The sequence below is a fragment of the Microcoleus sp. AT8-A3 genome (genome assembly GCF_036705675.1).
GTDB lineage: Bacteria > Cyanobacteriota > Cyanobacteriia > Cyanobacteriales > Microcoleaceae > Microcoleus.
In genome coordinates this window covers 111,918-169,588 of the sequence record NZ_JAUBVD010000009.1, presented here as the reverse complement: position 1 = coordinate 169,588, position 57,671 = coordinate 111,918, and the positions used below count along the sequence as shown (strand labels likewise).

Here is a 57,671-nt window from a genome sequence, read left to right as displayed (position 1 = left end):
GCCAACGATGAAAAAGAGGCTTTAAAAACTCAGTTGCAAGCCACATCGGCTCAACTAGAAGAACTGAAAAATCAAAATCTCCGCCTAGCAGCAGATTTTGAGAACTTCCGCAGGCGTACCCAAAAGGAAAAAGAAGAGCTAGATTTACAGGCAAGGTGTCTCACGATTAAACCCCTGTTGCCGGTAATTGACAATTTCGAGCGCGCTCGATCGCACATCAAGCCGCAAACCGACGGCGAAATGAACATTCACAAAAGCTACCAAAGTGTTTACAAGCAAATGGTAGATAGCCTCAAGCAAATCGGGGTTTCTCCGATGCGGCCCGAAGGCGAACAGTTTGACCCCAACATCCACGAAGCTCTACTCAGCGAGCCAACTGACGAACACGAGGAAGGCACAATTATCCAAGAACTAGAACGCGGCTACATTCTGGGCGATCGCGTCTTGCGGCACGCCAAAGTGAAAGTTGCAGCGGCTGGGCTATCTGTGGTAGCCTCAGATGAAAATCCCGATAGTTCGGAAAGTTAATCGGGATACAAGCTACTGCATTCCTTAAAGTCACTTACCCCCGAATTCTATTCGGGGGTGCCCAGGTGGCAGACTCACCAACTTATTAATTAAAGATGACTAAAAGCACGTCAGCGCTTTATCCAAAAATTCTGAAAAATGTTTTTACCGGTCTTTGATATTGCTTTAGGACATCAAGTTTATTTCCTACAAATCTAGTCTGGTAATGCTTGTTTAAACAAGCTGAGTCGTTTTTCCTCCCCCAACCTGTAGTTGGAGGTTTCCAAACATCCCACAAAGTTTTATGAGGCGCTATGGGAAAAATTATTGGAATTGACTTAGGCACAACTAACAGTTGCGTAGCTGTGTTAGAGGGCGGTAAACCCGTCGTGATCGCCAATTCCGAGGGCGGTCGCACAACTCCGAGTATAGTAGGATTCGGCAAGGCGGGCGATCGCTTAGTAGGTCAACTAGCCAAGCGGCAAGCTGTAACTAATGCTGTAAATACTGTATACAGTATCAAACGATTTATCGGACGGCGGTGGGACGACACGGAAGAAGAACGAGCGCGGACTCCCTATACCTGCATAAAAGGCAAAGACGATACCGTTAACGTCCAAATTCGGAACAAGGTTCACACTCCCCAAGAAATCTCGGCAATGGTACTCCAAAAGCTCAAGCAAGATGCTGAAGCTTATTTGGGACAAACGGTTACACAAGCCGTGATTACAGTGCCAGCTTACTTCACAGACGCCCAACGGCAAGCTACTAAAGACGCCGGTACGATCGCCGGCCTAGAAGTCCTGCGGATCGTCAACGAACCGACGGCTGCAGCCCTTTCCTACGGGCTGGACAAGCAAAATATAGAACAGAAAATCTTGGTCTTTGACCTGGGCGGCGGTACTTTCGACGTTTCGATCCTGCAACTGGGAGACGGAATTTTTGAAGTCAACGCTACCTCCGGTAACAACCATCTCGGAGGAGATGACTTTGACGACTGCATAGTGCAGTGGCTGGTAGAAGCTTTCCGCACTCAAGAAGGCAGTGACCTTTCACAAGACAAAATGGCCTTGCAGCGCCTCCGAGAAGCTGCCGAAAAAGCAAAAATCGAACTCTCCAACCGGGAATCCACCTCAATCAATTTGCCCTTCATCTCTTCTGACGAAAAAGGGCCGAAGCATTTGGAAATGGAACTCTCCAAAGCTCAGTTTGAAAAACTGGTGGCTCATTTGGTGCAAGCGACGATCGATCCGGTGACTCAAGCCCTCAAAGACGCAAGTTTGACCCCCAAAGACATAGACAGAATTATTTTAGTGGGAGGCTCAACCCGGATTCCGGCAGTTCAACAGGCAATTAGCAAGTATTTTGGGGGCGTTTCTCCCGATAAATCCGTCAATCCCGACGAAGCTGTAGCGGTAGGCGCGGCAATTCAAGCCGGAGTGTTGGGTGGTGAAGTCAAAGACTTGCTGCTGCTCGATGTGACGCCGCTCTCCCTGGGACTCGAAACCTTGGGCGGGGTGTTTACCAAAGTAATCGATCGCAATACAACTATTCCCACGAGCCGATCGCAAATGTACAGCACGGCGACAGACGGGCAAACCTCGGTAGAAATTCACGTCCTCCAAGGCGAGCGGGCATTGGTTAAAGACAATAAAAGTCTCGGCAAGTTCCTGCTCAAAGGCATTCCCCCAGCCCCCCGCGGCGTACCTCAAATCGAAGTTACCTTTGAAATCGATGCCAACGGGATTCTCAAAGTTGCCGCTGAAGACAAGGGAACCGGAAAAGAACAAAGCATCCAAATTTCCAATACAGGGGGATTGAGCGAAACCGAAGTCGAGCGGATGCGACAAGAAGCCGAACTTTACGCCGACGAGGACATCAAGCGCGCTCTACTCGTCGAACTCAAAAATCAAGCTGACTCCCTCGTCTATAATTGTGGTGTAACTTTAAAAACCAACGCGCAACTGCTGAGTGACGAGCTCAAGGCCGAAGCGGAAACAGCCGCAGCAGCCTTGCGGGCAGCGATGAGTAACCCCGACATCACAATCGAGGAACTCACCCCCGCAATCGAATCTTTCAAGCAACTGCTATACTCGCTGGGGACAGCAGTCTACGACCAAGCCCGCAGCGGGGTAGCCCCGTCAGGAGCTGTTGTTGAAAGCGAGATGATGTCAGAAGTAGAATCATCAGAACCAGAAGAGGTTAAAGCGGACGACGACAGCATTTTGCTGAAAGAAGAGCTGCTGGTGGCGCCCCAAGCTCCGCCGGCACCAAAGCCGGAACCAAAGCCGGCACCAAAGCCGGAACCAAAGCCGGAGCGACAGTCAAAACGACAGCCAAGTCCACAGTCAAATCCACAGTCAAGTCCACAGTCAAATCCACAGTCAAGTCCACAGTCAAGTCCACAGTCAAAACAAAAACAGAAGGTTCCCGAACCAGAAGTTGATGATATGAATCCTTTCCTTTAAAACAGAAAAGCTAAAAATTAAAAGTTAAAAATTAACAATGAGAATTTTTGATTTTTAATCTGTAATTTCAGGAAAGGTAGCCCGTTTCTTTTTCGTACACTTTTTGTTATTTACCTCCAGGCAAGCAGCTCTATGGCCGGTGATTACTATGAAATATTAGGCGTTTCTCGCAGCGCAGACAAAGAAGAAATTAAGCGTGCTTACCGCCGCCTAGCTCGCAAGTACCATCCAGATGTCAACAAAGAATCCGGTGCCGAGGAGCGGTTTAAAGAAATTAACCGCGCCTACGAGGTACTCTCAGAACCAGAAACCCGCGCCCGTTTCGACCGTTTCGGCGAAGCAGGCGTCAGCGGTGCAGGCGCGCCTGGGTTCCAAGACTTTGGTGACAGCTTTGCCGATATTTTTGAAAGCTTCTTTCAGGGCTTTCAGGGAGGCGTCGGTGGGCCACAACAGCAAGGTCGCAGGCGCAGCGGGCCGGTGCGCGGAGACGATTTGCGCCTCGATTTGCGGCTGGATTTTCGAGAAGCAGTGTTTGGTGGGGAAAAAGAACTCCGCATCAAGCATCTAGAAACCTGCGAAACTTGCACCGGGACTGGCGCGAAACCGGGAACCAGACCACAAACCTGCTCGACTTGTACCGGCAGTGGTCAAGTCCGACGCGCTACCCGCACTCCTTTCGGCAGCTTTACTCAAGTTTCAGTTTGCCCCACTTGCAGCGGCACCGGGCAAGTGATTGAGGATAAGTGCGAAACTTGTGGCGGCCGAGGCCAGAAAGAAGTGATGAAAAAGCTGAAAATCACAATTCCGGCTGGGGTTGACAACGGTACTCGCTTGCGGGTTTCCAATGAAGGGGATGCCGGCAAACTGGGCGGGCCGCCTGGGGATCTTTACGTGTTCTTGGCGGTGAATGAAGACCCGCTATTTAAGCGCGACGGCACTAACGTTAGCTCGGAAGTTAAGATTAGTTATTTGCAAGCAATTTTAGGGTGCCGGTTGGAAGTGGAAACCGTAGACGGGCCGACGGAATTGTTGATTCCTAGCGGAACTCAGGCCAATACTGTTTTGACTTTGGAGAAAAAAGGGGTGCCTCGGTTGGGAAATCCAGTCAGTCGCGGCGATCATTTGATTACGGTGTCTATTGACATTCCGACTAAGGTGACGGCTGAGGAACGGGAATTGCTGATGCAGCTTGCTAAGCTGAAGGGCGATCGTACTGGTAAAGGCGGTTTGGAAGGATTTCTGGGCAATTTGTTTCAGAAATAAGCAATTTTTGACACCAATTGGTGTCAAATTTTCCTGTTTCAGGATTCCCCAGCCATTGGTTTTAGTATTTGTCAAAAAATTGTGTGGAATTGCTCACAAAAATCTCAGGTGGGACGCTTCCTGGGCATTGCGTTTCAGCAGCGCTCAAAAAAGTGAGCGCAATTGCGCTCACTTTTTTCAGAAAGAATAACAGTCTGTGTCCAATTGGACACAAAATTTTAGATTCTCCAGTTTCCAGGCAACTTGTTTAAAAAACTACGGCTTTCAGGATTTGAGATTGCAAAAAGTATTATGAATTCAACATCGAAAATTGAAAATCCCAAATCCCCAGATGCCAAAATCGATCTGCGGGGTACTCCGTGTCCTCTGAATTTTGTCCGCACTAAACTGCGCTTGGAGCAAATGGCACCGGGAGCAGTTTTGGAAGTGTGGCTGGATGCTGGGGAGCCGATCGAACAAGTGCCCGATAGTCTGAAAATGGAAGGGTACCAGATTCTGGAAACGCAATTTGTCGCGGATGGGCCGGAGTCGGGCTATTTTTCCATGAAAGTGCAGCGCCCCGAACACCAGGAAGCAGGATGAGCCTGAATTCACCCTCGATCGTGGGTACTGTAATTGCTGTTCAGGCTAACTTCTACCAAGTGAGGTTAGATCCCGAAGTCTCCATTGACGGGGAAAAGGCCCCCCTTGCAGATTCTCCGATTCTCTTGTGCACTCGTCGCACTCGACTCAAAAAAATTGGCCAACAGGTGATGGTGGGCGATCGGGTGGTGGTAGACGAACCGGACTGGACTGACCGCCGGGGAGCAATTTCTGAAGTCTTCCCCCGCCAAACAGAACTCAACCGCCCGCCTGTAGCTAATGCCGATCGCATTCTCCTGGTTTTTGCCCTCGCCGAACCAGACTTAGATCCCGCATCATTAACTCGGTTTTTAGTCAAGGCAGAATCTACAGGTTTAGAGGTGAGTTTGTGCCTGAACAAATGCGATTTGGTCACGCCCGATGAGTTGGAACAGTGGCGCGATCGGCTTTCAGGCTGGGGCTACGAACCAATGTTTATTAGCGTCCGCAGCGGTTTAGGAGTTCATGAAGCCCCCGCTAAGGGTCAAAATGAAATTTTTGCCTCGGAACCGCATTTCAATGACTTAGCGGAGAAAATAGAGCCATCTCTGCTGATTTATGAGGATAACCCCCACCTTCCAAATTCGGTCAAGCCGTTACATCCGTTAAATCCCGTACATATGCCGTTGCCGAACTTGCTTCTAGACCACCTGCAAGGAAGAATAACGGTAATTTGTGGCCCTTCTGGGGTTGGCAAGTCCAGCTTGATCAACCAACTGATCCCGGCCCTGAATCTGCGAGTGAACGCTGTTTCCGGCAAACTCGGCCGCGGGCGCCACACGACTCGCCACGTCGAACTATTTGAACTCCCCGGCGGCGGACTTTTGGCCGATACTCCGGGCTTTAATCAACCGGCTCTCGAATGCGATCCGTCCGAGTTAGCGGAATATTTCCCAGAAGCGCGCCAGAGGCTGGCTTTGGGTAGCTGCCAGTTTAGCGACTGTTCGCACCGAGACGAGCCTAACTGTGTCGTGCGGGGGGGTTGGGAGCGCTATGAGTATTACTTGCAGTTTCTCGAAGAGGCGATCGTCCGCGAACAAGCTCTGCAAAACTCCAGCAGCGCCGAATCGAGTTTGAAGCAGCAAACCAAGTCGGATGGTACGCAGCATTACGAACCGAAGCTGCAAACTAAAAAATATCGCCGCTCTTCCCGCCGCCTTCAACACCAGTCACTCCAAGATATGTGTCAAGACTTAGAGGAATTGTGAGGAAGTCGCCGCCCATCGGCCGTAGGTACTAGAAAACCGTACCAAGACTTACCCAGAAACCGGGTTTCCTTGACGAAAATACTTAGTTGCACCCCAAGGGGCTGTTCGCAAAACCGGCTTTCTTTAGTGGCGAGTGCGTAAGTCCTGAGTACATTAATAGCTAAAATTAAATGGCCTTAGATTTGTAAAAAAAAGTAGAACAGAAGCAAAAGTTAGCGGGTACTGCAGGAGCAAAAATATTGTGAATATTCAAGAACTGTTTCAAAAAGGCGGCCCCGCCATGTGGCCCCTGTTGGTGTTATCGATTTTATCTTTGAGTACAATTATCGAGCGTTTGTGGTTTTGGGCAAGCCTCCTGAGCAAAGAAAAGCAGATAGTTAGCCGCATTCTGGAAGCCGCTCGCAGCGATTGGGGGGTGGCTAACGAGATGGCCAGACAAGCTAACAGACAGCCGATCGGGCGATTTCTTTCTGCACCCCTGCGGCTCTACAATCCCGAACCAGATTTATTTCGACTCGCACTCGAAGCAGCAGCCGATGAAGAGTTGGCTTCGATGCGCCGCGGCGACAAAATCTTAGAAGCTACGATCGCTCTGGCGCCTTTGCTGGGCTTGCTGGGAACAGTCCTGGGCTTGATTAACTCGCTCAGTTCCATCCGTCTGGGCGACATCGGCACGGCGGCCACGAGTGGCGTGACATCGGGCATTGGCGAATCGCTGATTACGACTGCTACTGGGATGGTAGTAGCAATTTTTACCTTGGTGTTTTATCGGATATTTCAAGCTTTTTTGTTCAACCAGGCAAAAATATTTCGCAAAGCTGGAAATGAACTCGAATTGCTTTACAGACAATACTGGCCTGCTGCTAATGCTAAGGGTCGAGCGCCCGGTGCCGAATACAGCAATTCTTCCTTTGGTGCAGATGGTTTGAACAGGCGTTCTCTCAATTCTCAAGAACCGGGAGAACGGAATCGGGAGCCGAAATTGAAAGGTTCCGATCCGGCTGAAGATTCTCCTTCTAATAATTAAAACTCCTGAGAACTAATGAAGATTAATCTAGATACTCCTGCTGAAGAGGCTCGGATTGAACTGGTGCCTTTAATTGACGTGATATTTTGCATTCTGACGTTTTTTCTCCTGGCGGCTTTGCAACTGACTCGCCAGCAAGCCATTAATGTCGATTTGCCTAAAGCGAAGACTGGACAAACGCAGATGCGAGAGATGCTGATTGTCAGCATTGACGATTTCGGGCAAACTTATATCGACCAATTGCCTGTTAATTACCAACAGCTCGATCGAGTTTTAAAGAGTTTCCAAAGCCAAAATCCTACGGGGTTGATGGTGCTGTACGCTCCTCAAAATGCTAGATATGCCAAGGTTGTCGAGGTTTTAGACAAATTGAGAGAGGTAGGGGGCGATCGAGTTGCCCTGGCAACTCTTCCTAGTTCGGCTTCCTCCCCATTGCCCAATCCCTCGCTTCCCAATTCTGGCATTCCCGCGACACCTGCGATCGGCAATTCAGGTCAACCTCTGCCGTCTCCTGTGCCTCCGGGGCAGCAACAGTTCAACCCCAATCAGTTTCAATCCCCTCTCCCCGCTCCCGGGCAGCAGCAGTTCAATCCGAATCAGTTTCAATCCCCTCTCCCGGCTCCTGGGCAGCCTAGCAACTTTGGGGCAAATCAGGGCATTCCTCCTGTTTCGCCTGCACCCGCTGCTCCCAATTTCAGTCCTGGAGTCGCCACTCCACCGCAAGATGGCGGGCCCTCCAATTAGTTAGGAAGAAGGTTCGGCAACGGATTGTGTAAGGGATGTAACGGATGTCAGTCCGATGTCCGTCGGAAGAAGGGAGAAGGAAGAAGGGAGAACAGAGCTAGTCCCTAGGTAGCGAATAAATAGACAAAATGATACACTTATAGACAAATATGCGGTGTACCATTTTGTTTAAGCTCGCGCGTTTTCGCAAAAAAGCTGGGATTGTCAGTAAAAACACTCCAACGTTGGGACGTTTCAGGGAAGTTGCAAGCCTTGCGCACCCTGTCAGGTCATCGGTTCTACACCGAAGATGATCTCTTGATAGCCAACGGATTGAAGCCCATAGAAGCCAACCGAAAAACGGTCGTCTACCGCCCTTGTTTCGTCCAGTGGACAGAAACCGGAACTCAAAAATCAGATGCTGGCAATGGAAGCTTTCTGCCCTTGTCGAGGATTAACAGTCGATGATTGGGTGTCAGAAATTGGGGGCGGACTAAATTTTAAAAGGAAAAAGTTTCTAGCAATCATGCTGTCAATGCTCAAAGGTGAAATATCAATAATTGTAATTGCACACAAAGACAGAATGTGTCGCTTTGCTTTTGAATTCATCCAAGAGCTTGCCACGTCGGTTGGATGCGAAATTGTAGTCGCCAATCAATTATCGTTGTCCCCCCAGCATGAATTAGTAGAAGATTTGATGGCGATAATCCACTGCTTCTCTTGCCGTCTATACGGTCTACGAAATTACTCCAAAGAGCTCAAAGAAAACCTAAAAAATGCTATTGACAAGCCCGTACAAGAACTGGCAAAATTGAGCAATCAAGAAATACAGTGTTGAGGTCGAACAATGCTTCTGTCCATCAAAACAAAGCTAAAGCTAAGCAAAAGTCAAGCCACAATAATGAGCAAGCACGCTGGAATAGCAAGGTTTACTTATAATTGGGGCTTGGCTACTTGGAGTAATCTTTATCAAGATGGACTGAAGCCAAATAAATACCTCCTCAAGAAATTCTTTAACAACCATGTAAAACCTGAGTTTACGTGGATTAAAGAGGCAGGTATTTGCCAAAAAATTACCCAGTATGCGTTTGATAACCTTGGGGATTCTTTCTCTAGATTCTTCTCAAAAAAAGGTGGCTATCCCAAATTCAAGAAGAAGGGGCATCACGATTCTTTCACTATTGATGCGAGTGGTAAGCCTATCCCTGTGGGCGGTACATCTATAAAGTTGCCGACAATCGGCTGGGTAAAAACTCACGAGGGATTGCCTCATACAACTTGCAAGTCAATTACCATTTCGCGCACTGCCGATAGTTGGTTTATCGCATTTGCCTACGAACAACATCATGAACCTACAATCAAAAGTCATGATGTTGTAGGAGTTGATTTGGGAGTCAAAGAGTTAGCTACACTTTCAACTGGCGTAGTATTTCCGAACCCAAAGCACTACAAAGCACATCTCGCAAAACTCAAGAGGTTGTCAAGGGTTTTTGCCAGAAAAGTCAAGGGTTCCGAGAATAGATACAAAGCCAAAATTCAATTAGCAAAGCATCACGCTAAGGTAGCAAATCTTAGAAAAAATACTCGGCATCAAATCACTACTTACTTATGCAAAAACCACGCAAAAATAGTAGTAGAAAATTTGAACGTTTCCGGGATGTTGGCAAATTATAAACTAGCTCAAGTAATAGCTGATTGTGGATTCCATGAATTCAAACGCCAGTTAGAGTACAAGGCTAAAAAGTTTGGCTGTGAAATAATCGTTGCCGACCGATGGTTCCCGTCGAGCAAGACCTGTTCAAACTGTGGACACATCCAAGATATGCCACTCAAAGAAAGGACTTATAACTGTGGAAGTTGTGGTCATTCGATGGACAGAGATTTAAACGCAGCAATTATGTTATCGCGGTTGGCTAAACCGTGAAAGCTTACTGAGGGATAACCGCTCCCATGCTCCCGATGAAGTAAGAAGCAAATGTCTAGACTTGTCTAGTATTTGTGTAGCAGAAATAGAAATTTTCCCAATCTCCTCATCTCCCGCTCTCCCGCTCTTCCGCTCCTCATCTCCTCATCTTTCAATCTCCCCCTTTCCGCATCTCCCCATCTCCCGCTATCCTCATCTCCCGCTATCCTCATCTCCCGCTATCCTCATCTCCCGCTATCCTCATCTCCCGCTATCCCCCTCGCGGAGAGAAGATCCGCCGGATTTGGTATAAAGGGCTTCAATTATTTTGGTTCGTACTGAGCCTTTTTTCTCTTGACAAGTAGATACACTTGTATATGCCTGCGGAAGGAACTTTTGCAGACATCTCGCCATCTCTATCCCTAAGTAAGTTATTTCCTAGGACAGATGGTAATTTTGTCAAATCATTGTTACCTTTTGTAATATATACTAAAGCCAGATGGGAAATCGGGCATCCCGAAACCAACGGTCGATCGCTGAAACAACTTACAAATCTGGTTAATCCAGGTGTTCAGTTTTAAGTCACCTTTACTTACAGAGGAGTCAAAGTCATGAGCCAACCAGCAGAATTGTCTTTGGAACAGCAATTTAGCCTGTGTTCCTTCAAAACACAGGTAAGTGACATGAGCCGCGAACAAGCTCAGGAGTTTTTGGTCAAGCTTTACGAGCAAATGATGCTACGAGAAACCATGTACCGCCATTTTCTGAAACACCACTGGGGTTTAGAACCTAACCCAGGTGTTGAGTAGCCAAGAGTCGCAGTCGGCGACCTCCGTCTCTTACTCTGTTCCCTCAAGCGGAAAGGAGTTGGGGGTGATGGGGCGTCACTCGAAGGCAGAAGCTAGAACGCATCTGTAAAGACGTGAGGAAAATTTGACAATTCCTTTGTGGATTTCACTGAATGTGGAAGTCGATGTCAGCAGTTTGTCGATCGACACCACTGGAGAGTGCAAAGATAATTTATCGCGTCTCAACTCGAAAATTGGACAACTATTAATAAAAAGTGTTAATTTTTTAACCACTTAAAATTTTTAACAAATTCAATATATTTTTGTTTATTTGCAGCGGATGAGGTTTGACAACAATGGCGCTAGTCGGACATCTGAGCGCGACCTCCGACTAGCAAAACCTTTAGTTTTCACATCACAATCCCTAGAACTGGCAACTGTGGCCTCTAGAAAGAGTTATTCCGGCTGACGTTCCAGAGTCGCCTCCATTGTACTTGTCAAGTAATGACCAGACATGATGCCGCTAGATTGGTAGTAGCGGTTCTCATCAACCCGGTGAAGGGTATCAAAACCCGTCCGCCGCTGGCGTTCGTCTCCCAATACCCAATAACGCTGGACGATCGACTGGGGAGCAATCCAACCTTCGCCCTCGACGCGGGCGAGTTCGCTGTGTTGGAGTACAAAAGTATACTGCCGTTCATCACTGTTGAGGTGTCCTCGGTACTGCAAAATAATCTCTTCGCGATCGCCTCCAGGAAATACGAGCTTTGTCACCATACTGAACCAATCTGTTCGGTTCCAGCTCACTAAAGTTTTGCCTTTAACCGTAATTGGCACGCCATTGCGCTCAATCCAGCTTCCTTCGAGCGTCCATTGGCCAGATTCCATTAAAAACGTGTGAGCCACAGTGCTGTTCCTATGCTTTTCCTGCTGGCTACAATGCTGGTGCAACAACGCACAGCCGTTGTCCCTCAGACTCTATGCTATCACGCCCAACTGTGCCAACAAGAGTTAATTTCTCCTAAAAGTACCGATGTCCGGGCACCAGTAACTTGAGGCAGATTGCCGGGAATGCCCCGAACCCGCCATGCGGCTAAAACCGCGAACGCGATCGCCTCTTTAAAATCTACATTCAAGCCTGCCTCTGAAGTAGTCAACACTTGCACTGGATGCAATTGAGATTGCAATCGGCGTTTTAAGTAGAGGTTGTGGCTGCCGCCCCCGCATAGTAAAACTCGATCGGGCATAGCCGGTAAAAAAGTTTGGTAACTGTGAACGATCGAGGCAACAGTCAGTTCTGTCAGAGTAGCCAGCACGTCAGCAGGACTGAGGTTGTAACCTTCGGCCTCGACCAAACACCTGTCAAAATAGTCTACACCAAATAGCTCTCGCCCCGTTGATTTCGGAGGTGGTTGGCGGAAGAACTCTGATGCGAGCCAATCCTCGACTAAAGCTTGACAGGGAGTGCCCGATGCCGCCCAAGCTCCACCTTCGTCGATCGTCTTAGTGCCGCCTGAGAAGTGCTGTACTGCCAAATCTAACAGGGAATTCGCCGGGCCTGTATCCCAGCCCGATATGCCATCCCCAAGACTGAAAATCTCAGACTCGTCATTCTTTCCCCCTTTTCCCCTGGCCGGAAGATAGGTAACATTGCCAATTCCCCCTAGATTTTGGATGCAGAGGCTGATGTTGGGTTCCGCCAGCAGGCAGGCATCAACTATTGACACTAAGGGTGCTCCTTGACCCCCGGCCGCAATGTCTGCCGATCGAAAGTTACTCACCGTAGTAATTCCTGTCAATTCCGCAATTAGCGCGCCCCGCCCGATTTGCAAGCTGTAGCCCATTAACGCACCGGCGCTGTCTTTCTGGGCTTTCCCAGCAGGTCGGTGGTAGACGGTTTGACCGTGAGAGCCGATTAATTCGGCTTTATCATATTCTGCTTGAATTGTCAAGGCTGCCCTGGCAAATTCTTGGGCGATGGCATCATCTAATTGGGCTAGTTCAGCCATTGACAAAGCTGAGCCACTGCAAACCGAGAGAATTTGCGATCGCAAATTAGCAGGATAAGGGAAAGTGTTGCCGGCCACCAATTGCACTTTCAAGTCTGTTTGGGAACCGACCACATCCACCAAAGCAGCATCTATGCCATCCACCGACGTGCCGCTGATCAAACCGATAACGCGGGTCATTCTATTTTAGATTTTAGATTTTAGATTTTAGATTGTTCAATTTTTCGATTTTTCGATTTTAGATGGTCGGGTGCGATCGGGCGATGAATATTATTTGAGGTCGATCGTCACGATCACCACAGTAATATTATCGCGTCCACCTTTATCCTTCGCTGCTTGAATTAAAGCATTTGCAGCGCCCTCGCAGGCGCGAATCGACTTCAGAGGCGAAGCTATCAAAGGATCGGAAAGTTCTTCAGTCAAGCCATCGCTGCAGAGCAGCAAGCGATCCCCAGGCTGCACGTCCACCGGCAAAATATCTATCTCCCGCAAATCATCGCGGCCCAAACACTGGGACAAAACGTGACGCCAAGGATGAGAGCGAGCCTGGTCAGGAGTTAGGGCCTTTCTTTTCACAGCCTGAGCCACCCAAGTCTGGTCTTCAGTAATCTGTTCCAAGCGAGATCCGTGCAGTCGGTACAAGCGAGAGTCCCCGATATTAGCGCACCAGGGTCGGCCCTCATCCCTAAACATTAGAACCACAGCCGTAGTTCCCATATCAGCACGCTCCGGGTGGTCGAGCTGATCCGTCAAAATTGCTTGATTGGCAATTAAAAAAGCCTTTTCCAACAACACCGGAGAATCCTCTGGCCCTTCCCAATGTTCGAGCAAATAAGATTGAATCGCCTGAGTCGCAATCCGGCTGGCTTCTTGACCTCCGGCGTGTCCTCCCATTCCATCGGCCACTATGAAAAATCGCCCGTCAGAGTCTATGTAGTACGAATCCTGATTTACGGAACGAACTAGCCCTGTGTCTGTCTTACCTGCGAAAGAGCGTTTCATCAGAAAAAATGGGTCTGAAACCCCGTCCTTGTAGGACGGCTTTACATAGATTTTTGTTAAGACGTACCATCTTACATAAGAGGTGCTACTATGTAAAACAGCACATTTAAAGTAAGCATGACACTAAAAGCCTTCAGCTATCGATTATACCCAACGCCGGAACAGGAAAATTTGTTGCGACGTACTCTGGGTTGTGCTCGTTTGGTCTACAACCGTGCTTTAGCCACAAGGACTGAAGCTTGGTACACAGAACAGAAACGAGTAGGATATGCTGAGACTTCTTCAATGTTAACCGAATGGAAGAAAACTGAAGAACTAGATTTTCTTAACGAAGTTAGCTGCGTGCCTTTGCAGCAATGCTTGAGACATTTACAGACGGCTTACACCAATTTTTTTGATGGGCGAGCAAAATACCCTAACTACAAAAAGAAACGTAACGGTGGCAGCGCAGAATTTACTAAGTCGGCATTTAAGTTCAGAGATGGACAAATCTACTTAGCAAAAAACACACAAGCATTGCCAATTCGCTGGAGCCGTATATTACCTGATGGTGCCATACCATCAACTATTACGGTAAAGCTTGCACCATCGGGCAGGTGGTCAGTTTCTCTACTGGTAGATGTAGAAATTGAAAAATTACCCGAAACAGGTAATCAAGTCGGTATCGATTTGGGAATTACCAGCTTGCTTACCTTGAACACTGGCGAAAAGATTGTCAATCCCAAAGGATTCAAAGCAAAGTATCGCAAACTTAGAAGAGCGCAGAAAGCTTTAAGTCGTAAGCAAAAGGGATCAAATAATCGTTACAAGGCACGACTTAAAGTAGCGAAAGTGTATCAAGAGATCACTGATGCAAGGAAAGATAATCTTCACAAGTTAACGACGCGGTTGGTGCGTGAAAACCAAACCATCGCCGTAGAAGACTTAGCTGTGAAGAATATGGTTAAAAATCGGAAACTCGCCGCTTCTATAAGTGACGCAAGCTGGGGGGAATTGGTCAGACAACTTGATTACAAGTGTGATTGGTATGGTCGCACTTTAATTAAGATCGATCGCTGGTTTCCGAGTTCTAAGCGATGTGGCAATTGTGGCCACATTGTTGACAAGTTGCCGTTAAATATCCGGGAATGGGATTGCCCTAAGTGCGGTACTCACCATGATCGTGATATTAACGCTGCGAAAAATATTTTGGCGGCAGGGCTTGCCGTATCAGTCTGTGGAGCGACTGTAAGACCCCAACAGAGTAAATCTGTTAAGGCTGGTGCGAAATCCCCGTCAGGGAAAGAAGCAGAAACCTAAGTTGTGAGTCTTAGGAATCCTCGCCCTTATAGGGCGGGGTGGATGTCAAATTGTAGATCGTATGATGGTAATCCCATCTTAAAATTTCGGTAAACCCAGTAAATTAAGCAGCACCTGCAAAAAAAACAGGATTTATACCCAAAATCAGAGGTTTAGCTGGCGAAAAACTTAGGCAGCAACCGGGTTTTTCGCCTCAAAGCGCGTAAGTGTTGTAAATTTTAGCAATCTGTGGTATGGCAGCCAAAACTTAACATTCGAGGTCAAATTTTGGCTGGCGAGAAATCTCAAACCTGAAATTTCAAATCCCAAATTGCCCCATTATGACATCCTGTCTAAACGATCGATCCGCTTGAACAAACGCATAAGAGCCAACCCTGCACCCGCAGCCAGCACGGCAACAGCGACAGCCGGCCAGACCTGATTGCTGACAAACAAAATTGTCGCCGACAAAGTAAAAGCACTCATCAGCAAAGCATAATTCGTGCCCATTTGAGCGCTGCTCATCCGGCGGAGCAAACGCTCTGTTTCGGCAGAACGGACGCGAATCCGCAAATCTCCCTGTTCGAGTTTATCAATAGTCTCCTCAATCCGGCGGGGCAAACCCAAAGCACTCGAACTCACCTGAGCCGCCTGACGGCCGATTTCATTAAAAATGCTGCTACTTGTATCATGGCCATTTCCATTAGTCATAAGCTGCATGGCAAAAGGTTGTGCCACCTCCATAAAGTTGAACTCGGGATCTAAACCTCGGCCCACCCCTTCGATGGTGGAAAAAGCTCGCATTACAAAAGTAAAAGTAGCTGGGAAGCGAAAAGGTTGATTGTAGGCAATATCGTAAAGGTCGTCGGTAATCGCGCTCACAGACTGATTTTCAAAAGGCTTGTCCATGAAGTTATCCAGCATATACTGGATGCTGCGGCGCACCGGACTCATATCACCCGTAGGCACCAAGGCTCCCAAATTGATCAGAGAATCCATAATCCGCTGTCCATCCTTGGAAGCAATGCCGTAGAGCGTCTCCATCAGTCCTTCGCGGACGTTCGACTGGATTTGCCCCATCATGCCAAAATCGTAGAAAATCAGACAACCGTCAGCACTAACTGCGATGTTGCCGGGGTGTGGGTCAGCGTGGAAAAAGCCGTCGTTGAGCAACTGGCGCAAATAAGCTTTTGCGCCCAACTGAGCGATTAATTTACGATCGATACCGGCCGCTTCCAAAGCTTCGTAGTGGCTGATTTTAATCCCCGGCAGGTATTCCAAAGTCAGCACTCGCGGAGCCGCGTACCGCCAATAAACCCTCGGCACCCGCACCCAGTCACAGTTGCTAAAATTGCGGCGAAAAGTATCAGCATTGCGGCCTTCATGGAGATAGTCAATTTCCAGCCACAGAATGCGACAGCATTCCTCATAAATCCCCATCCAATCGCGGCCGCGGCCCCACTTAGGATGGTTTTGAAAGTAGCGGGCTATTCCCTTAAGAATTTGCAAATCGATCTCGAACAGTTTCCGCAGTCCCGGCCGCTGCACCTTGACCACCACTTCCGGGCCCGAATGCAGTTGAGCTTTGTGTACCTGACCCAGACTGGCAGCAGCCAGGGGCACCGGGTCAAAGCTGCGGTAGAGTTCTTGAACAGTCTTGCCCAAGTCTTGCTCGACAATTACCTCTAACTGCTCGTAGCTGAAAGCAGGCACTTTATCTTGCAGCTTAGAAAGTTCCTCGACAAACTCTGCGGGGAACAAGTCGGCGCGGGTGGAAAATAATTGGCCGACTTTAATGAAAGTTGGCCCCAAATCCAAGAGTGTTTCTCGAACCCAGATAGCTTGAAAGCGCCGTCTGGCAACTTTCTTTTCTTCAGTCACGCCTCCCCAGTAGCTCCAATTTTTGCTGTCGAGCCACAGCGAAGCCAGCCAGAGCAAGACAAAGGCCCAAATGTCGAAGAAGCGCCGCTTCCGGGAGTATTTTTCGCGATTCCAGCGATAAGCTTTACTTTTGTAGGATTTACTAGGAGTTTTTTGCTCATCGGCTTCGCCAGTGTGCTTGGGGGAGCGCTGGCGATTAACAGAGTCATCAAGGAGAGCAGACACTTGGGTTCCCAAATTGCTTATTTTATGTTGTTGCTTTGATTGAAAGTAGGAGCGCAGGAGCGCAAAGCAGTGCGCTCACGTTGTAAATAATAGTTGTGGTCGAGTCGATCCCTAGGGCAAACTGCTGCGGTAACGCTGCAATTCCGATCGCACCAGAGCCACTTCGGCGCGCAGCTCGTCAATAGTCGCTTGCAAATCAGCGGGATGGATGTCTTGAATGGTGGTGGTGCGATCGGTGCCAGTTCTGGTCTGCATCGCCTCATCCGAAGCTCTATTGGCCCGTTCCACAACTCGATCGGTGAACTGCCGCAGGCGTTCTCTTTGTTCTGCGTCAAATTTGCCGAGTTCAGAGAAAGCGTTGGTGGCCGCGCTTTCTAATTGCTCGTACAGTGCTTCGGCAAGTGCTCTGCCTACAAAAAAAGCATGAACTGGGGGTTTACTCATAAAAAATATTCGGTAAGTGGGAAACTCAGAGTCTTTAGACCTGAGAGGAAAACGACTCGGCGGTTTCAACCGCCTTGAATCCCCTTTCGGGGTTAGAGGGGTATGGTTGCCCCTCCAATGGAGATACAGTTGTCTCCTTCCTCCCTTGCGGGGTAATGTTCGTGCAGACCTGGTTATAAAGGCTTGTTAGACCTGCAACACTGTCGAGCGTGACTTTAAAACTGTTTAATTGCAGATGACAGAGCGGAAAACTGGCGTCGCACTCAAGGAGTGTCGTGACCTGAATAACGTCTCCTCCTGAGAGGGGTCTGGTCAGAACAGCTTGTAAGAAATTACAAGCTCAGTGGCTTTAGCCCTGAGTTCCTGACAAAAAATCTCTGTGCGCTTCCGCAACAAATTATAACTTGCTTGTCCCCGATGATGCTTGCTCCCAAAGGAAGGAATTTTGGGGGAATTGACACTCCCACCCCGAGTGTCGGAGATGGGATTCTTGAGATTTAGAACAGTCTAACGCGCCACGGCGTAGCCCTAAAGCGTCGCTTACACTGGCTCAAATTCGAGGTTGGGGTTGCTTTGTACCAAAATGTTTGCAGCTTGGCAGTATTAATACGCGACATCACACCACCTCAGCGCCGCGCACATATTATAACATAATTTAAATCCAAATAGAAAACAGTCCTGCAATTTTTTGCGGGCATTTAGATTGCCGAGGGAATAGGAAATATTCGATAAACTCAGACGGCGACTGTTGGGATTTTCAGATTCGACGGAAGTTTTTGGAAGATAGTCGTTGGCTAGGTAGGGCCTTATTATCTCAACTACTGAGCGGATATTTGCTGACTCATAAAACCAAGTATTTGTCCGCACTTTTAACCAACAAAAACCATACTAATTTGTCGCAGGTTCGGGAAAAGGCATTGTGGGATCTGCCACAGGGGGTGGTGAATCAGGTGCGATCGAACTATCTGAATAGTTGTCACTGCCGCTTGGTATTGCAGGCTCAGGCGATCGCTCGATCGGCGAGGCTATTACTGGTGACGGGGATTCCGACGACGGCCAGGTTTCAGCGCTAGCACTCTCAGGGGCAGGTGGGGCGGGTGGGGCGGGCGGTTCTGGAGGCAGGGGCGCAACTTCCGGTACCGGTGCGGCTTCTGGTTCGGGCTCTGGCTCGATTTCGGTTTGAGGCTCTGGAATGAGGGACTCAGAAGGCTCCTCTGCGGGTTCTGGCGCCGGGGATGGCTCAGATTCCGCTTCGGGATCTGGGGCGGGAGTTTCCTCGTTTGGAGACTCAGAAAGTTCGGCGCTAGTTTCTGAGGACTCGATTTGTTCGGGAATGTTGCTGCTGTCTAAGGGGGGTTTGGGGAGCTTGTTGAGTTCGATGGGGTAGAGAGGGGTGCTTTCGACAGACGGCTGTCCGAACATCGGCTCTGATAAATCGCGGGATTTGAGCAAATCTTCGAGAGATGGGAAGGATTCAATTTTGGGACTATTACTGAGACTGGTGCTGTTGTAGTGCGATGCTAGGTCAAAACCCATCCAGCCTGCAATTGCAGCCGTTACCACAAATGCCACAAAAGTCAACTGCGGCGGGGGAGGTGCGGGCAATCTTAGACTTTGCTTGCCTTTTCTTTTTACTGATACTCGCTCTGTTTCTTGCAGCATGGTGAGCCAATTTTCCACTGTCTGAGGGCGGTTGTGGGGGTCGATTTCGAGTCCCTGAAGGATGGCTCGCTCGATTCCTGGGCTGAGGTTGGGCTGAAATTGCCGTAAGTCAGTCAAGGGAATGCGATCGCGCAGGGGTGCTGCTACGGGCGCCACGCCGGAGAGTAAGTAGTAGAGGGTGGCGGAGATCGCGTAGATGTCAGTGGCCGATGTACATTTACCGTCATGGAGGTATTGTTCGATCGGCGCGTACCCAGGGGAGAGCAAGTTGGTGTGGGTTTGCTTGGTGCCGGCGGTAAAGCCGCGAGCAATTCCGAAATCTATTAACATTACTACGTGAGAATCGGCTCGCCGGATAATATTTTCTGGCTTGATATCTCCGTGCAGCAATCCGCTGTGGTGAACTGTACTTAAGGCTGAGGCTATTTGCCGAATATAGTGCAGGGCCTGGGCTTCTGGGAGCGGCCCATCGGTTTCGACTATTTGGGCGAGAGTTTGGCCCGGAATGTAGTCCATTGCAATAAAAGACTGTCCGGCTTCTTCAAAAAAGTCGATTACCCTGACTATGTTGGGATGCTGACACCGCGATCGCTGTTGGGCTTCGGCAATAAACTGCTGCTGAAATTGGGCAGATTCTGGGTGTTGGCGCAGACTTTCGTTGAGGGTTTTGAGTACGACGGTTTGGTTTAAATGGGTGTGGATAGCTCGGTAAGTGATGCCGAACCCTCCTATCCCTAAAGTCGCGTTAATTGTGTATTTGCCCTGTTGCAGGACTGTTGCTGGCGCTAAGTTCATCTTCAGTTGATGCCGTTTCCCAAACTATGCTACCGCCTTTGGGTTATTTCGCAGAGTTAGGGGTGAGGTTCGATCGGCGCCCTAGTTTGAGCTTTAGCTCTGCTATATCTTTAATCTTGGCATCCCCACGTCATTTTATCTGTAGTAGCGTGAAACTTAACGCTCCGGCTTTCCAATAATAAAAATCCCGCTCTTGTGGAACGGGAAAGCCATCAGGGTGCATCTATAATATCTGACTCTAACTTGTGGGGGGTACAACCCCTCATTGCTTTAGCAAGTCTTTAAAATTAGCCGATTTTTGTAAAAATTTAGGTTTTATGTTGACTTATGAGCAATCTTATGATCGCTAAGATTGCCGGATGGCGATCTTGAGCTTGGGGAATTGACACTCTCACGTCTGATGTTGCTCCCAGAGTCAAACATTACAGACCAGATTACCTTTTTGGCTCTGATGAAGTTCAGGCGAGCGGCATAAAATAACAAAGAGGCATCGTATGGGGCTTAATCTTGAGACTGCACATGGCTCAAACCTTGTAAATAAAAAGGCTGTAAGCATTCTCCCGACATTTGTAGCCCATAGCCATAAATGCTTCAATCGCTGTTCGCGTTACACAGCAAGGCCTGGAGGCAAGCTCAAGTTCTCCGAAGGGGGGAACTTGAGCTTAAGTTGTCACAAATGGGGTCTTCCTAGTAACGAGAAGCGATAGATTAGCAATTAGCAGCAATTAGTAATTACTTATTCTTTGGTTTGAATATGTCTGTTAAACAATCACATTACGAGACTTTACTAGCAGAGTACAGCGAATCTTCTGCCGCGATCGCCCTGCTGAAAAAATATCGGGTTTACATGGAAATGATTCCGAGTATCCGCCGCGCCCATGAGAGTTTAATCACAATTCCTTTGCCAATTGCGCGCTTGCGGGACGGGGTTTCTTATGCCGGAAGCAGCGGCACTAGCATATCGCCCGGACAGGCAGTTTGTTTGCCCTGCGATTTGGCGATTTTGATGTGCGATCCTGAATGGAAAGTTAAAATTGGAGTGGAAATTTTGATTTTCATTCATCGTCCGGGCGAAGAGTTTTCTGAGTTGCTCGGCCGCTGGCGGCAGTCTCAGGTTTGGCTGGATAAAGGTTACGAATGGGTGATGCCACACCGCTACAGACATATTTACAGCGATGAAGCTGAGGCTGTTCATCCGCTATTTGTTTTGTTTGAGGAAACGCCGGAACTGGTTCAACGGGGTTTGATGGCGGCGGGTTTGCCGTTTGTGGTGGAAAGTTTCGAGTCGGGGAGTGAGGAAGTAGAGGAGGAAGAGTTTCTGGGTAGCGGGGAACTGGGAAGTATTGGTGAAGAGAGTTTTGATTTGTAGGGTGGGTGCGATCGCCTATAGCCATCCTATTGCTTGAAGTAAAGTAGATTTTTTTTTTAACCGCAGAGGGCGCAGAGGGCGCAGAGAAAGAGAAAAGAGAAAAGAGAGAAATATTGATGTTTTTGAATTCCGAATCGGGTTGTTATATGCAGATATTCAAAAATCTTTTGGGTGAGGAAAGGAATGTTTATGCTCCCCCTAGATTCAGGGAGTAACTCTAAAATCTACAATCTAAAATCGAATGACCCATCTAGCTGGGCCGGAAATGTTAGCTCTCATGCTGGCTGCGTCGCCTAATGTAAAGGTGTGTCTTGATATTTTCCCCTCCAGCATGATATCATCAGGCTGCTCTATTTGGTTTGTTAATTTAGATGGGTTGTTAATAGAGAATTTACTAAATGAACCGCAGAGAACGCAGAGACCACAGAGGGGAGAGAAAGAGCAAATTATAATTTATTGATATGAGTATAATTTTCTATTAAACTGGAGCTATTGAAATGATATTGTTAAAACCCTGGCGTTTATTTTTATTAGGTCTAGTTTTTGGGATGGCTGTAATTTTATCAAATTGCGGCACTCCTTCAAACACTGTTAGCAATAATTCTCCAAGTCCGACAACTCCTGCTCCGGTTCCGGCTGGGGCTTTAGTTTACGGTGCGGGCGGGCCGCCGATTAATCTGGAACCGGGAAATATTACTGATGGCAATTCGGTGATTGTTATCGACCAAATTTACAATCGCTTGACTGATTTTAAACCGGGAACTGTGGAAATTGAGCCGAGTCTCGCTACTGAATGGTCAAGTTCTAAAGATGGTAAAACTTGGACTTTTAAGTTGCGTTCCGGGGTAAAGTTTCACGACGGTACGGATTTTGACGCGGAAGCTGTTAAGTTTAATGTGGATCGCTGGTGGGATGCGAAAAATCCTAACGGTTTTCGAGAAGCGGGCAAGAATTATCCGATTTGGAAAAATCTTTTTGCCGGCTTTAAGGGAGAAAAAGATTCTTTAGTAAAAGATGTGACGGTTGTTGATAAGTTTACAATTAAATTTGTTTTAAATCGACCTTTTGCTGCTTTTCCGTCGGCGATTGGGTCGGGTTATTTCGGGATGGCGAGTCCGGCGGCGGTGAAAAAAGCGGGTGCTAAATACGGCACTCCGGGGTCGCTGGCGGTGGGGACGGGGCCTTTTGTGTTTCGGGAATGGCGATCGGGCGATCGCATTGTTTTGGAGAAAAATCCGAATTATTGGAAAACGGGTACGCCAAAAGTCAATCAATTGGTAATTCGTTTTGTTGATGATCCGGCGGCGAGACTGGCTCAGCTACGAGCTGGACAACTTGATTTTACTGTGGATTTAACGCCGGATCAATTGCAAGAAGTTCAGGGAGATTCTAATTTAGAAGCTGTTGTGCGACCTTCTTTTAATGTCGGTTATTTAGCATTAAATCCGAGTTACGAACCTTTGTCAAAACCGGAAGTCAGGCGGGCGATCGCCCAAACAATTAACAAGCCAGCAATAGTCAAAGCTTTCTGGGGAGAACTCGGAAAACATGATTCGCAATTTCTCCCGCCTGCGCTGAATTGGGCGGCGTCAAATCAAGTTAAAGATGATGAATTTAACCCGCAGCAAGCTAAAGCAATGCTGGCGAAAGCCGGTTATCCGAACGGTTTTGATTTGGATTTGTGGTATATGCCCGTTAGCCGTCCATATTTTCCCACGCCGAAGCCGATTGCTGAGGCTTTGGCGGCGGATTTGAGCGCGATCGGGATTCGGGTAAAATTGCTGACAAAGGATTGGTCTGCTTATTTAGCCGATCGGCTCAAACCTCCCGGCTTTCAAGCTTTTATGTTGGGTTGGACAGGAGATTATGGCGATCCAGACAATTTTTATTATCCTCACTTCGGGCCGGGTTCGACGGCGGATTTGGGAAATTGGAAAAATCCGAAAGTTCTGGAACTTTTGGATCGGGGAAGGGCGAGTGGCGATAAAGCAGCTAGGGCGAAAATTTATGCGGAAGTTAGCGAGATTTTGCATGGGGAAGCTGTGCGTTTGCCGATCGTACATTCACAGCCGCTTTTAGGGAAACGCAAGAATATTCAAGGTTGGATTCCGAGTCCTTTGGGGTCTGAGTCTTTTGAGGATGTTAGTAAGTCTTGAATATGGCAGATTTTCCTTGTATCTAATTGTGTAGGGGCGGGTTTTACCAACAATATAGCCCTAATACCGACAATCTCAAAAACCCGCCCTCTTCTCTTGGTGGTTCCCTAAAAAAGGGCGGGTTTATCTATATTTTTAGTCATGCCAAATATTGCTCATAAAAAAAAACCTACCAATCATATAATAATATGTGAAAAAGCCGTAAAATCCGAGCCGATAGAATCTATATAAAAAACATGATTAATTATATTGTAAAACGTTTACTAGGACTATTGCCCGTCCTTTTCGGAATCACTCTGCTAGTATTTATCTTTTTGCATTTGATACCAGGAGACCCAGCTACAGTGCTTTTGGGAGAACGGGGAACTCCCGAACAGGTGGAAATTTTGAGAGCGAGATTAGGTTTAAATCAGCCTTTACCTTTGCAATATTTTGCGTTTTTATGGAGTTTGCTGTGCTTGGATTTGGGAAATAGCATTATTAGCGGTATCCCCATAATTGATGAAATTACAAGTCGCTGGCCTGCTACTTTTGAACTGTCTGTGGTGGCGATGTTGGTGGCACTGGTTATCGGAATTCCGGCGGGGATTTTGGCTGCTGTTCGGAAAAATAGCTGGCTGGACAATCTAGCGATGAGTGGTTCGTTAATTGGCGTATCTTTGCCGGTGTATTGGTTGGGATTGATGTTGATTTATTTGTTTGCTGTTTATCTGAAATGGCTACCTCCTAGCGGGCGCATTAGTGTAGATTTAGGGTTTGGTTTTAAGTCGATTACGGGTGTTTATGTTTTGGATGCGTTGCTGAGATGGGATTTGGTGGCTTTGCGGGATGCGATCGCCCATTTAATCCTGCCAGCTTTGACTTTAGGAACTATTCCTCTGGCTATTATAGCTCGCATCACTCGTTCTGCGATGCTGGAAGTGCTTTCTCAAGATTACATCCGCACTGCGAGGGCGAAGGGATTGCCGGAATATTGGGTGATTTTGAAACACGCTTTGAAAAATGCGTTTTTGCCGATCGTCACAACTATCGGTTTGCAGTTCGGCACTCTTTTAGGCGGCGCTATTCTGACGGAAACGATTTTCTCGTGGCCGGGAATTGGTTCTTGGATTTATAGCGGTATTCTGACGCGGGATTACCCAATAGTCCAAGGTGGAGTAATTTTTGTGTCTGTGACTTTTGTACTGATTAATCTGGCGGTTGATATTTCCTATGCTTTTTTAGATCCGAGAATTCAGTACCGTTAATTAAAAGGATATCAGACACGAAATGCTTGTTTAACATCCGGCCGCAGCAAGTAGTAAATGCTAGCTACTGCAAAACCCAGAGTTAAAAAATTGACTGCTGTACCGCCGCTGCCAAACATTTTGACAATTTGCGCGAGGGTGGCGATGATATGGACAATTAACGTTCCCGTCCAAGCCCAATTTTTGAGTTGAAACAAACCCCAAGTTAAGAGTAAAGAGAGGAGACCTAAAATAAAACTAATTCCAGCAAAAATTGCAATGAAGCCGCCAATTACAGTGCCAACTTTTGCCCCGCCGAAAGCCGCACCGAGACCACCAAAAATGCCAGCAAAAAGTAAGATGAACAAGCCGTCAAGGAGGCTGAAAATGCCGCTAATTAGCTGCAAAATTGCCAGAACGGTAACGCTTTGAGGACGATTCATTTTTGTTTATTTTCCATTTTTAAGGGGATTTGGAAAACATTTTACCCTGTTGTGGGCACAGGGCTGATATGGATTCAGGGTTTACGCACCGCTACCCGTGAAACCGGGTTTATGAGAATAAGTGTGTCCATAGTGTGCCGTTGCGAGATTCGCACTGGCATATATCCCGCAGCGAGGGGCTCACGAGTCGGCAATGACCGAGTTTAGTCGATCGCCCGCTGCCCGATCGGCCTTTGTTGCTGCTGAGGATCACGCCCCGATCTCCCAAAAATGATATTATTTATTAAAATATATTTTTATTTGCCAGCAGCCGGGAGCGATTTTGTTTAGATCCACCTCTTTTGGCTGAAAAAACTTAACATTTTTTAATAACTTGCAAAGATTAGCTATAATTGTTTACAGGTGCGGGTTGGGGAACTTTTTTGAAATCACCCGATCGGATGAGTCTGAAAGACGATGCCAAGCATCAGCAAAAATTTTACCTTTAAGGTAATCCTGAGATTAAATTAGGTGAGTCGGTATGATCGTTAGCCCTAAAAAGGAAACTGCTCAGGTCAAGGTGGAAGATACTCAGACTGTAGACACCAATCAGACTGTAGACACCAAGGCCGCAGAGACCAAAATTGCAGATAAAAAAACCGCCCAAAAGCAGTCTCCGAAGAAACCCGCGCGCAAACCGCAGCGGTGGGCGATTGGGTTGGTTGCAGCCGGGTTGCTAGCTGTACCGACCACAATATATATAGCAAAAAGCCGATCGCAGCCGAAAGTAGATGCGATCGCCACTATGACAGTGCCGGTGGAAGCGCAAAACCTCACGGTGCGGATCACGTCTAGCGGCACGGTGCAGCCCGTACAGCGCGTGAATCTCAGCCCCAAAGGCTCCGGCCGGATCGCAGAATTATTTGTCGAACAGGGCGATAAAGTCGAAGCAGGACAAATCGTGGCCCGCATGGAAAGCCGCGATGTAGAAGCTCAACTCGCTCAAGCTAAAGCCCGCGAAGCCAGCGCGCGAGCTAGACTGGCCAAAATCGAAGCAGGAAATCGATCGGAAGACATCGCCAGCGCCCGAGCGCGCTTAGAGCAAGCCGAGGCCAGTCTCGCGCAAGCCCAAGCCGGTAGCCGCGTTGAAGAAGTTGCAGGAGCCAGAGCCCGCTTGCAGCAAACTCAAGCTGGCTTACAGCGACTGCGAGCCGGCAGCCGCGTTGAAGAAGTCAGCCAAGGGCGAGCTCGTTTAGCCCAAGCTCAAGCTCGTTTAGCAGACGCTCAAACTGGTAGTGTAAAACAAGAAATTGCCCAAGCACAAACGCAAATTGACTCGAGTAAAGCCCAAGCCGAACTAACAGCTCAACGGGTGGAACGCAACCGACCTTTAGTTGAAGAAGGTGCTCTGGCTAAAGATAAACTGGATGAATTAATTAAAGAAAATCGCACTGCCCAAGCTAAATTAATAGAATCTCAAAAACGCCTGCAACAACTGCAAGAAAGTCGGGAGTCCCAAATTCAGCAACTGCAAGCTGCTGTGCAAGTCGAGCAGCAAGCATTGAACCAATTGCAAAACGGCACGCGCTCCGAAGAAATTGCGAGAGCCGAAGCAGAAGTTGCCGAAGCTAGAAGCAAATTAGCGCAGCTAGAAAACGGCAACCGTCCAGAAGAAATCGCCAAAGCCGAAGCAGCAGTTGCTGAAGCCAAAAGTCAATTGGCCGCACAAGAAAACGGTTCTCGCCCGGAAGAAATAGCTCAAGCTCAAGCTGAATTAGAGGAAGCTCAAGCTCAAGTACGCTTTCAAGAAGTGCAGTTAGAAGATACGAAAGTTCGCGCTCCTTTTGCTGGAATTATTACCCAAAGATACGCCATTCAAGGAGCTTTTGTAACTCCGGCCACTTCGGCATCGGAAGCTACTTCGGCAACTTCGACATCGATTGTCGCTCTAGCTAGAGATGTGGAGGTTTTGGCGAAAGTCCCGGAGGCTGATATCAGTCAAATTAAATCTGGTCAAGAAGTTGAAATAGTGGCTGATGCTTATCCAGATAAAGTGTTTAAAGGTCGCGTTAAATTAATTGCGCCGGAAGCTGTTAAGGAACGGGATGTGACGCTATTTCAAGTGCGAGTTGCCATTGATACGGGCAAAGATTCGCTGCAATCGGGGATGAATGTAGATTTGAGATTTGTTGGTCAAAAGCTGAGCAATGCTTTAGTTGTGCCGACGGTGGCAATTGTGACTAATAAAGGTCAAACGGGTGTGCTGGTTCCTGATGAGAAACAACAGCCGCAGTTTAAGCCTGTTACGGTTGGATCGACTATTGGCAACAAGATTCAGATTTTGGAGGGTGCAAAAGCGGGCGATCGCGTTTTTACCGAACTTCCTCAAGGTAAAAAGCTGGAGGATATTATCAAGAATCAGAAATAGGGCATAGGGCATGGGCCACAGGGCAGGGGGCCTTATTTATCTCGATCGCTCTAGGGTGTTTTCTTTCCCCGGACATCCCCCCTAACCCCCCTTCTTAAGGGGGGGACAAGAGCAGTCATTCGATTTTAGATTTTAGATTTTAGATTTTGGATTGACTTGCGCGAGATAAATTCGGGGGACGCAAGGATTTTAGATTTTAGATTTTGGATTGATTCCACGGATAAATCCGGGGGCTTGTACCATCAAGAAATTCTTGGTCAAAGTCCCTCTTAATAAGGGGGAGTTAGGGGATCTAGACTCGGCTACAAGCGAGTTTATTATGGGTTTAAATATTAAGTTGACACCAATAATCCCAGTCCCAAATCTAAAATCTAAAATCTAAAATCGAATAATCCAATCCCAAATCGAAAATCGAAAATCTAAAATCGAATAATCCCCAATCTAAAATCGAAAATCTAAAATCTAAAATCGAATTATGGATATTGTTGAAAGCGTCAAAATGGCTGTCACAACTTTGATGGCAAACAAGCTTCGCAGCACCTTGACGATGTTAGGAATTATCATCGGCAATGCTTCTGTCATTTCGATGATCGGTATCGGCGAAGGAGCTCAAACATTTATCGAAGGACAGGTTAACTCTCTGGGTTCAAACTTGCTATTTATTATTCCCGGAAGTCCTGAAGCACAAAGCCGCCCGGTGATTCCGCCCCAGACTTTAGTAGTGGAAGATGCAGAGGCGATCGCATCTCAAGTTGCTTCTGTCGAAGAAGTCGCACCAACTCTCAATGATAGTCAACTCGTTACCTACCGCAACAAAAATGTCTCATCTTCCATTGTCGGAACTACCCCAGAGTTTCTGACAGTCAGAAGCTTTGATGTTGCCCAAGGTCGATTTTTAAACAAATTAGATTTAGAAAGACAGGAAAATGTGGTTGCTTTAGGATCGGAAGCAGCCGAACAATTGTTTGGTAATACACCGCCACTTGGTCAATACATCCGCATCAAAAACTCGACTTTTCAAGTGATTGGTGTCATGCAGGCGAAAGGCTCAAGTTTTGGCGACAATCAAGATATGAATGTTTATTTGCCGCTGACAACAATGGCAAATCGGATCGTAGGTCGCTCGTCTCCCTACGGTACAAAAGTAACATTTATTTCGGTTTCCATTAAAGATGAAAGTATGATGCAAGCAGCCCAATTTCAAATAGAAAATTTGCTCAGGTTGCGTCATAAAATTACAAAAGAAGATGATTTTACTGTTCGCAACCAGAAAGATTTAATGAATACTTTGGGCAGTATTACTGGTGCTTTGACGTTGATGCTGGCTTTCGTGGCGGCAATTTCGCTGTTTGTAGGCGGCATCGGGATTATGAATATCATGCTGGTTTCTGTTACCGAACGCACGAAGGAAATTGGATTGAGAAAGGCGATCGGAGCTTCTCAGCAAGATATCCTAATTCAGTTTATGATCGAGTCTGTGATTTTGTCAGCGGCAGGCGGGGCGATCGGCACTGGATTCGGTATCGGCGGCGTGCTTTTAGTCGCTGCTTTTACTCCCCTGCAAGCTAGTGTTTCCCCAATGGCGATCGCACTTGCAGTCGGTGTTTCCGGCAGTATCGGCTTATTTTTCGGCATCGTACCTGCAAAACAAGCTGCTAAACTCGACCCGATTGTGGCATTGAGAAGTGCTTAAGAAGTCATTAGTTATTAGTCATTAGTCATTAGTCATTAGTCATTGGTTATTTGTTGGTTTCAATTACCAATGCCCGATGCCCGATGCCCGATGCCCGATGCCCAATTCCCAATTCCCAATTCCCAATTCCCAAATTATGAATTTTATTGAAAGCGTCAAAATGGCGGGTCAAACGCTACTAGCCAACAAAACTCGCAGCAGTTTAACAATGATCGGGATGATTGTCGGCAATGCCTCAGTAATTGCGATGATTGGAATTGGAGAAGGAGCTCAAAAATTTGTAGCAGGACAAGTTCAATCCCTGGGTACAAATGTATTAATCGTGAGGCCTGGAGTTCCCAACGCGAGGCGAAGTACCATCTCAAGTGCGCCTCAAACTCTCGTACTGCCAGACGCAAAGGCGATCGCAACTCAAGTCCCATCCGTTCAAGGCGTGTCAGCAGAACTTAACAGTTCTGAAATAGTTCGCTACAGCAACAAAAATGTTTCGTCTCTAATTTTTGGCACAATTCCAGAGTTTCTAGAAGTTAGAAGCTTTGAAATGGCAAAAGGGCGGTTTTTGACCGAACTTGATGTTAAGCAAAGTAACCAAGTTGTAGTGCTCGGTTCAGAATTGGCCGAGAAACTTTTTGGCAATACAAATCCCTTGGGCGAACAAGTGCGGATCAAAAATGTCAGCGTCAAAGTAATTGGAGTATTGGCGCCCAAAGGCACATCTTTTGGTACGAATTTTGATAATTCCGCCGCTGTGCCGATCACCACAATGGCCAATCGCATAGTCGGGCGCAAATCTCCCTACGGTTTGGCTGTCACGTCGATATTTATTTCGATTAAAGATGAATCGCAAATGGACGCGGCGCAATTTCAGGTAGAAAACTTGCTGAGATTGCGGCACAAAATTACTACCGAAGATGATTTTACTGTCAGAAATCAGAAAGATTTAATGGCAAGAATGGGGGCCATTTCCGGCGCTTTGACTCTGATGTTAACTGCTGTTGCCAGCATTTCCCTATTAGTCGGCGGAATTGGGATTATGAACATTATGCTTGTGTCCGTTAGCGAACGCACTCAGGAAATTGGGCTCAGAAAGGCGATCGGCGCATCTCAACAAGATATCTTGTTTCAATTTATTGTCGAAGCTGTGATTTTATCCGCTGCCGGAGGGATAGTCGGTACTTGCGTAGGTGTCGGTGGTATCTTGCTTGTAGGTAATTTCACGCCTTTGCAAGCTGGAATATCACCCGTGGCGATCGCCCTTGCTGTCAGTGTATCCGGTGCAGTAGGCCTCTTCTTCGGCGTTGTCCCCGCCCGCCAAGCCGCCAAACTCGACCCGATCGCAGCTTTGAGGAGTGCTTAATAAATATCTACTTAGTCCGTTACACAATCCGCTCATTTATGATATGGGAATAGGGGTTATATAAAAATTTAAAAAAAATGTTTTTTTGTAAAGATTTAACAAAATGGGACTGTTTGAGGAACTTTTTTAAAGAGTATTTTGACTTACATTTACAGCGCAAAAGTTCATCAAAAACCCATTAAATGTTAAAGATTTAATAAACCTTTATTGTGGCGTTTGCTTACGAACAACAAAGTTTAATAATATTAAATCTGGGGTAAACAGACTTAAGCATCTACAGAGTTTACGAAACCTTTGCGATTTAATCAAAATATCCAATAAATCAACATGGCATCCCTGACCCCTAGTCCTCAATTTGACTATCTCGAAGGAACCACCCAACCAGACAGATTTAACGCTTTGGATGGCAACGACATAATTTATGCCAACAGCGGAGACGACTATCTCGAAGGCGATGTCGGCAAAGACAAAATCTGCGGCGACCAAGGCAACGATACTATCATTGGCGGTGCAGACGACGACATCCTCTGGGGAGGCAAAGGCAGCGACCTAATTGGTGGCGATTCCGGCAACGATATCATCTATGCGGGCGCCGGTAGCGATACCGTGAGCGGCGGCACAGGCGATGATATATTTGCCATTGCTAAAGGCAGCGGCGGCCCAACTTTAGCCACAGCCGATAACATCGCCGACTTCGGCAACGGCAATGACAAAATTCGATTGCTAGACGGCCTGGGCTTTGAAGATTTAAACATCCAGCAAGGCACCGGCGCTAACAGCAACAGCACCATAATTCAAGACAAACTCACGGGCGAGTATTTAGTAGTATTACCGGGAGTCAACAGCAACACAATCAACCGCGACCAATTCACCAATCAGCTATCGGGAAACCCTGTCATTGAGTGGAACGGAGTCATGCTGAATGCAGTGCGGACAGCCAACAGTGCGCCTCCTCTGGCCTCCCGCAACATGGCAATGGTTCACGCAGCCATTTACGATGCTGTTAACTCGATCGGCAAAAAATACAGCCCTTACCAGGTCAACATAGATGCACCAGCAGGCACATCAGCAGAAGCTGCCACCGCCGCAGCCGCCCATCGCGTCTTAGTCAGCGTCTACCCAGCGCAAGCAGCCACATTCAACGAAGTATACGCATCGTCTTTAGCTAAAATTACCGATGGCAAAGCTAAAGAAGACGGGATTGCCCTCGGACAGCAAGTTGCCGACCAAATTATCAGTTTGCGGAATACAGACGGCATCGCCAAAGTAGTGGAGTACAACCCCTCAAGCAACCTTGGCAGTTGGGTTCCGACTCCCCCCGCCCTTGCCGCCCCGCTGGCACCACAGTGGGGAGAAGTTACTCCCTTTGCCATGACTAGCGGTTCTCAGTTCCGCCCGCCCGGCCCGCCCGCCCTTGACAGCGCGAAGTACGCAGAGGAAGTTAACTACGTCCAAGAAATCGGCAAAAGTGACAGCCTCACACGCACCCCAGACCAAACAGTCATCGCCAAATTCTGGGCCAACGGCGCTGGGACGTTTACCCCTCCGGGTCACTGGAACCAAATCGCCGAAGAAACAGCGACTCTCACTGGTCAATCCTTAGAAGATAGCGCCCGCTTATTCGCCCTGCTGAATATTGCTCTCGCCGATGCAGCTATTAGTTGCTGGGATGCCAAGTACCAGTACAATTTATGGCGGCCGCTGACAGCTATCCGCCAAGCTGACACAGACAACAATCCCAACACGACAGCCGACCCCCTGTGGACGCCTCTGCTAACTACTCCGCCGTTCCCTGAGTATACCTCGGGCCACAGTACCTTTAGTGGTGCCGCCGATCCTGTTATGAGTGCTGTATTTGGTTCAGATTACGGCTTTGCCGATCGAGGCGATCCATCTGTCAACACTTTGCGAACCTACGAGAACTTCAGCGAAGCGGCCGACGAATCGGGTATAAGTCGAATTTACGGAGGGATTCATTTCATGAGTGCTAACGTAAATGGTTTGAGTGCGGGTAGAAATCTGGGGAATTATGTTCTCCAGAATTTCTTAACAGCCTAGGAAAGTTGGGACGGGTTTACGAGATTGCTGAGATGTTGCACCATTTTCAATAATCTTTTTAGGAACAGGCAAGATGCCTGTTCCACAAGAAATCAACTCTTTGTGGAACAGGCATCTTGCCTGTTCCTAATTATTCCAGCAGTTCTACAGTGCCGAGATACCCGTCTACTCGCACTTTTTGACCGTCTCGGAAGCGAGTTGTAGCTTCAGCAATATTCATAACTGCGGGAATTTTGTACTCGCGAGCGATTATTGCTCCGTGAGATAGTTGGCCGCCAACTTCGGCGATAATTGCTGTTGCTCCTAATAGCAGCGGTGCCCAACCTGCATCGGTGTAAGGAACTACTGCGATCGCATTTTCTCCTAAATCCGTGCTCGCAGTGCGGCAAATCTTGACAAAGCCTTCGACACTACCAATACTTGCTGGAATTCCCTGGATGATATTAGTTTCCGATGTTGCGGAGTCGATCGCCCTTGTCTGAGAATTCGGCAGCAAATTGCCGTAGACTACAGGGGGAATCGGGCGATCGCGATCGGCTACCAGGCGATCGCGCCTTTGGCTAATTGTATCCTGAAAAGAAACACTCGCGCCGCTGCGAATCCACTGCTGAATTTCCCCAAATTCCAGATAAAAAATATCCCCGCTTTCCTGAAACACCTGCATTGCCAATCCGCAAGCTTCAATCTCCAAAAAAGTCCACCGTAAATGAGCCAACAACCGCGCGTAAATTTCGCTAATCTCGTTTTTGACAAGCGCTCTTTCTTGACATTTATCTAATCGCCACTTCTGCGAAAAAGTCAATTTTGTTTCACGCTTTTCAACTAAATTATTTTCGGCTTTTTGAGCCATATTTATTAGCAACTTTTGATAAACTTCCGGTTGTTCTCGCCAAGTAGGAACAGCAATATCCGTTCCCACCTCGCTCAAATATCCGTAAATATCAAGCCACTTTTCCAAATCTGCTTGTAAAGCCGGAGTTTCCGCAAATGTCTGTGCTAAATCTGCGACTGAACCAGTTTCGTCAGACTGCGAAACACCAGCTTGTCGCAATTTCTGAGCCAACTGCTGTAAAGCTTGCACCGAAGCAATTTCAGGAGCGCTGTCATTAGCCAGCCAGTCATCATTAACGCGAAAAATTGCCTTGCGAATAGCCAGCCCGATCGGCCCTAATATATTGTAGTAAGTAATCGGTTTCAGCCACTCCTGAATTTGCTCCGCTCTCTCCAACAATTCCAACAAATATTGATAATCGAGCCTTGGGCATTGGGCATTGGGCATTAATATTTCTTCTTCGCTCCAACCTCTTCCTTCTTCCTTCTTCCCTCTTCCTTCTTCCTTCTCCAAACTTTGCAGTGCCGGGAGGAAAATAGAACTACGATCGCCCTTAAATTCTGCATTGAGCGCCCTTTCTCGCTGCACCAGACGCCACAAACCAGGCAAAGAAGGCAAAATCTTCCCCAAAGGCGGCTTGCCCATCTTTTGCCCTCTCAGCAAAAATTCCAAACCCTGCTCCGGCAATCCCATCATCCGAAAAATTTCGCCCAACAAAGTCGCATTAAAATAGGCGTGAGAACCCAGCAAAGTTGCCGTTTCATTAAAGTTTAAGCCACTGGCGCGATCGCCCAAAACCACCTTGAAAATCTCCCCCCAAACCCCGCAAGTTAGCGGCCGATTAATCGACCAAGTTAGGGGGCGAATTGCACCGGGAATCACTTCTGCTGCAATAGTGCGCGTCCAAAACGGCTGTAAATTTGTAATTGGGCGGCTTTGCAAAATCCAAACTTTTTCCCCGTCCCAACTCCACTCAATATCCTGCGGGATTCCGTGAAAAAATGCTTCAATCGCTTGGGCTTGTTTCACCAATTCTGCTAAAATGGGTTGAGCAATAATTGAATTACTTTGAAGTTCAGTTAATTTGTTTTCTAATGATTCAGGTTTACTAAAATCAATTTCTAAATGAACCGGAGTAGATTGTCCGCCGACAACAGCTTCTGCTCCTCCCGGTAAAGCTTCTATAATTACCTGGGAACCGCCATCTAAAGGATTGCGACTGAACATCACTCCCGCAAATTCGCTGTCAATATAAGGCTGAATTAATACAGCCATTTGGGTATCGGGGAGTTGTCGTTGGCGGCGGTAAGCAACAGCTTCGGAAGTCCAATAAGACTGGCGGCAGCGATTAATGCCGTCGAGTAATTCTGCTTCAGTGAAAACAGGGCCAATAGTTTGATATTGTCCGGCGGCAGAACTCGTATCGCCATCTTCTCCCGCAGCAGAAGAACGCACAATCATTCGATTTTGGATTTTGGATTTTAGATTGTGAATGGAAGCATTGGAAATTGACAATTCATCACTATTTCCTCGCTGCCCGATGCCCGATGCCCGATGCCCGATGCCCGCTTCTTGTGATAATACCCAACCAGAAGGTACGTTAAAACCTGCGCGTTTGAGTTGAGACAATTTAGCAGCTTTATCGCCACAGATTGCAGCATCTAACGAATCATCAAGAGAAAACAATTGCTCTGATTTAGATAAAGCCATATCATCACCCTGACGAAGACTAATTGTGAAGAGTAAAAAGGCTAATCCTGCTGCTGCTAAAAATTCGGGCATTGATTGTCGCCACACCCAAACCCAGATTGGGGTACACAGACACCCGCAACGGGAAGCAAAGAGTCTCGCCCGATCGCCCTCACCCCACCACCGCTGTGCCAAACCCCACACCAGCAGCCCCCAAATGCCCGATGATACAGCCACCGGCGGCGAAAATACCAAAAGACCCCAAACAGCATTGGTCACGCCTCCACCTCCGGCGATCGCATATCTGCCCGCAACTAGAGGAATTAACAGGGCAAGTGCGATCGCAGGTGCATCCGGGAAGCAAAATCGCCCCGCCAAAACCGGCACAATACCTCTGGCAATTTCCGCCAACACCGCAGCAATGCCCGCTAGTTTACCCCCATGAATGAAAGCAGCCGACACGCCCACATTCCCCGTGCCCAGCGCCCTCAAATCTCGGCGGCTAAACACTCGCACCGCCCATCCCGTTAGCGGTAAAGCACCCAAGCTGAAACTAGCAGCCAACAGCAATGCTATTGTCCCCAACCGCATAAAATCAGCTCTCCTATTTTCAACCTCTAAACATTATGACGGCAATTCTGTCAATTTTTCTGTCTTCCGATATATCAACCAGACGGCATTAGCACTTAAGATAATGTAAAAGTAGAGTAGATAAGGATTTAGCTTAATGATAGATATCAGCTTGACAACTCCTATGGGAGTTCTTGTTGCACCCATCAAGCGAGTAGCGATCGATCTGCTGATGCAGCAGCCAGTGCCGGAATCAAGTGTCAGCTTGACGGCTCCAATAGCAGTTCTTGGTGTTGGCTTTGTTGCCGCAGTTACGATCGGGTCGATCGCCTGGTACAACTCCAAGCGCCCACCCGGTTGGGAATCCAAAGAACGCCCTGATTTTGTACCGAAAGTTGATAAAGACGATTTGATTGCTGATGTTTCTGACTCCAAAGGTAAATAAAACAAAGTTTCTTTAGAGGAATAAAAGCAGGACTTGTGCATTAATTAATGAGAAAACTCGGTCAGTGCGAGTTTGTCATTGCCAGCCGGAGCGCTGCAATTTCAATGGTTCATTTTCCCATTTTTTGCACAAGTCCTAGAAATTTAAAATCCCCATCTAAAATATCAAATATCGGTAATGTGCGCCCTAAGCATCCTAAATATACAGGGCTTACGAAAAAAGTAAGTAGTTTTACATGATACATATAACGTAAGGTGCGCCATAAGCACCATAGATATACAGGACTTACGAAAAAAGTAATTTTAGAGGATTAATATAGGGTAAGGTGCGTCCAGCGCACCTAGAGATTCTGCGTCCAAGACAGATATAGAATTTCTGGATAAATACTTGTGAATATAGTGTAGGGGCTATTCTGAAAAAACCCCTACAAATCGGCGATACCGCGCCAGTTATGCTAGCTTATTTTTGCAGCGGATTGAGTTTCGTAACCGAGCTTTCCTTGGCATCTTCAGCGCTATCTTGGAGGAAACCAGAAGCATCCTTAAAGGCGGCGCCTACTCTCTCTAAAATATTGGCATCGGGATCGCTGCGATCGAATACGGGTTGAGCCTTAGCCGGCTGTCCGTCTGGCGCTTCTAACAGAGTTTTATCTCCGCCGAGTTCGAGGTCGAACTTGTCAGTTTCCATCGGTGCAGAACCCGGATAAAGCAGCTTTGAGGAATTAGATTCAGCGGTAGTCGCAGCCAGGAGACGATCGCCGATAATCGCCAAATCAGCCCGATTCTTTTCTGCTTGAGCAGGGGACTGATTTACTTTAGGATCTGTGGAGGTTTTATAATTCGTGTATCCATCACCGCCACCCTTGTGAGGGTTATTCATTCCTCCAGCTTGAACGGGAGGATTCTCAGGCCGAGCTCCTCGAACATCGCCCGCATTGCAAGCGGTACTGGTAAACAGCAGCACACCTGCCATAAATACAGTCAACAATTGACTCAAAAATTGACCGATACGCAGTCTTTTAAAAAAAGCAGTTACAGTGTTCACAAAACTTTTCCAAATTTTTACTACTACTTGTTAAGAGTAAAAGTTAAGTCCCCATCCCTGCCTCTAACGGCGGTGATACTTTGGTGCCAGTTGCTATCGACTTTTTTATAACTTTAGAGGGATTTCATCAACGGCGGCTATTTTTCCAAAGCCAAGCATAATCATAGGGTGCGCCAGTTCCAATAGTTGGAGGAATTGAAGAGTTTTTTGTTTCTGACCCACCCTACAAGCTCCTAATTAGGGAATTGTTCGACTTTCGCTTCAGCTTGCAAAGTTAGCACACCAGCTTCCACATTTAGCTGCTGAATTCGCAGGGACATTCCCTCAATTTCAAAATTTCGCAAGTTTAAAACCTCACCAGCTTTGTCCGCCAAAGCTTCAGTTAACTCCGGCGAAAATTCCTTGTTTTCGGGATACTCGACATCCTGAAGAGAAATTGCCCAACCGCCCGCTGCGATCTCAGGTTTTGCTGTAAAATAAATTTTTTCATTGGAGGCAGTTTCCTGCACCCATATCTCAGCATTTAAAGCGATTTTTCCGGCTAGCAATTGGCACTCAATAGTTTTAACGTCTATTGTCCGCAGTTGTCCGTCAACAGTAACTTTTAAGTTTTTCAGTTTCCTGCTGATGTATTCGGAATTAAAAGCGCGGTTGATATCGCTTTCTGTTAAAACTGCGCGCGCCCCACCGAAGGCAGGCCCGTTCAGTTCAATTTTGCCAAACATAGCGGTGAGGGGATTGACAGCAATATCCTTGACGTGAATTTGCAATTCTTCCACGCGCAAATCTTGCTGCATTACCAACCCTGTGCCCTCAACGGCAACGGCCTCTACTGAGCCCTGGGCTAGCTGGATCGGATCGGTGTTGACTGTGACAGACAAAGTTTCGGATTCGTCTAATTTGCTCGTAATAGCAATCTCTGCCACTTTGTCGATCGCCTGTTCCCCTAAACTTCTATTTTGTTGAAGCACGCTCAGAATTCCTAATAATATTGTTTTCAAAATAGTAGTTAATACCTAAGTCATTTACCGTCTTCCTCTCGGCTGGTTTCTCGTCTGAAAAAAACTTAGCCAAAGACAGAGGGTTTCCAGAAAATTGCTAAAATTAATCAGGTAGTCTTCGGCGCACTCTACATTGCCCGAAAGCATCCAGCATACAAGCCCCCAGATTCATTCCGAAAGCAGACTCAGGACCGGTGAAATAAGAAACCTGTATCCGATGAAACTTGCCGAACGTATTTATCGGTGGGGTCAATGCTTCAATTCTAAAATCTAAAATCTAAAATCTAAAATCTAAAATCGATTGACTCGGTTGCAAAGCGGTGAAAACTCAAAAACTCGGATTTTTGCCAAAAGTCTTTTCGAGAAGTTCGATCGCCCGGTACAATTAAGTTAAGAGCCGGCACCGCCATTTGCAATGAATCCAGAATCAACTCTCGCTAGACTACAAGCTACACTTCCCGACGGAAAACTGCCTTCTAGCTACGGGGTATACTTCAAAAACACCCTAGTAGCCCTATGTCACGCCCTAGAAGACCACATCTTGCAAACCAGTGGCGGGGACAAGAGCGAACTCCAACCCTTAGTTTTGGTAACGTTTCAGCAGGGTAAATGGTATTTACAGGAAGCCGATCGCTACCTAGATATTGCTAATGCCTCTAGGCGCGTTGTCATAGGTGCAGTAGCCGACAGCGGTTTCGCTACCCACAAAACCGGGCAATTAGAAAATGTATCTTTAATAAATCTCGATGAAAACGACCCCATAATCCAAGAATGGAATTTAATCATCCTCGCCCCGACATACAAAGCAATGGTGCTTTGTCGCGAACTTTCAGATCGGGAATACTTGCCCGAGGGCAAGCCAGAAGTAGATACAGAACGAAAGTTCTACGGTTTGTGGTCGTTTGACCAGTCTTTGGTGTCGGCTGCAGCAGAAATTTTTATAGAACAGACGCGACATTACAACTCTCCTCTGGCAGACACTTTGCTGGAAATGCACCACGAAATCCTGGCAACCAAAGGCCCGCCCTTGGCCGACATTAGTGGCGTGGTATCGCGGATAGTCACTTACCTGCAAAGTTCTCAGCAGCAAATGGTAGCAATTAACCGCCAAACCCGCGAGTTGTGGGAATTGGAAGGTCAAGCTTTGCGTGTCAGTCGTAATTTGAACGCTAACAAACTTCAAGCTTTTCTGCGAATGGCCCAGCGCGTGGACGAACGCGATACCTCAAATCCTACAGCGTCCTTGCAGGTGGCGGCTTTGTCGGAAACTTTGGGTCAACTGCTGGATTTGCCGGCTTTGCAGTTGCGGAGGCTGCGGCTGGCTGGATTGCTATTTCGAGTCGGCTTAATTTCGGCCCCGAATGAGGTGTTCGATCGCACTCCCGATGCTTTTGACCCAGCAACTTTATCATTTTGGCGCGATCGCAGTTTCATTGGTTCCCAACTGCTGCAAGCAATGCCGGAACTAGCACCTGTGGCGGAAATTGTCAAGCACCAACTCGAATATTGGGACGGCAGCGGCAGGCCAGAGGGTTTGCGAGCCGAAACCATACCCGTTGCTTCGCGGATTTTGGGGTTGGTCGCTGATTTTCAAGAATTGACTCAACCGCGTGGCGATCGTCCGGCTTTGAGTTTGAGCGAAGCTTTGGAACAGTGCCGCGAACTGTCGGGCACTCGCTTCGATCCGGCTTTGCTGGAAACTCTCAGCAACGTCGTCAGAATGACAGAAATTGGTTTGATGGAGTTACCAACTCGCCCAAGCCAACTGCCTAACGTGTGGTTGGAGGAGGGCGATCGAACGACCTCGGCCGCTCCGGCATTATAAAATAACTCGACTGTTGACTGTTGACTGTTGACTGTTGACTGTTGACTGTTGACTGTTAACCAACAACTGACAACCAACAACTGACAACTGACTAATGACTAATGACCTCGAAGCCATACGCAAAGGCAAAATTTTGATGTTGGCCGGCACTGATTTAGCCGGCCAAGACTTAGCGGGAGCGGATCTCGCCGGTGCTAACTTGTCTCAAGCCAACTTGAGTGGAACTAATCTCGCCGGCGCTAACTTGCAGCGGGCAGTATTGCGAGCCAACCTCCGCGGCGCTGACTTGAGCGGCGCCAACCTGCGAGGGGCAGATTTTCGGAATGCCGATTTGCGGGGAGCTTCCTTCGCTAACGCTTTAGTCCGCGACGCCAGTTTTGGGGGTGCTTTTTTGACGGGGGCATCCATCGGCAATTTGGATTTGAGCGGTGTCGATTTGCGCGGCGCCGATTTGCGGGGCGCTGCTTTGGCTAGGGCAATTTTGCTTGGTGCCGATTTGAGCCATGCCAATTTATCCGGCGCTGATTTATCGGGAGCTGACTTGGAAGAAGCGATCCTGAATGGAGCCGTACTGCGCGGCGCTAACTTGACCGGGGCTAATTTGCTTTGCGCCATGATGGAACAAACCCTTTGGGATGGAGCTTTGCTCGATCGCGCCTGTCTCCAAGGCACCCCCCTGAGCCCTTAAATTTCAACAATGTTGTTTTGAAGACAGACAAAAAACAAGATCTGCTTATGAGGTGAATAAGCACAAGCAATTTTTACATTTCTTAATATGAGGTTATAATGGCGACTGTAGATGAGCAAACGAATAAATGGTAGCAGCTTTGTTTAGCGGTACATCCTTTCAAGGTCAAAGTGGCGATCGCCTTGTTAGTAAAGTAGCAGGAGCTGCGATCGCAGCCTTATTCAAGCGTTCTGAAAAGGCCGAGGCCAACATCCGAGTCGAACCAGTAGCCAAACTCTTGCAGGGAAGCATCGACGGTTTCGACTTCGTTGGCAAAGGTATGTTGATGTACAACGGCCTTCGCATAGAAGTGATGGAACTCTATCTGCAAGCACTCTCCATTGATTTTGGGGCGATTTTTGCAGGTCAAGTGAAATTACGGCAGCCTACCCAGGCAAATATGCGAGTAGTCTTAAGTCGATCGGATTTAACCACCTCATTCAATACACCTTTTGTAGTTGAAAAACTCCAGAAGCTGAAGTACCAAGAGCAATCTCTGCACTTTCAAAACACTGAAGTCAGTTTCGGAACCGACAAATCAATTCGGCTTCAGTCCGAAATTACCGTAGGCGAGGCCAGCGAACCCGTCAAAATAGATATTACAGCTCAGTTGCAAGTAGAAGACAGACGCAAAATCCAATTCGTCAGCGTTACTTACGGCGGTGACGGGCAAGCAGTAGACTTGGGCCAAGCTATAATTGCCCACGTAAATAACTTGCTAGACTTAGACAAATTTGCCTTAGAAGGCACTCAACTGCGAGTAGACCGCTGCCGAGTTCAGAACGACGAGCTGGTTTTCTACGGTTGGGCTGGTATCGAACAGTTCCCCAAAGGCAAGCGCTAAACCTCAGCAAGCTGAGGTTTGCCCAGCCATCTAGTTTGGAAAAAGAGCATTTTTTAGTTAGCAAACAACCCGCACCGGCGGGTTTTGCTTTAGATTTTAGATGGGAGGAAAAATCTAAGATATAAAATCTCGCATCTAAAGTCGATCGACGCAAAATCAGCACTGAGGTTGATTCGATCTGGCAAATTATTTTGATAGATTTAAATAATAAATTAAACCACCCTCAAGAATAAAGATGCTCGGATTTTATTTATTTTGTATCTACGTTGCAGTCTTGTCCGTGTTGGCCGGGCCGAACCACCGCGGGTCTGAGAAATGGTGGGTAGAAATTGTCACCGATTTGCCCCACTGTACCTACTATTTTGGCCCCTTCGACACCGACAAAGAAGCCTCCAGCAATATTCCCGGCTACGTCGAAGACCTCGAAAGCGAGGGAGCTAAAAGGGTTAGTATCCGCATCAAACGCTGTCAGCCTTCGCATCTTACCATTTGCGAAGAAGAATTATCAGCAACTGTAGAGATTTAAAAAAGTTGAGTTTTGACTTAACTCAAACCTCAACAATAATATAAACACACTCTTCTTCTAGTCCTTACCTTGCGGACTTTGTATGTCTAGCAGTGACTTACAGCCACCCAGCCTAAAACTCTCCTCCACCAAAATGCTGATTTGATGCAGCACTTACTCTCAAAAATTACCTGCGTCAAATCAGCACTGAGGATGAGGCGATCGCTCCCATTGCGTTGATAAATTGAGAAGAGTAAAAACTACTTAAGTCTTCCCAGAGGTAAATATGTTTGAAATCTCTATGTTGGGTATGTTTTTCACGGCTTTTTGGCTACTAGGTCAACCTACTAGCAGCACTCGACGCGACGAATGGTGGGTAGAAGTTGATACAGATTCGCCAAAGCGTACCTATTACTTCGGGCCCTATGACAGCAGACAGGAAGCTTCCGACAACTCGAACGACTACATCCGAGACTTGGAAAACAAAGGATCTAAAAAAATTAGCATCAACATCAAACAAGGTAGCCAACCTACTCAGCTAAGAGCTAGCGAAGAGTCTTGAGAAGGTGGGAAAGTGCAAATTACGGGCGAAGAAAAGTTGACTTATTAACAGGGTATTTTTCAAATGAGATCGCGCTGGCATACAGTAGGGACACAACAATGCTGTGTCCCGATGAAATAGTGAAGAAAGGGTATTATCTGCGTCCGAGAAATGCACGCTTTTTCAATTAAAACAGCAGGAGTCCCGCAGTCTAACGGTACTCCGGTGAGTGACGGGAGGAATGCGCGTGAGGCTCAAGAGCTGAACAAATTATCTATAAAAATAACAGAATTTCTTCCATACGTAATACAATATTGTCATGAAACAAGTCCTGACAGTATCTACAATTATTTATGTTATGCCTGGGAATTGTCACCCTTGATTTAAAACATCGATTTTAACTAGATAAAGAGAAAAGCCGATCGCCAAAAGATACAATTAAAGTGCGATCGGCTAATTGCGAGAGCCATTTTTCCGGTATTCCCCCCTCCCCGTAAAAAGCCCCCGCCAACTGTCCGTAAACCGCACCAGTTGTATCCGCATCGTCGCCCAAATTCACAGCCAACAAACAGCCTTCGGCAAAAGAAGAACTGTTGTAAAACGCCCAAAGTGCCGCCTCCAAAGACTTGACAACATAACCAGTACCTTTAATTTCAGGAGGTTGTCGCAATTTAAAAGAACCCGTCGCAATCTCATCAATCTCTGCTACCAGCGGATTTGCGGCCCAATATCCCGAAATAGGACAATATCTTTCCGACAGCAACACATCTTTAGCAACTCCATTCACCGCCCCCGCAATTAAAGCACCCAAATAACGGCAAGCATCCACACAAGTAGCAGCAGCGTGAGTAGTTCTCGAACTTTCTCCAGATTTTTCTATGACTTCCAAAGGATTTGTAGCATAAAACAAAGGCACGGGAGCCAAACGCATAATCGAACCGTTGCCAGCAGTCTGAGCATCGGTAAAACCGCAGTAAGGTTTTCTTGTATCTTCAAACTTCCAAAGAGCTTGCTGAACCGTATTGCCAATATCAAAACACTCGCCCGTACTGCTCAAATGTCCGTCTCGCCACCACCGCAAATAAGTTTCTAACTGATGGACTGGATCGAAACCTTGCTTCTCAATCAAACTTTGGGCCAAACAAAGCGCCATCGAAGTATCATCCGTCCACTCACCCGGTTGCAGTCGAAACGGGCCACCGCCAATCATATCGTTAATAGGTGTAAAAGTTCCGGGGCGACAGAACTCTAAACTTGTTCCCAAAGCATCGCCAACTGCCAAACCGAGAAGACTGCCGCGATAACGTTCAATTTATTGCATAACGTAATTAAAAATCAATAATTAGTAAGCCCGTTATTATTGAATTATCATATAGCAATCCTTGCAGGAGTCGTGAATTTTTTACCCCTCCCCAACTCTCCCCGAACTCGCGGGGACGGAGTAAGAAATTCACAAATGATGCGAGGATTGCTATAGCTTGTCAAAACTATTTCTCTCTTCTCCTCTCTATTCTCTTTCTCTGTGTCCTCTGCGCCCTCTGCGGTTAATAAAAAAAATCTTGTTCACAAACGAAGCTGAGCCAAAAGACCGATCGAGCTAATATTGATGTTAACCTGTCCCTACCTGAACTCAGACCTGTCCATGACACCCGATGCCACCGCCGGAGCCGCTGCCGCCCCTCAATCAACACCCGAAGTCAGCTTGGAGCTGCAAGTCAGACTCAAAACCGAAGATGGACAGCTACTGTTGCTACTCCCCCCAGAAACCAATAGCGAACCCGCAACAGCCTCCGCCTCGACTTGGACTGAACTTTGGCAGCAGCTAAAAGTCAGACTGAACGCAGGAGAACGCTTTTGGCAGCCAAACGCAGAAGTACAATTGATGGGGAACGATCGACTTTTAGATATCCGCCAACTGCAAGAAATCGCCGATGCCCTCTCCGAAGTGGAACTGCAACTCAAACGAGTCCACACCAGTCGCCGCCAAACCGCCGTTGCCGCAGCTACAGCAGGCTATTGTGTAGAACAGCAGCCTCCGGTTTCTTCCCTGAATAAAGCCGCCGCTGAAAAACCGCAATCGCTGGCGGAACCTTTATATTTGCAGATGACAGTGCGATCGGGCGTAGAAATTCGCCATCCGGGCACCGTCGTACTTTTGGGAGACGTAAATCCCGGCGGCTCAGTCATCGCCGGAGGCGATATCCTAGTTTGGGGCCGTTTGCGGGGAGTCGTGCACGCCGGTGCCGGTGGCAACACCAAAAGCGTGATTATGACCTTGCAGATGGAACCGATGGTGATTAGGATTGCTAAGTATGTTGCCAGAGGCCCAGAAACCTCACCCGCTCAGTTTTTCCCGGAAGTCGCCTATGTGACGCCCCAAGGGATTCGGATCGGTAGAGCCTCTGATTTTGACAAATCGCAGTTAGTCGGGGGTAATGAGTAATCGGTAATTGGTAATTGGGAATTGGTAATGGGTAATTTGTAATACTATTTCTTTTTAAGCCTGCACTTGATAATTTTTCCCTTGGCTAAATCAGCCACTAAAGGACGATTTTAAAATTAAGTGCAGTTTCATATAGAATTAGTATTACAAGGACAGTTTTGAGTGTTAAGTTAATTCACTGAATAACAAATTACTGCCAACTTCCCAAATAATAATTGCTAATTATCAACCAATAATAAAATCAATTACCAATTCCCAATTACCAATTCCCAATTACCAGTTACTAATTCCCAATCATCAATTCCCAATAAATCTAAAATCGCTTATGGCTCGCATTATTGTTGTTACATCAGGGAAAGGCGGGGTAGGAAAAACCACCTCCACAGCCAATCTCGGCATGGCTTTAGCTAAGCGGGGGCGCAACGTTGCTGTAATTGATGCCGATTTCGGTCTCAGAAATTTAGACTTGCTGCTAGGCTTAGAAAATCGGATTGTTTACACGGCATTAGAAGTTCTCGCTGGAGAGTGCCGATTAGAGCAAGCTTTGGTGAAAGATAAGCGGCAGCCGCGCTTGGTGCTGTTGCCGGCTGCCCAAACTCGGATGAAAGATGCCATCAGCGCCCAGCAAATGAAGCAGCTTGTGGGGATGTTGGGAGCAAAATACGACTATATTTTGATCGACTCTCCTGCTGGCATTGAACAAGGTTTTCAAAATGCGATCGCGCCGGCTCAAGAAGGGATAATTGTCACCACTCCCGAAATCGCTGCTGTCCGCGATGCCGATCGAGTCATCGGCCTGCTGGAAGCCAACAACGTCAAGAAAATCAACCTGATCGTCAACCGGATCAGACCCGCAATGGTGCTGGCAAATGATATGATGTCGGTGCAAGACGTGCGGGAAATCCTCGCCATTCCGCTGTTAGGCGTGGTTCCCGACGACGAGCGCGTCATCGTTTCCACCAACCGAGGCGAACCATTAGTATTGTCGGAAACGGCCTCTTTAGCTGGAACTGCCTTCGACAATATTGCCCGCCGCTTAGAAGGCGAAAAAGTTGATTTTCTAGATCTCAATCCCCATCGAGAAAACTTCTTTACTCGCCTCCGCAAGTTCTTAAATACTAAAATTATGTGATGTGCTGCAATATGGGCGATCGATCTTTAACAGCAGCGACTTCATCAAAAAAACTAGCCCAAATTTTCCCCCAGTGACACCAGTTCCCAAAAAGAATGAAACTGTAGGTCAACTTTAAACCATTAGGGAATGAGTGATTCCCCAATCGAAAATCGAAAATCGTATAACGTTTTCTATGCCTAACCCTTGACAAATCAGCCTGACCCATGATACACACACTTCTCGAACGACTTTTCCCGCGCACCCCTGACAACAGCCGCGACGAGGTAAAACGGCGCCTCAAACTGGTTCTAGCCCACGATCGCTCAGAACTCAGCCCAGAAATGGTTGAGTCGATGCGCCGAGAAATTCTAGAGGTGGTGTCTCGCTACGTGGAAATCGATACCACTGGGTCTGAGTTCTCGCTGGAGAGCGACCAGCGGGCCACAGCACTAATTGCAAATCTTCCGATCCGGCGAGTCAGGATCGAGCATCCACCGGAGAATTTGCCCAAGAATTTGCCCCCGAATCGGCCCGAAAATCGACCCGAATATGTACCGGAGTATGTAGTCGAAATTCTCCCCGACACTACGGAGTGATAGGGATTGAGATTTTATTGTCAGGCAAAGAGTTCGATTCGAGCCGATCGGCATTTAAATTAAACTATAGCAACCGCTTTCGTCGGTTAGAAAATAGACTACAATTAGTGGCCAGTTTTGCAGAGCGATCGCGCCGACTTTTGGGCCCAAACTGTACATTTATACATCCTTCATCAGGTCATCCGAGCGATCGAGTTAAATGGCATGAAAAAAATCGAAGTTGCTCAAGAGTTGGGCCTCCGTCGCAACACCATCGACGCCACAAGTCGATGGTATTGCATCACAGGAGACTTCCAAGCGGAGGGCCTTGTGGAAACGGCCTGGTAATGGTCACTTGCATCACAAAACAGAGTCAAGTTCCGAGAGTTCAAAATACACAAGCACAATAACCCAAGTTGAGAATACACAACTGTGGGAGGCAGGGCATGATTACTTTGTACTCAGACCCAAAAAATAATTAAGAGTTGTCATCCCTATTGACATCTGCACAGTTAGCTAATATTCTTATTATTTAAGATTAAAAATTCTACAACTATTTCCAGCAAAAACTTAAAAAAGTTTTCAAGTCCGCGCCTCCCTCCATAACCACTTCTAATAAAGAGGAAGATTGAATCATGGCAGTATCTCTGAGCAAAGGACAACGGATATCGCTTGAGAAAATTTCACCCGGTCTCTCAGAAGTATTCATAGGACTGGGATGGGACGTTAAAGCTACAGACACGGGCTCTGACTTTGACCTAGACTCATCATTGTTCCTCTTAGGTGCTAACGAAAAATTAATTTCTGACAACCACTTCATTTTTTACAACAATCTCACAAGTCCAGATGCCGACAAATCAGTGCAGCACCTGGGAGATAATCTCACGGGGGCCGGCGAGGGGGATGATGAAGTTATCAAAATCAACCTCAAAAAAGTGCCTAATGATGTCCAAAAAATTCTTGTAACTGTAACCATCCATGAAGCACAGCAACGCCGTCAAAATTTTGGTCAGGTGCAAAATGCCTTCGTGCGGCTCGTTAATGCCCAAACACAACAGGAAGCTGTTCGCTATGACCTGGTAGAAGATTATTCCATAGAGACAGCACTGATCATGGCTGAACTCTACCGGAAAGACGGCGAGTGGCGTCTCAATGCAGTGGGCTCAGGTTATCAAGGTGGTTTACAAGCATTACTCGATCGCTATAGCTAAAAGGTAAAACACATGGGAATTAACCTACAAAAAGGACAGCGCATCTCGCTTTCCAAAGAAGCACCCGGGCTAACAAAACTGATGTGCGGATTAGGGTGGGATGTGGCGAAACGCTCCGGTGGAGGTTTGTTTGGGGCTTTTAGCAGTGCTCCCGATTATGACCTGGATGCCTCAGTGATTTGTTTAGATGGAAATGACAAAGTGAATGATATGACCAATATCGTTTATTTTGGCAATCTCTCCCACCGTTCAGGAGCTATTACGCATCTAGGTGATAATTTGACTGGAGCGGGAGAGGGAGATGACGAGCAAATTCTCGTCGATTTATCTCGAATTCCCTCGCAAATTGTCAAACTGGTTTTTACAGTTAACATTTACGATTGCATTGCACGCAAGCAAGACTTCGGACAAGTTCAAAATGCGTTTGTGCGTTTGGTTAATACGTCTAATAATCAAGAACTTGCAAAATACAACCTCTCAGGTTCTGAATACAAAGGCATGACGGGGATGCTGATGGCAGAAATCTACAAGCATAATAATGAGTGGAAAATGGCAGCCATCGGTAACGGTGTTAAGGTTAATGGGTTACAGGAACTTGTGAAAACCTATGCTTAACAACTCCTTCGGTACATAGATGCTCCTTACTTGCTGGAATCAGAAGTGGACAACAACGATGAATACCCTTTGTTTTGTTGAAATACCTGAAGTAATCAGCGTAATTTACATGAGATGAAAAATACGTTATGTTACGAGAAAAAATTCTTACACTCAGTCAATGTCGCTGTACGATCGCCTAGACTTAACCAAACACAATCGCAAGCTAAAACTCCCCCTCTCTCAACGGCTAAACCTGACTAGAACCCCCAAACTCCGCTGTCACGGCTGTCGTTCCCGTATCCACCCTCAGTGGGAGTTTTGCCCTTCCTGTGGAAGAGTTCTAATTGATAATGATAGCGATTTTCGCCGTTGTATTTGGGTAGATGTATCAGGAATGGATGTCGCACCCGAAAATAAAGAAGCGATCTTTTCCCTACTGATGGACGCTTTCTCCAAACTCTACGGCGCATTTAGAAGCATCAAGGTATTTTTGACCTCCGATCCCCCCGATCGCAAAGAGTGGGGGGAAGATTTTACCCATGTTTATATATTCGTGGATAGCCAGCCGGTTGACTATCTCGGCGTGGCTAGCTTCAAATCGGGAATGGTTACAGATCGGGCGATTATTCGGATCGATCAAGTATTCTATGCTTCTTACAATGCCAGCCTTAGTCTCAATCAACTATCTAACTTAATTGCAAATACCATTGCCCATGAAATAGGACATACACTAGGACTCGATCATTCTGCACTTCCGACCGATGTCATGCACAATGGACTCCTTCATACTGTTCATAGTTTAATGCCTCCCTCATTTCATTCAGAGCAAATAAACTCAATGAACAATGCTATTCGCAGATATAAAGCCTTGAATAATTGATTGGCTAGAACCATAAAATAGCTGAATTTAGAGATCGAATTCCCCTGGATTAATGCCTACAGCATGGCAAGCTTCTTTGACAACCTTCTTTTCATCTTTGTCAAAATTACCATCCGCACCACCGATAATAATGCCAATTTGGATGACTGCACGACCTTGGTCTAGTTTTTTATTAAGTTTCCCTATGGCTTGGATAGCCTCAATTTTACCAAAATCGAAGTCCTGTGAGAGCTTCTCACAATAAAAATCAAATTTTTGCTTCAACTCCGACGCCGGAAAAATTTGGAGTGTTTCATTGGAAATTATTAGAGCCGCCGTTTTTTGTCTTTCCTCGGTATTGATAGTGCCATCAGCAGCAGCAATCAATGCACATATTGCCATTGAGGCATCAGCAAAATCATTATTTTTAAACTTGGAAATATTGGTTTGCAGAGAAACATTGATTTGTGATACGTTCTGCTTTAATTTCTCCCAGAAAGTCATTTTTTCTCCTATTTGGTGAATGAGATATGATGTTTGCGACCGGAGTCACAGTAATCTAAGCTGCTCTTAACTTGCCAAGCAATTGCCAGACCCTGTAAGATCCTTAAGTTGATGAATTACACTCCTGTAGTGTATCATGGTTCTTGAGGTTTTAGATTGATCAAGTCAATCTTCATAACTAATCGCTCTTTCATAGGTTTTTTCGTGGTCTATCTTACTTAATAACTAATCGCTCTTTCGAGAGGATCTTGTAACTGAAGTTCTAAGGGTCGGTCAGAGCGAATTTCTAAACCAGGTAAGTCATGTTTGACTAACATTTTTTCGCCTGTTTCAGCAGTTGCCGACGGCCATAGTACCCAGCGACTGCCAGGGGAAAGAGTGCTTAAAGTTGCAGAGTTTTGAGTCAGCCAAATTATCGGCAGTTTCGACCGATTATCGATCGCATCTTCCCCAGCATTAACCGCCGCTAAAGTTTCCAAAACTACCCGGTTCCCCGAAACAAGTCCAGTCCCGGCAGTCCAAAGTTTGACGTTTAACAGGCGCTTGCTAGCATAGAAGTAAAGAGACGCAGCTACTGTCACGGCTCGTTCAAATTCTTCTGGCTGCCACGCCGCAGCGCTGTCGAGAGCAATAATAATTTCTTGACCGCCGGCTGCAACTTCTAACTCTCTCACCCGCAGTTCTCCGTAGCGGGCGCTGGTGCGCCAGTGAATCAGGCGGGTGGGGTCTCCGTGGCGGTAAGGTCTCAGGTTGCGGGTGAGACCTTCGGTAGCAGTTTGCGATCGACTGCGATTGTAAAATTGCGGGCTGTCTTCTTGACCGATGCGATCGATCAAAGGACAAGTGCTCAACGGCAAAACCTTTGGATACACAACCGCCACCGCTTTGACTGCGCGACTGCGTCTGCACCAAAACAACCCTAAAGGTGCCGCCGTCCTCAAGTTTACCTCTTGCCAACGATAGACGCCGCGCTGCCGGACTTCCAGATAGTATGTATCCCTGTATATACTGTTCGGCTCTATGACTTCGATCGGGCGGACAACCGGTTCTCCCAATACAAACGGCAAGATGTCTATCACTTGCAACAAAGTCTTAGGTTGGCGGGCGCGATTTTCGATTTCTAGTTCGACGGTGATTCGATCGCCCGCACTCACCGGTTCGATCGGGCGGCGACGGACTTCCAAGGCACGGAGCGATTTTCCCGGCAAAACCGCCGCTACTGCCAACAGCGCCAAACCCCCACCGCTGAGCACGTACAGCCACCCAGACATTGTATTAGTCGCCGACCCAAAAAAGAAAACCGTCATCCCCGACAGCAGCCAACCGGCGTAGGCAGGGGTAACAGCACGATTTTCGAGCCAGTCGGCAATTTTGTGACCGATGTTCATAGGAGTTAAAATTGTTAATTACTCGATCGCCCAATCAAGCCTAATTGTAAAATATTCTCAGCATTTAACACCGAATTAGCTGCGAGGGATTAGATTATAAATCGGGCATTTTTTCGCAATAAATCTACATTGACCCGCCCAAAAACGGATACCCTGCCACGTACACTCAGTCAGGGTCGATGCCCAAATTTTAGACTCTAGTTCCTGCTCCCAGATTAATCTGTGGAGTAAATCTAAAATCTAAAATCTAAAATCTAAAATCGATTGACTGGAGACCAAAAAATGAACCCATTAAACAATCCTACACCCGTTCAACCAGAGGCTCAAGGCCGCCGACGAACACCGCCACCGCCCCCGCCCTTGGCTGCAACTCCCGCACCGCCTCCAGCGCCGAGTGTGCCCCCCGCAGCCCAGCAGCAGCGGCCTGTTGAGACACCCGTCAGTACGATCGAACAAATGGTCAGAGATGCCCATGCAGCGAGCGCTTCCGACATTCACATTCGAGTCGGCCAACTACCTCGGTTTCGGATTCGGGGCGTGATGCAAGTAGCAACTAACCACCCCAAAGTAACCCCAGAAATTTTTGAAAATTACCTAGCCGAAATTCTCACCCCCGAACAGAGAAAACAGTTTGCAACTACCAAGGAATTAGACTCAGCAATTTTTTACCCTGGCTTCGTGCGGTGTCGGCTAAACTGTTTTGATTCCCTCAGCGGCGGTGCCATAGTATTGCGGTTGATTAGTTTGGAAATACCTACTATCGATTCCTTGAGGTTGCCAGAAGTTCTCAAAAATATCATTTTGCGATCGCAGGGATTAATATTGGTTACAGGGCCTACCGGTTCGGGGAAATCCACAACCGTAGCTGCGATGATCGACCACCTCAATCAGATGGAGCAAAAGCACGTAGTTACAATTGAAGACCCGATCGAATTCATTCATCCTTCTAAAAAATGCTTGGTCAGCCAGCGGGAAGTCGGCTTGCATACCCACGAGTTTCAGCAGGCTTTGCGCGCAGTTTTGCGGGAAGATCCCGATGTAATTCTGATCGGGGAAATGCGCGACAGAGTTACCATCAATACAGCTTTGCAAGCAGCTCAAACTGGTCACTTAGTATTGGGAACTCTCCACACTCGCAGCGCCATTAACGCTATTAATCGGTTGTTGAACCTCTACCCACCTGAAGAACAACAGGCGATGCGGCTTCAAATTTGCGATTCTTTAGTAGCGGTAATTGCCCAACTTTTGCTGCCAACAGTTGACAACCGTCGGGTAGCAGTTCACGATATTTTGGTGAATACACCTGCTATGCACGATTACTTGATGAAAGGTGCTGATGATGAAGCTTTCCGGTTGATGGAACATGATACTTACGAAGGAATGCAGATTATCAACCAAGGTCTTTACAAACTGGTGCTAGAAGGCAGAGTGACGATCGAAGAAGCAGCAAAAACTTCTCCTGAAGCCAGCGATTTAGACCGCCGCTTGCGGACAGGAGGCTACGATGTTGCCGACGCTCGCGGCTTTGAAGGCAGCAAAAAAGAACGCACCGTTCGCGCCTAGTAGCAGCACACATACAGGGGTAGGCACTGCAGGACTACCCCACCCCTCAAGTAACAAGATTTTGAGCAGACGGAAATATTTGATTAAGATTTTTGTGCGTATTTTTACTTAAGCTTCACTTTCATTTAGTAACAAAAAATACATTTTAATTAAATAGTAAAGTGCTAGAATCAATGTCTAGTGTATTGTTAAGTTTTTTAAATGTAGACCCTACTTTACATAAACTTTAAAATTACGTGAAAACTCACAGGTTATTGCAAAGAAATAGTAAAGATATGTTCAGAGTATTGGCAGCAATCAGCAATTTAAGTATATAGTTGTAGTGACAAATTTTCGACAGAAAACATTCCGACTTAGCCGATATTTGCAGCTCGCAGAAGTAAGCAGGTTACAAAAGGGCTTAATAAAACTACAAGCCGAGCCGATCGCGTGTCTTTCCCATTAACTAGCTTTTCGTCGTCGAAAAAATCCTAAAACCCACCAGAATTTTAAAGATTCTGTTCCTCGAAAATTTGTTTAACAACGCGCTTATCAGCAAGGGTATTTCTAGAATTTAAAGGAGAAAAAAAAGTGAAGAGTGCATTTAACCAAAGAGAAGTGTTTGAAGGTGCCAGCAAAGCGGAAATAATCGATCGCATCCAGCAGCTAGTTCGCCCCGGTTCCCCGGAACCCCAAGATCCTGAAATCCTCGCGGCCTTACAAACTCTCACCGCACAGCTAATCTCCGCCTATCAAGCAGACGGACAATTAGAAAGCGAACCTTTTAGCGACGTGCGCGATCGCACTATTCACCTATACGCATCCGCCTGCAGCAGCCAAATCAAAGGAAAAACCATCCTCATCACCGGTGGAGAAGGATGTGTCGGTCGTTTCTTAATCGCAAAACTCCTCGAATTAGGCGCAACTAAAATCATTTCCGCAGACAACGCCCGATGTCACAACCCCGAAGAAAATCTCCCGCTTTTTACCAGAGAAGGTGCTGTAACTTTCTATGCCGCCGACATTCGCAACCTCGACGCGCTCAAACACATATTTGAGGTAGAAAAACCAGCAATTGTTTTTCACCTAGCAGCCCAACGCCAACCCGGACTAGCTGAAATCAAAATCCGAGAAACAGTTACAACCAGCCTGTTAGGATGTAAACACATCATCCAACTCTGCGAAGAATACGGCGTAGAACATTGCATCTTCTCTTCTACAGGCAAAACATCTCGATATTTTACAACCGAAGTTTACGCCGCCTCGAAAAAGTTTGCCGAATGGCAATTTGCTAAAGCAGCTCAAGAAGGAGATGTCACTTACGGGATGGTTCGCTTTACCCATATGTTGGAAAATAGCTTGTTCTGCGAGCAAATGTCCAAAAAAGTAGAGCAAGGTAAAACTGTCAACGTTCACGCTCCCCACCGTTACGTAACTGCTCAAAATCTGGTCGAAGCCGTACATTTATTGCTGAATTCTTTGGTTGTGTCCGTTCCCGGCAAACTGAAGTTTGTCGCAGTAAGTAATCTCGGTTGGCCGACAGAAACCTTGGAAGTAGCTCTTTATAAAATTCTTGAATCAGGCAAAAATCTGCCGATTTATTTTCAAGGACTTTTGCCGGGATATGAAGAACCGTTTTTCCTAGGACAGTTTGACTGGAAAAAGCCTACAGACATTCACCTCCTAATTAATGTCTTGGAAGATCCTTTTAGAAGTGTTAACGATGCTGGCGACATGGTGAGTGTAGAATTAGCTCCTTTTTCTTTGCCCGTATTAGATAAACAAGTTTCAAAGCTGGAAAGCTTAATCATCGATCCAGATTTCCCCGAAGTGCAAATCAAGCACGCTCTTGTCGCAGCGGAAAAAGAAGTCATTGCTTCCTCTTTTGCGTGGAGTGCGCCTGAAGACTTGTTGAAGATTTTGCAGTGGGGAATCAATCCCAAGAAATTGCAAGGTTACGGAACAGAAATCGCTGACTATAGCGAGATTATCGAACTCCTCCTGCAAGGAATCTGCGGGCGACTTAACCAAGAAGTCTTGCACAATGCTGGAGTTACGGCAGATGAGTTTGATGACTTAGTTGAGAGTCTTTCTACCCTGGATTCGATTCAAGCAGAAGTGGGATATTTGCGATCGATATCGAGATATCTAAGAGAATTTGCACCCCCCGCACAGTTCACCACCAAAAAATCTGAACCTGTTGCTATCCGCGATGCAGCGTAGCTTGAACATAGTTTTGAGTTGGGAGATTACTTCCTGAGTTCCCACCCACAGGGGATGAGTTATATCAATTCCGGTTGCACGAGCGAAATGATTGTTGACTGTTGACTGTTGACTGTTGAAGGATGGGTCTAAAAACTGAATGGTTAAGTGTTAACTCTTGACTCGATTTTATTATTCCCCTGCAACCGGATTTGATGTTAAACATCGACTAAGTGTTTAGTGGATTAAAAATAGAACACGTAGAAACCTGGTTTCTTTTTGAAACCGGGTTTCTCCAGTCTGGGCTTGTTTGATGTTTAATTAAATTGAGTGACTTAACATTGTCAGAATTGACATGATATGATCTTACTGGAAACCGCACAACCGCAATCAAATTAATTTTTAGTGAGGAGGCTAGTCCTAATATTTTTAGGAGGACTTAAGTTCTCACAACAAATGTGAGAAGGGTGATTGTTGGCGGGCATGATATAATCATACTTTAGATAGCGTGGCGCAGTGAGTTAACAAAGATGCAATAAGATTAAATACACTCAATGAACGCAAAAAATAAAATTAAATTAAGGTACTAGAATTGTGGAAATTAATCAGCTAATGTTCCTATTGATTGATGTTGTGCTATTGGCGATCGCCCTGATCCTTCTAATTCCCGTTGCAGTTCTATTTCTAGAATGCAGTGCAGCTTTCTTGTCCGGCGAGGGCGAGACAGCGGAAACTAAAGCGCCCCGCCCCAAAGTAGCAGTTTTAATTCCCGCTTACAACGAAGCAGCAGGAATTGCCGCCACCATCTCCACCATATTGCCACAGCTAACACCTCAAGACCGCCTCTTAGTGATTGCGGACAACTGTACGGACGCCACGGCAGAAATCGCCCGTAACTGCGGTGCAAGTGCGATCGAGCGCCAAGACACACAACGCAAGGGCAAAGGATACGCACTGGATTTTGGCTTGCAGTCGATCGAATCCGACCCCCCAGAAGTAGTCATCATGGTTGACGCCGACTGCATCTGTGGGCCAGACTCTATAGAAAAATTAGCCAGGGTTGCAGTTGCTCAACAAAGACCAGTGCAAGCAACTTATCTCATGGAACAGCCACCAAATCCTACTCCCAAAGATTCCATTTCTGCTTTAGCATTTCTTGTGAAAAACTTAGTCCGTCCCAGCGGATTAAAACAGTTAGGATTCCCATCATTACTAACAGGTACTGGCATGGCTTTTCCCTGGTCGATAATTCGATCGGTGTCCCTAGCAAGCAGTAATATTGTTGAAGATATGCAGATGAGTTTGGATTTGGCGATCGCCGGACACCCAACAGTATTCTGCCCCGAAGCCAACGTCACCGGCTGTTTGCCACAGCAGCAGCAAGCAGCTAAAAGTCAAAGAACCAGGTGGGAACACGGTCACATACAGACATTGTTAACTCAAACTCCCCGGCTGACAGCAGCTTCAGTCGAACAAAAACGTTTTGACTTATTGGCGATCGCCCTCGACTTATCCGTCCCTCCCCTATCGCTTTTAGTCGCGATCTGGCTAGCTGCTTTTGCCACCTCTTTACTAGCAGCAATTTTGGGAACATCCTCAATTCCCGCCGTCTTGTTAGCAGTACAAGGATTGCTGATTTTAGTTTCAATTGTCGGCGCTTGGGCAAAATTCGGGCGTGCCGATATTTCTGGCTCAACTCTCTTATCTGTACCTTTTTACATCCTTTGGAAAATCCCTTTGTATCTAGGTTTTCTCCTGAAGCGGCAAACTAAATGGGTGCGGACAGAACGCGATGTTTAATATTGAAATTGAGAATTTTTAACCCCAGATATCAGCAGATAAACACAGATGAACGCAGATATAATTGTATCTGCGTTCATCGGCGTTTATCGGCGGTTAAAAAAACATATATAAAAACTTAGGGATGAGAATTAAATAAAATCCACTTTTCATGACTGTTGTGGGATGGGCCTAAGAGCCCGCCCAGAAAGGACGGGCTCTTAGGCCCATCCCACAAGAAAAAAGGGAAATTATTTAATTGACGATCCTTACAAAAAGTTCACTGCTTCACGGGAATTTCAATCACAAACTCAGCCCCCTCACCGGGCGCGGAAAAGCACATTAGCTTCCCGCCGTGTTTCTCTACCACAATCTGATAACTTATACTCAACCCTAAACCAGTACCTTTTCCCACAGCTTTTGTAGTAAAGAAAGGGTCAAATATTCGCGATCGTACTTCCTCCGTCATCCCCCGACCATTATCAGCAATATAAATTCTCACCAAGTTTAGGTCGCATACCTCAGTCCGAATCTTAATCCTTCGCTCAAAAATTGGAGATAAAGGATTTTCTAGTTGGGCAGTTGTCTCCGGTCGCCCAACTCCTAACTCCACTGCATCAATTGCATTGCTCAAAATATTCATAAACACCTGATTTAACCCAGAAGCATAACAATTTACGTTCGGCAGTTGACCGTATTCTTTAACTACCTCAACCCCATGTCCGAGTGCATCCTTTTTCAACCTGTGCTGCAAAATTAGCAGAGTCGAATCAATCCCGGAGTGAACATCCACTGGTTTCATCTCGGCTTCATCCAGGCGTGAGAAATTCCGCAGCGACAGCACAATATTGCGAACGCGATCGACCCCAACCTGCATTGATTTTAGAATTTTAGGCAAATCTTCTTGAATAAAAGCCAGGT

The 57,671-nt window shown here is 46.9% G+C and carries 47 protein-coding genes and 1 pseudogene (2 of these 48 cut by a window edge); 34 read left to right on the top strand and 14 right to left on the bottom strand.

Annotated features, from left to right (window positions below):
- The 10 genes and pseudogenes from grpE to QUB51_RS07990 all read left to right on the top strand — a co-directional run.
- On the top strand, window positions 1-528 hold the 3' portion of the coding sequence (gene grpE / locus QUB51_RS08035) for a nucleotide exchange factor GrpE (RefSeq protein ID WP_333056043.1). Its footprint begins 267 nt before the window's first position; only the last 528 of its 795 coding nucleotides appear in the window; the start codon falls outside the window, past its left edge; its stop codon occupies window positions 526-528.
- Between the two features lie 293 nt (window positions 529-821).
- Window positions 822-2,975, top strand: a complete 2,154-nt coding sequence (gene dnaK / locus QUB51_RS08030; protein WP_333212565.1) for a molecular chaperone DnaK — start codon at window positions 822-824, stop codon at window positions 2,973-2,975.
- Window positions 2,976-3,107: 132 nt separating this feature from the next.
- On the top strand, window positions 3,108-4,238 hold the full coding sequence (gene dnaJ, locus QUB51_RS08025) for a molecular chaperone DnaJ (protein ID WP_333212567.1): 1,131 nt from the start codon (window positions 3,108-3,110) through the stop codon (window positions 4,236-4,238).
- Between the two features lie 291 nt (window positions 4,239-4,529).
- Window positions 4,530-4,820 carry a sulfurtransferase TusA family protein gene (locus QUB51_RS08020; RefSeq protein WP_333056046.1) on the top strand — a complete coding sequence of 97 codons (291 nt, stop codon included), beginning with the start codon at window positions 4,530-4,532 and terminating at the stop codon, window positions 4,818-4,820.
- The gene (gene rsgA, locus QUB51_RS08015) at window positions 4,817-6,067 is read left to right on the top strand and encodes a ribosome small subunit-dependent GTPase A (RefSeq protein WP_333212569.1); all 1,251 of its coding nucleotides are present in this window, start codon (window positions 4,817-4,819) and stop codon (window positions 6,065-6,067) included. The genes QUB51_RS08020 and rsgA overlap by 4 nt, the downstream gene beginning before the upstream one ends.
- A 241-nt stretch (window positions 6,068-6,308) precedes the next feature.
- Window positions 6,309-7,094, top strand: a complete 786-nt coding sequence (locus tag QUB51_RS08010) for a MotA/TolQ/ExbB proton channel family protein (protein ID WP_333212572.1) — start codon at window positions 6,309-6,311, stop codon at window positions 7,092-7,094.
- 15 nt (window positions 7,095-7,109) lie between these two features.
- Window positions 7,110-7,838, top strand: a complete 729-nt coding sequence (locus QUB51_RS08005; protein WP_333056049.1) for a biopolymer transporter ExbD — start codon at window positions 7,110-7,112, stop codon at window positions 7,836-7,838.
- A 147-nt stretch (window positions 7,839-7,985) separates the two neighbouring features.
- Window positions 7,986-8,655 (top strand): annotated as a pseudogene (locus QUB51_RS08000) (IS607 family transposase).
- Window positions 8,656-8,664: 9 nt separating this feature from the next.
- Window positions 8,665-9,741, top strand: a complete 1,077-nt coding sequence (locus QUB51_RS07995; RefSeq protein WP_333260532.1) for an RNA-guided endonuclease TnpB family protein — start codon at window positions 8,665-8,667, stop codon at window positions 9,739-9,741.
- 590 nt (window positions 9,742-10,331) lie between these two features.
- Window positions 10,332-10,529, top strand: coding sequence for an NblA/ycf18 family protein (locus QUB51_RS07990; RefSeq protein ID WP_006635253.1), 198 nt, complete (start codon window positions 10,332-10,334; stop codon window positions 10,527-10,529).
- Window positions 10,530-10,964: 435 nt separating this feature from the next.
- On the opposite strand, the gene QUB51_RS07985 is transcribed toward QUB51_RS07990, so the two are convergent.
- The 3 genes from QUB51_RS07985 to QUB51_RS07975 all read right to left on the bottom strand — a co-directional run bounded on the left by QUB51_RS07985 (window position 10,965) and on the right by QUB51_RS07975 (window position 13,519).
- Window positions 10,965-11,414 (bottom strand): hypothetical protein, encoded by a 450-nt coding sequence (locus QUB51_RS07985; RefSeq protein WP_333056052.1) that lies wholly within the window; start codon window positions 11,412-11,414, stop codon window positions 10,965-10,967.
- Between the two features lie 80 nt (window positions 11,415-11,494).
- Window positions 11,495-12,697, bottom strand: coding sequence for an anhydro-N-acetylmuramic acid kinase (locus QUB51_RS07980; protein ID WP_333056053.1), 1,203 nt, complete (start codon window positions 12,695-12,697; stop codon window positions 11,495-11,497).
- 90 nt (window positions 12,698-12,787) lie between these two features.
- On the bottom strand, window positions 12,788-13,519 hold the full coding sequence (locus tag QUB51_RS07975) for a PP2C family serine/threonine-protein phosphatase (protein WP_333224993.1): 732 nt from the start codon (window positions 13,517-13,519) through the stop codon (window positions 12,788-12,790).
- A gap of 117 nt (window positions 13,520-13,636) precedes the next feature.
- Between QUB51_RS07975 and QUB51_RS07970 the strand changes: the two genes are divergently transcribed.
- On the top strand, window positions 13,637-14,818 hold the full coding sequence (locus QUB51_RS07970; protein ID WP_333056055.1) for an RNA-guided endonuclease TnpB family protein: 1,182 nt from the start codon (window positions 13,637-13,639) through the stop codon (window positions 14,816-14,818).
- A 318-nt stretch (window positions 14,819-15,136) separates the two neighbouring features.
- Here the strand turns inward: QUB51_RS07970 and QUB51_RS07965 are convergent, their stop codons facing one another.
- From QUB51_RS07965 to QUB51_RS07955, 3 genes are all read right to left on the bottom strand, one after another.
- On the bottom strand, window positions 15,137-16,903 hold the full coding sequence (locus QUB51_RS07965; protein WP_333056056.1) for an AarF/ABC1/UbiB kinase family protein: 1,767 nt from the start codon (window positions 16,901-16,903) through the stop codon (window positions 15,137-15,139).
- A 111-nt stretch (window positions 16,904-17,014) separates the two neighbouring features.
- Complete coding sequence (locus QUB51_RS07960; RefSeq protein ID WP_333056057.1) at window positions 17,015-17,347, bottom strand: DUF6825 family protein; 333 nt, start codon at window positions 17,345-17,347, stop codon at window positions 17,015-17,017.
- Between the two features lie 888 nt (window positions 17,348-18,235).
- Window positions 18,236-19,804: a serine/threonine-protein kinase gene (locus tag QUB51_RS07955; RefSeq protein ID WP_333056058.1), complete on the bottom strand. Its 1,569-nt coding sequence runs from the start codon at window positions 19,802-19,804 to the stop codon at window positions 18,236-18,238.
- A 754-nt stretch (window positions 19,805-20,558) separates the two neighbouring features.
- Here QUB51_RS07955 and QUB51_RS07950 point away from each other — a divergent pair.
- The 3 genes from QUB51_RS07950 (at window position 20,559) to QUB51_RS07940 (ending at window position 24,576) form a co-directional block, all read left to right on the top strand.
- Window positions 20,559-21,173, top strand: a complete 615-nt coding sequence (locus QUB51_RS07950; RefSeq protein ID WP_333056059.1) for a hypothetical protein — start codon at window positions 20,559-20,561, stop codon at window positions 21,171-21,173.
- A 497-nt stretch (window positions 21,174-21,670) separates the two neighbouring features.
- On the top strand, window positions 21,671-23,329 hold the full coding sequence (locus tag QUB51_RS07945; protein ID WP_333056060.1) for an ABC transporter substrate-binding protein: 1,659 nt from the start codon (window positions 21,671-21,673) through the stop codon (window positions 23,327-23,329).
- 236 nt (window positions 23,330-23,565) lie between these two features.
- Window positions 23,566-24,576 (top strand): ABC transporter permease, encoded by a 1,011-nt coding sequence (locus QUB51_RS07940; RefSeq protein ID WP_333056061.1) that lies wholly within the window; start codon window positions 23,566-23,568, stop codon window positions 24,574-24,576.
- Window positions 24,577-24,587: 11 nt separating this feature from the next.
- Here the strand turns inward: QUB51_RS07940 and QUB51_RS07935 are convergent, their stop codons facing one another.
- A complete protein-coding gene (locus QUB51_RS07935) occupies window positions 24,588-24,998 on the bottom strand; it encodes a hypothetical protein (protein ID WP_333056062.1) in 411 nt (136 codons plus the stop codon).
- Between the two features lie 520 nt (window positions 24,999-25,518).
- Here QUB51_RS07935 and QUB51_RS07930 point away from each other — a divergent pair.
- From QUB51_RS07930 to QUB51_RS07915, 4 genes are all read left to right on the top strand, one after another.
- Window positions 25,519-27,405: an efflux RND transporter periplasmic adaptor subunit gene (locus QUB51_RS07930; RefSeq protein ID WP_333056063.1), complete on the top strand. Its 1,887-nt coding sequence runs from the start codon at window positions 25,519-25,521 to the stop codon at window positions 27,403-27,405.
- A gap of 475 nt (window positions 27,406-27,880) precedes the next feature.
- A complete protein-coding gene (locus QUB51_RS07925; protein ID WP_333056064.1) occupies window positions 27,881-29,098 on the top strand; it encodes an ABC transporter permease in 1,218 nt (405 codons plus the stop codon).
- Window positions 29,099-29,234: 136 nt separating this feature from the next.
- A complete protein-coding gene (locus QUB51_RS07920) occupies window positions 29,235-30,455 on the top strand; it encodes an ABC transporter permease (protein WP_333056109.1) in 1,221 nt (406 codons plus the stop codon).
- Window positions 30,456-30,782: 327 nt separating this feature from the next.
- Complete coding sequence (locus tag QUB51_RS07915; RefSeq protein ID WP_333209480.1) at window positions 30,783-32,513, top strand: chemotaxis protein CheB; 1,731 nt, start codon at window positions 30,783-30,785, stop codon at window positions 32,511-32,513.
- A 130-nt stretch (window positions 32,514-32,643) separates the two neighbouring features.
- Here the strand turns inward: QUB51_RS07915 and QUB51_RS07910 are convergent, their stop codons facing one another.
- The gene (locus tag QUB51_RS07910; protein ID WP_333260529.1) at window positions 32,644-35,625 is read right to left on the bottom strand and encodes a glycerol-3-phosphate acyltransferase; all 2,982 of its coding nucleotides are present in this window, start codon (window positions 35,623-35,625) and stop codon (window positions 32,644-32,646) included.
- Between the two features lie 211 nt (window positions 35,626-35,836).
- Between QUB51_RS07910 and psb35 the strand changes: the two genes are divergently transcribed.
- Window positions 35,837-36,049: a photosystem II assembly protein Psb35 gene (gene psb35 / locus QUB51_RS07905; RefSeq protein ID WP_332981549.1), complete on the top strand. Its 213-nt coding sequence runs from the start codon at window positions 35,837-35,839 to the stop codon at window positions 36,047-36,049.
- Between the two features lie 459 nt (window positions 36,050-36,508).
- Here psb35 and QUB51_RS07900 read toward each other — a convergent pair whose 3' ends face one another.
- Together QUB51_RS07900 and QUB51_RS07895 are read right to left on the bottom strand one after the other, a co-directional pair.
- Complete coding sequence (locus QUB51_RS07900) at window positions 36,509-37,093, bottom strand: DUF6658 family protein (RefSeq protein WP_333056067.1); 585 nt, start codon at window positions 37,091-37,093, stop codon at window positions 36,509-36,511.
- Window positions 37,094-37,326: 233 nt separating this feature from the next.
- A complete protein-coding gene (locus QUB51_RS07895) occupies window positions 37,327-38,064 on the bottom strand; it encodes a DUF2993 domain-containing protein (RefSeq protein ID WP_333056068.1) in 738 nt (245 codons plus the stop codon).
- A gap of 445 nt (window positions 38,065-38,509) precedes the next feature.
- Here QUB51_RS07895 and QUB51_RS07890 point away from each other — a divergent pair, with 445 nt between their 5' ends.
- The 5 genes from QUB51_RS07890 to QUB51_RS07870 all read left to right on the top strand — a co-directional run bounded on the left by QUB51_RS07890 (window position 38,510) and on the right by QUB51_RS07870 (window position 42,557).
- Window positions 38,510-39,919 carry an HD domain-containing phosphohydrolase gene (locus tag QUB51_RS07890; protein WP_333260525.1) on the top strand — a complete coding sequence of 470 codons (1,410 nt, stop codon included), beginning with the start codon at window positions 38,510-38,512 and terminating at the stop codon, window positions 39,917-39,919.
- Window positions 39,920-40,013: 94 nt separating this feature from the next.
- Window positions 40,014-40,607: a pentapeptide repeat-containing protein gene (locus tag QUB51_RS07885; RefSeq protein WP_333056070.1), complete on the top strand. Its 594-nt coding sequence runs from the start codon at window positions 40,014-40,016 to the stop codon at window positions 40,605-40,607.
- Window positions 40,608-40,734: 127 nt separating this feature from the next.
- Window positions 40,735-41,490: a DUF2993 domain-containing protein gene (locus QUB51_RS07880; protein WP_333245476.1), complete on the top strand. Its 756-nt coding sequence runs from the start codon at window positions 40,735-40,737 to the stop codon at window positions 41,488-41,490.
- A gap of 235 nt (window positions 41,491-41,725) precedes the next feature.
- Window positions 41,726-42,016, top strand: coding sequence for a DUF1816 domain-containing protein (locus QUB51_RS07875; RefSeq protein WP_333056072.1), 291 nt, complete (start codon window positions 41,726-41,728; stop codon window positions 42,014-42,016).
- A 265-nt stretch (window positions 42,017-42,281) separates the two neighbouring features.
- Entirely contained in the window at window positions 42,282-42,557 is a 276-nt protein-coding gene (locus QUB51_RS07870) for a DUF1816 domain-containing protein (RefSeq protein ID WP_333260521.1), read from the top strand.
- Between the two features lie 376 nt (window positions 42,558-42,933).
- On the opposite strand, the gene QUB51_RS07865 is transcribed toward QUB51_RS07870, so the two are convergent.
- Window positions 42,934-43,848, bottom strand: coding sequence for an ADP-ribosylglycohydrolase family protein (locus QUB51_RS07865; RefSeq protein WP_333232132.1), 915 nt, complete (start codon window positions 43,846-43,848; stop codon window positions 42,934-42,936).
- 330 nt (window positions 43,849-44,178) lie between these two features.
- On the opposite strand from QUB51_RS07865, the gene minC reads away from it, so the two are divergent.
- The 7 genes from minC (at window position 44,179) to QUB51_RS07830 (ending at window position 49,356) form a co-directional block, all read left to right on the top strand.
- Entirely contained in the window at window positions 44,179-44,979 is an 801-nt protein-coding gene (gene minC / locus QUB51_RS07860; protein WP_333056111.1) for a septum site-determining protein MinC, read from the top strand.
- Between the two features lie 325 nt (window positions 44,980-45,304).
- Entirely contained in the window at window positions 45,305-46,111 is an 807-nt protein-coding gene (gene minD / locus QUB51_RS07855) for a septum site-determining protein MinD (protein ID WP_333056075.1), read from the top strand.
- A 206-nt stretch (window positions 46,112-46,317) separates the two neighbouring features.
- A complete protein-coding gene (minE, locus tag QUB51_RS07850; RefSeq protein ID WP_333056077.1) occupies window positions 46,318-46,689 on the top strand; it encodes a cell division topological specificity factor MinE in 372 nt (123 codons plus the stop codon).
- 117 nt (window positions 46,690-46,806) lie between these two features.
- Complete coding sequence (locus tag QUB51_RS07845) at window positions 46,807-47,016, top strand: hypothetical protein (protein WP_333232076.1); 210 nt, start codon at window positions 46,807-46,809, stop codon at window positions 47,014-47,016.
- Window positions 47,017-47,303: 287 nt separating this feature from the next.
- The gene (locus QUB51_RS07840; protein ID WP_333232078.1) at window positions 47,304-47,879 is read left to right on the top strand and encodes a TerD family protein; all 576 of its coding nucleotides are present in this window, start codon (window positions 47,304-47,306) and stop codon (window positions 47,877-47,879) included.
- 12 nt (window positions 47,880-47,891) lie between these two features.
- Entirely contained in the window at window positions 47,892-48,494 is a 603-nt protein-coding gene (locus tag QUB51_RS07835; protein WP_333056081.1) for a TerD family protein, read from the top strand.
- 160 nt (window positions 48,495-48,654) lie between these two features.
- Window positions 48,655-49,356, top strand: coding sequence for a zinc-dependent metalloprotease family protein (locus QUB51_RS07830; protein WP_333209491.1), 702 nt, complete (start codon window positions 48,655-48,657; stop codon window positions 49,354-49,356).
- A gap of 27 nt (window positions 49,357-49,383) precedes the next feature.
- Here QUB51_RS07830 and QUB51_RS07825 read toward each other — a convergent pair whose 3' ends face one another.
- Together QUB51_RS07825 and QUB51_RS07820 are read right to left on the bottom strand one after the other, a co-directional pair.
- Complete coding sequence (locus tag QUB51_RS07825; RefSeq protein ID WP_333260517.1) at window positions 49,384-49,839, bottom strand: TerB family tellurite resistance protein; 456 nt, start codon at window positions 49,837-49,839, stop codon at window positions 49,384-49,386.
- Between the two features lie 218 nt (window positions 49,840-50,057).
- The gene (locus tag QUB51_RS07820; RefSeq protein WP_333056084.1) at window positions 50,058-51,227 is read right to left on the bottom strand and encodes a DUF58 domain-containing protein; all 1,170 of its coding nucleotides are present in this window, start codon (window positions 51,225-51,227) and stop codon (window positions 50,058-50,060) included.
- A gap of 282 nt (window positions 51,228-51,509) precedes the next feature.
- On the opposite strand from QUB51_RS07820, the gene QUB51_RS07815 reads away from it, so the two are divergent.
- From QUB51_RS07815 to QUB51_RS07805, 3 genes are all read left to right on the top strand, one after another.
- Entirely contained in the window at window positions 51,510-52,790 is a 1,281-nt protein-coding gene (locus QUB51_RS07815) for a PilT/PilU family type 4a pilus ATPase (protein WP_333056086.1), read from the top strand.
- A gap of 570 nt (window positions 52,791-53,360) precedes the next feature.
- Window positions 53,361-54,992 carry a polysaccharide biosynthesis protein gene (locus QUB51_RS07810; RefSeq protein WP_333260514.1) on the top strand — a complete coding sequence of 544 codons (1,632 nt, stop codon included), beginning with the start codon at window positions 53,361-53,363 and terminating at the stop codon, window positions 54,990-54,992.
- A gap of 591 nt (window positions 54,993-55,583) precedes the next feature.
- Window positions 55,584-56,771, top strand: coding sequence for a glycosyltransferase family 2 protein (locus QUB51_RS07805; RefSeq protein WP_333056088.1), 1,188 nt, complete (start codon window positions 55,584-55,586; stop codon window positions 56,769-56,771).
- A 259-nt stretch (window positions 56,772-57,030) separates the two neighbouring features.
- Here QUB51_RS07805 and QUB51_RS07800 read toward each other — a convergent pair whose 3' ends face one another.
- Window positions 57,031-57,671, bottom strand: partial view of an AAA family ATPase gene (locus QUB51_RS07800; protein WP_333056089.1) — the final stretch only. The gene runs 5,290 nt beyond the window's last position; only the last 641 of its 5,931 coding nucleotides appear in the window; its start codon lies off the right edge, out of view; it ends in the stop codon at window positions 57,031-57,033.

What these genes read in the sequence shown, in the direction of transcription:
- QUB51_RS07945 (WP_333056060.1), top strand. Translation starts at nt 21,671, where the DNA reads ATGATATTGTTAAAACCCTGGCGTTTATTTTTATTAGGTCTAGTTTTT.
- QUB51_RS07880 (WP_333245476.1), top strand. Translation starts at nt 40,735, where the DNA reads ATGGTAGCAGCTTTGTTTAGCGGTACATCCTTTCAAGGTCAAAGTGGC.
- QUB51_RS07875 (WP_333056072.1), top strand. Translation starts at nt 41,726, where the DNA reads ATGCTCGGATTTTATTTATTTTGTATCTACGTTGCAGTCTTGTCCGTG.
- QUB51_RS07890 (WP_333260525.1), top strand. Translation starts at nt 38,510, where the DNA reads ATGAATCCAGAATCAACTCTCGCTAGACTACAAGCTACACTTCCCGAC.
- QUB51_RS07920 (WP_333056109.1), top strand. Translation starts at nt 29,235, where the DNA reads ATGAATTTTATTGAAAGCGTCAAAATGGCGGGTCAAACGCTACTAGCC.
- QUB51_RS07825 (WP_333260517.1), bottom strand. Translation starts at nt 49,839, where the DNA reads ATGACTTTCTGGGAGAAATTAAAGCAGAACGTATCACAAATCAATGTT.
- QUB51_RS07995 (WP_333260532.1), top strand. Translation starts at nt 8,665, where the DNA reads ATGCTTCTGTCCATCAAAACAAAGCTAAAGCTAAGCAAAAGTCAAGCC.
- QUB51_RS07930 (WP_333056063.1), top strand. Translation starts at nt 25,519, where the DNA reads ATGATCGTTAGCCCTAAAAAGGAAACTGCTCAGGTCAAGGTGGAAGAT.
- dnaJ (WP_333212567.1), top strand. Translation starts at nt 3,108, where the DNA reads ATGGCCGGTGATTACTATGAAATATTAGGCGTTTCTCGCAGCGCAGAC.
- QUB51_RS07840 (WP_333232078.1), top strand. Translation starts at nt 47,304, where the DNA reads ATGGCAGTATCTCTGAGCAAAGGACAACGGATATCGCTTGAGAAAATT.
- QUB51_RS07910 (WP_333260529.1), bottom strand. Translation starts at nt 35,625, where the DNA reads ATGCGGTTGGGGACAATAGCATTGCTGTTGGCTGCTAGTTTCAGCTTG.
- QUB51_RS07830 (WP_333209491.1), top strand. Translation starts at nt 48,655, where the DNA reads ATGTCGCTGTACGATCGCCTAGACTTAACCAAACACAATCGCAAGCTA.
- QUB51_RS07805 (WP_333056088.1), top strand. Translation starts at nt 55,584, where the DNA reads ATGTTCCTATTGATTGATGTTGTGCTATTGGCGATCGCCCTGATCCTT.
- psb35 (WP_332981549.1), top strand. Translation starts at nt 35,837, where the DNA reads ATGCAGCAGCCAGTGCCGGAATCAAGTGTCAGCTTGACGGCTCCAATA.
- QUB51_RS08005 (WP_333056049.1), top strand. Translation starts at nt 7,110, where the DNA reads ATGAAGATTAATCTAGATACTCCTGCTGAAGAGGCTCGGATTGAACTG.
- QUB51_RS07820 (WP_333056084.1), bottom strand. Translation starts at nt 51,227, where the DNA reads ATGAACATCGGTCACAAAATTGCCGACTGGCTCGAAAATCGTGCTGTT.
- QUB51_RS07870 (WP_333260521.1), top strand. Translation starts at nt 42,282, where the DNA reads ATGTTTGAAATCTCTATGTTGGGTATGTTTTTCACGGCTTTTTGGCTA.
- QUB51_RS07935 (WP_333056062.1), bottom strand. Translation starts at nt 24,998, where the DNA reads ATGAATCGTCCTCAAAGCGTTACCGTTCTGGCAATTTTGCAGCTAATT.
- minC (WP_333056111.1), top strand. Translation starts at nt 44,179, where the DNA reads ATGACACCCGATGCCACCGCCGGAGCCGCTGCCGCCCCTCAATCAACA.
- QUB51_RS08020 (WP_333056046.1), top strand. Translation starts at nt 4,530, where the DNA reads ATGAATTCAACATCGAAAATTGAAAATCCCAAATCCCCAGATGCCAAA.
- QUB51_RS07915 (WP_333209480.1), top strand. Translation starts at nt 30,783, where the DNA reads ATGGCATCCCTGACCCCTAGTCCTCAATTTGACTATCTCGAAGGAACC.
- QUB51_RS07970 (WP_333056055.1), top strand. Translation starts at nt 13,637, where the DNA reads ATGACACTAAAAGCCTTCAGCTATCGATTATACCCAACGCCGGAACAG.
- QUB51_RS07990 (WP_006635253.1), top strand. Translation starts at nt 10,332, where the DNA reads ATGAGCCAACCAGCAGAATTGTCTTTGGAACAGCAATTTAGCCTGTGT.
- dnaK (WP_333212565.1), top strand. Translation starts at nt 822, where the DNA reads ATGGGAAAAATTATTGGAATTGACTTAGGCACAACTAACAGTTGCGTA.
- QUB51_RS07980 (WP_333056053.1), bottom strand. Translation starts at nt 12,697, where the DNA reads ATGACCCGCGTTATCGGTTTGATCAGCGGCACGTCGGTGGATGGCATA.
- QUB51_RS07975 (WP_333224993.1), bottom strand. Translation starts at nt 13,519, where the DNA reads ATGAAACGCTCTTTCGCAGGTAAGACAGACACAGGGCTAGTTCGTTCC.
- QUB51_RS07950 (WP_333056059.1), top strand. Translation starts at nt 20,559, where the DNA reads ATGTCTGTTAAACAATCACATTACGAGACTTTACTAGCAGAGTACAGC.
- rsgA (WP_333212569.1), top strand. Translation starts at nt 4,817, where the DNA reads ATGAGCCTGAATTCACCCTCGATCGTGGGTACTGTAATTGCTGTTCAG.
- QUB51_RS07960 (WP_333056057.1), bottom strand. Translation starts at nt 17,347, where the DNA reads ATGAGTAAACCCCCAGTTCATGCTTTTTTTGTAGGCAGAGCACTTGCC.
- QUB51_RS07835 (WP_333056081.1), top strand. Translation starts at nt 47,892, where the DNA reads ATGGGAATTAACCTACAAAAAGGACAGCGCATCTCGCTTTCCAAAGAA.
- minE (WP_333056077.1), top strand. Translation starts at nt 46,318, where the DNA reads ATGATACACACACTTCTCGAACGACTTTTCCCGCGCACCCCTGACAAC.
- QUB51_RS07940 (WP_333056061.1), top strand. Translation starts at nt 23,566, where the DNA reads ATGATTAATTATATTGTAAAACGTTTACTAGGACTATTGCCCGTCCTT.
- QUB51_RS07885 (WP_333056070.1), top strand. Translation starts at nt 40,014, where the DNA reads ATGACTAATGACCTCGAAGCCATACGCAAAGGCAAAATTTTGATGTTG.
- QUB51_RS07955 (WP_333056058.1), bottom strand. Translation starts at nt 19,804, where the DNA reads ATGAACTTAGCGCCAGCAACAGTCCTGCAACAGGGCAAATACACAATT.
- QUB51_RS07815 (WP_333056086.1), top strand. Translation starts at nt 51,510, where the DNA reads ATGAACCCATTAAACAATCCTACACCCGTTCAACCAGAGGCTCAAGGC.
- QUB51_RS07925 (WP_333056064.1), top strand. Translation starts at nt 27,881, where the DNA reads ATGGATATTGTTGAAAGCGTCAAAATGGCTGTCACAACTTTGATGGCA.
- minD (WP_333056075.1), top strand. Translation starts at nt 45,305, where the DNA reads ATGGCTCGCATTATTGTTGTTACATCAGGGAAAGGCGGGGTAGGAAAA.